This is a genomic window from Nocardioides eburneus, from assembly GCF_040838215.1.
Lineage (GTDB): Bacteria > Actinomycetota > Actinomycetes > Propionibacteriales > Nocardioidaceae > Nocardioides > Nocardioides eburneus.
Window position 1 is genome coordinate 1 of the sequence record NZ_JBFPJR010000011.1, and the last position, 55,839, is coordinate 55,839.

At 72.2% G+C, this 55,839-nt stretch carries 58 protein-coding genes and 1 riboswitch (1 of these 59 only partly in view); of the genes, 14 read left to right on the forward strand and 44 right to left on the reverse strand.

What is annotated here, in order from left to right; all coding sequences use genetic code 11:
• Nucleotides 1-43: 43 nt before the first annotated feature.
• The 16 genes from prfB to AB3X52_RS07990 form a co-directional block, all read right to left on the reverse strand.
• Nucleotides 44-1,162, reverse strand: a complete 1,119-nt coding sequence (prfB, locus tag AB3X52_RS07915) for a peptide chain release factor 2 (RefSeq protein WP_367993027.1) — start codon at nt 1,160-1,162, stop codon at nt 44-46.
• Nucleotides 1,163-1,247: 85 nt separating this feature from the next.
• A complete protein-coding gene (locus tag AB3X52_RS07920) occupies nt 1,248-1,673 on the reverse strand; it encodes a CAP domain-containing protein (RefSeq protein ID WP_367993029.1) in 426 nt (141 codons plus the stop codon).
• 58 nt (nt 1,674-1,731) lie between these two features.
• Complete coding sequence (locus tag AB3X52_RS07925; RefSeq protein ID WP_367993031.1) at nt 1,732-2,205, reverse strand: pilus assembly protein TadG-related protein; 474 nt, start codon at nt 2,203-2,205, stop codon at nt 1,732-1,734.
• A complete protein-coding gene (locus AB3X52_RS07930) occupies nt 2,192-2,662 on the reverse strand; it encodes a hypothetical protein (protein ID WP_367993032.1) in 471 nt (156 codons plus the stop codon). Before AB3X52_RS07930 ends, AB3X52_RS07925 begins: the two co-directional genes overlap by 14 nt.
• Nucleotides 2,659-3,039, reverse strand: coding sequence for a TadE/TadG family type IV pilus assembly protein (locus AB3X52_RS07935; protein ID WP_367993034.1), 381 nt, complete (start codon nt 3,037-3,039; stop codon nt 2,659-2,661). The genes AB3X52_RS07930 and AB3X52_RS07935 overlap by 4 nt, the downstream gene beginning before the upstream one ends.
• The gene (locus tag AB3X52_RS07940) at nt 3,039-3,260 is read right to left on the reverse strand and encodes a hypothetical protein (protein ID WP_367993036.1); all 222 of its coding nucleotides are present in this window, start codon (nt 3,258-3,260) and stop codon (nt 3,039-3,041) included. Before AB3X52_RS07940 ends, AB3X52_RS07935 begins: the two co-directional genes overlap by 1 nt.
• A gap of 30 nt (nt 3,261-3,290) precedes the next feature.
• Nucleotides 3,291-4,217, reverse strand: coding sequence for a type II secretion system F family protein (locus AB3X52_RS07945; RefSeq protein WP_367993038.1), 927 nt, complete (start codon nt 4,215-4,217; stop codon nt 3,291-3,293).
• Nucleotides 4,214-5,122, reverse strand: a complete 909-nt coding sequence (locus tag AB3X52_RS07950) for a type II secretion system F family protein (RefSeq protein WP_367993040.1) — start codon at nt 5,120-5,122, stop codon at nt 4,214-4,216. The genes AB3X52_RS07945 and AB3X52_RS07950 overlap by 4 nt, the downstream gene beginning before the upstream one ends.
• Nucleotide 5,123: 1 nt before the next feature.
• The gene (locus tag AB3X52_RS07955) at nt 5,124-6,365 is read right to left on the reverse strand and encodes a TadA family conjugal transfer-associated ATPase (RefSeq protein WP_367993042.1); all 1,242 of its coding nucleotides are present in this window, start codon (nt 6,363-6,365) and stop codon (nt 5,124-5,126) included.
• 156 nt (nt 6,366-6,521) lie between these two features.
• A complete protein-coding gene (locus tag AB3X52_RS07960) occupies nt 6,522-7,778 on the reverse strand; it encodes an MFS transporter (RefSeq protein WP_367993044.1) in 1,257 nt (418 codons plus the stop codon).
• A gap of 94 nt (nt 7,779-7,872) precedes the next feature.
• Nucleotides 7,873-8,517 (reverse strand): C40 family peptidase, encoded by a 645-nt coding sequence (locus AB3X52_RS07965; RefSeq protein WP_367993046.1) that lies wholly within the window; start codon nt 8,515-8,517, stop codon nt 7,873-7,875.
• Between the two features lie 3 nt (nt 8,518-8,520).
• Nucleotides 8,521-8,678, reverse strand: a riboswitch (cyclic di-AMP (ydaO/yuaA leader).
• Nucleotides 8,679-8,859: 181 nt separating this feature from the next.
• Nucleotides 8,860-9,645 (reverse strand): HAD-IIA family hydrolase, encoded by a 786-nt coding sequence (locus tag AB3X52_RS07970; protein ID WP_367993048.1) that lies wholly within the window; start codon nt 9,643-9,645, stop codon nt 8,860-8,862.
• Between the two features lie 60 nt (nt 9,646-9,705).
• A complete protein-coding gene (locus AB3X52_RS07975) occupies nt 9,706-10,392 on the reverse strand; it encodes a response regulator transcription factor (protein WP_367993050.1) in 687 nt (228 codons plus the stop codon).
• Between the two features lie 48 nt (nt 10,393-10,440).
• Entirely contained in the window at nt 10,441-11,319 is an 879-nt protein-coding gene (ligD, locus tag AB3X52_RS07980) for a non-homologous end-joining DNA ligase (protein ID WP_367993052.1), read from the reverse strand.
• A 4-nt stretch (nt 11,320-11,323) separates the two neighbouring features.
• Nucleotides 11,324-12,031, reverse strand: coding sequence for a L,D-transpeptidase family protein (locus tag AB3X52_RS07985; protein ID WP_367993054.1), 708 nt, complete (start codon nt 12,029-12,031; stop codon nt 11,324-11,326).
• Nucleotides 12,028-12,993: an ATP-dependent DNA ligase gene (locus tag AB3X52_RS07990; protein WP_367993056.1), complete on the reverse strand. Its 966-nt coding sequence runs from the start codon at nt 12,991-12,993 to the stop codon at nt 12,028-12,030. Before AB3X52_RS07990 ends, AB3X52_RS07985 begins: the two co-directional genes overlap by 4 nt.
• Nucleotides 12,994-13,081: 88 nt before the next feature.
• Here AB3X52_RS07990 and ku point away from each other — a divergent pair, with 88 nt between their 5' ends.
• Nucleotides 13,082-14,026 (forward strand): non-homologous end joining protein Ku, encoded by a 945-nt coding sequence (gene ku / locus AB3X52_RS07995; RefSeq protein WP_367993058.1) that lies wholly within the window; start codon nt 13,082-13,084, stop codon nt 14,024-14,026.
• Between the two features lie 141 nt (nt 14,027-14,167).
• Here the strand turns inward: ku and AB3X52_RS08000 are convergent, their stop codons facing one another.
• From AB3X52_RS08000 to AB3X52_RS08010, 3 genes are read right to left on the reverse strand one after another with little or no spacing between them, the layout of a single operon-like run.
• Nucleotides 14,168-14,989, reverse strand: coding sequence for an LURP-one-related family protein (locus AB3X52_RS08000; protein ID WP_367993060.1), 822 nt, complete (start codon nt 14,987-14,989; stop codon nt 14,168-14,170).
• A 10-nt stretch (nt 14,990-14,999) separates the two neighbouring features.
• Nucleotides 15,000-15,431: a cupin domain-containing protein gene (locus AB3X52_RS08005; RefSeq protein WP_367993062.1), complete on the reverse strand. Its 432-nt coding sequence runs from the start codon at nt 15,429-15,431 to the stop codon at nt 15,000-15,002.
• Complete coding sequence (locus AB3X52_RS08010) at nt 15,428-20,245, reverse strand: NAD-glutamate dehydrogenase (protein ID WP_367993064.1); 4,818 nt, start codon at nt 20,243-20,245, stop codon at nt 15,428-15,430. The genes AB3X52_RS08005 and AB3X52_RS08010 overlap by 4 nt, the downstream gene beginning before the upstream one ends.
• Nucleotides 20,246-20,406: 161 nt before the next feature.
• On the opposite strand from AB3X52_RS08010, the gene AB3X52_RS08015 reads away from it, so the two are divergent.
• Both AB3X52_RS08015 and AB3X52_RS08020 read left to right on the forward strand, forming a co-directional pair.
• Complete coding sequence (locus AB3X52_RS08015) at nt 20,407-20,892, forward strand: DUF2505 domain-containing protein (RefSeq protein WP_367993066.1); 486 nt, start codon at nt 20,407-20,409, stop codon at nt 20,890-20,892.
• Nucleotides 20,893-20,903: 11 nt separating this feature from the next.
• A complete protein-coding gene (locus tag AB3X52_RS08020) occupies nt 20,904-21,383 on the forward strand; it encodes a DUF2505 domain-containing protein (protein WP_367993068.1) in 480 nt (159 codons plus the stop codon).
• 6 nt (nt 21,384-21,389) lie between these two features.
• On the opposite strand, the gene pruA is transcribed toward AB3X52_RS08020, so the two are convergent.
• Genes pruA through AB3X52_RS08035 form a run of 3 tightly spaced genes read right to left on the reverse strand, consistent with a single transcriptional unit; the run spans nt 21,390 to nt 24,813 of the window.
• A complete protein-coding gene (pruA, locus tag AB3X52_RS08025; protein ID WP_367993069.1) occupies nt 21,390-23,018 on the reverse strand; it encodes an L-glutamate gamma-semialdehyde dehydrogenase in 1,629 nt (542 codons plus the stop codon).
• Nucleotides 23,019-23,053: 35 nt separating this feature from the next.
• Nucleotides 23,054-23,383, reverse strand: coding sequence for a DUF6912 family protein (locus tag AB3X52_RS08030; protein ID WP_367993071.1), 330 nt, complete (start codon nt 23,381-23,383; stop codon nt 23,054-23,056).
• Nucleotides 23,380-24,813, reverse strand: coding sequence for a WS/DGAT/MGAT family O-acyltransferase (locus tag AB3X52_RS08035; RefSeq protein WP_367993073.1), 1,434 nt, complete (start codon nt 24,811-24,813; stop codon nt 23,380-23,382). Before AB3X52_RS08035 ends, AB3X52_RS08030 begins: the two co-directional genes overlap by 4 nt.
• 99 nt (nt 24,814-24,912) lie before the next feature.
• Between AB3X52_RS08035 and AB3X52_RS08040 the strand changes: the two genes are divergently transcribed.
• Nucleotides 24,913-25,299 (forward strand): hypothetical protein, encoded by a 387-nt coding sequence (locus AB3X52_RS08040; RefSeq protein WP_367993074.1) that lies wholly within the window; start codon nt 24,913-24,915, stop codon nt 25,297-25,299.
• A complete protein-coding gene (locus tag AB3X52_RS08045) occupies nt 25,296-26,684 on the forward strand; it encodes a hypothetical protein (protein WP_367993076.1) in 1,389 nt (462 codons plus the stop codon). The genes AB3X52_RS08040 and AB3X52_RS08045 overlap by 4 nt, the downstream gene beginning before the upstream one ends.
• A 24-nt stretch (nt 26,685-26,708) precedes the next feature.
• On the opposite strand, the gene AB3X52_RS08050 is transcribed toward AB3X52_RS08045, so the two are convergent.
• A complete protein-coding gene (locus AB3X52_RS08050; RefSeq protein ID WP_367993078.1) occupies nt 26,709-27,935 on the reverse strand; it encodes a CpaE/TadZ family protein in 1,227 nt (408 codons plus the stop codon).
• A gap of 8 nt (nt 27,936-27,943) precedes the next feature.
• The gene (locus AB3X52_RS08055) at nt 27,944-28,600 is read right to left on the reverse strand and encodes a hypothetical protein (protein ID WP_367993080.1); all 657 of its coding nucleotides are present in this window, start codon (nt 28,598-28,600) and stop codon (nt 27,944-27,946) included.
• A gap of 100 nt (nt 28,601-28,700) precedes the next feature.
• Here AB3X52_RS08055 and AB3X52_RS08060 point away from each other — a divergent pair, with 100 nt between their 5' ends.
• On the forward strand, nt 28,701-28,943 hold the full coding sequence (locus AB3X52_RS08060; RefSeq protein ID WP_367993082.1) for a helix-turn-helix domain-containing protein: 243 nt from the start codon (nt 28,701-28,703) through the stop codon (nt 28,941-28,943).
• A 16-nt stretch (nt 28,944-28,959) separates the two neighbouring features.
• On the opposite strand, the gene AB3X52_RS08065 is transcribed toward AB3X52_RS08060, so the two are convergent.
• The 3 genes from AB3X52_RS08065 to sigE all read right to left on the reverse strand — a co-directional run bounded on the left by AB3X52_RS08065 (nt 28,960) and on the right by sigE (nt 31,447).
• Nucleotides 28,960-30,300: a S1C family serine protease gene (locus AB3X52_RS08065; RefSeq protein ID WP_367993084.1), complete on the reverse strand. Its 1,341-nt coding sequence runs from the start codon at nt 30,298-30,300 to the stop codon at nt 28,960-28,962.
• An 86-nt stretch (nt 30,301-30,386) separates the two neighbouring features.
• Nucleotides 30,387-30,848: an anti-sigma factor family protein gene (locus tag AB3X52_RS08070; protein ID WP_367993085.1), complete on the reverse strand. Its 462-nt coding sequence runs from the start codon at nt 30,846-30,848 to the stop codon at nt 30,387-30,389.
• Entirely contained in the window at nt 30,845-31,447 is a 603-nt protein-coding gene (gene sigE / locus AB3X52_RS08075) for an RNA polymerase sigma factor SigE (protein ID WP_367993087.1), read from the reverse strand. Before sigE ends, AB3X52_RS08070 begins: the two co-directional genes overlap by 4 nt.
• Before the next feature lie 184 nt (nt 31,448-31,631).
• Here sigE and AB3X52_RS08080 point away from each other — a divergent pair, with 184 nt between their 5' ends.
• Nucleotides 31,632-32,282 carry an O-methyltransferase gene (locus AB3X52_RS08080; RefSeq protein ID WP_367993089.1) on the forward strand — a complete coding sequence of 217 codons (651 nt, stop codon included), beginning with the start codon at nt 31,632-31,634 and terminating at the stop codon, nt 32,280-32,282.
• A gap of 85 nt (nt 32,283-32,367) precedes the next feature.
• Here the strand turns inward: AB3X52_RS08080 and AB3X52_RS08085 are convergent, their stop codons facing one another.
• The 7 genes from AB3X52_RS08085 to ileS form a co-directional block, all read right to left on the reverse strand.
• Nucleotides 32,368-33,891: a leucyl aminopeptidase family protein gene (locus AB3X52_RS08085; protein WP_367993091.1), complete on the reverse strand. Its 1,524-nt coding sequence runs from the start codon at nt 33,889-33,891 to the stop codon at nt 32,368-32,370.
• A gap of 14 nt (nt 33,892-33,905) precedes the next feature.
• A complete protein-coding gene (locus AB3X52_RS08090; protein WP_082574674.1) occupies nt 33,906-34,073 on the reverse strand; it encodes a DUF3117 domain-containing protein in 168 nt (55 codons plus the stop codon).
• Between the two features lie 216 nt (nt 34,074-34,289).
• On the reverse strand, nt 34,290-34,721 hold the full coding sequence (locus AB3X52_RS08095; protein WP_367993093.1) for a hypothetical protein: 432 nt from the start codon (nt 34,719-34,721) through the stop codon (nt 34,290-34,292).
• A 15-nt stretch (nt 34,722-34,736) separates the two neighbouring features.
• Nucleotides 34,737-35,087, reverse strand: a complete 351-nt coding sequence (locus AB3X52_RS08100) for a DivIVA domain-containing protein (protein WP_367993095.1) — start codon at nt 35,085-35,087, stop codon at nt 34,737-34,739.
• Nucleotides 35,084-35,806 (reverse strand): LOG family protein, encoded by a 723-nt coding sequence (locus AB3X52_RS08105; RefSeq protein ID WP_367993097.1) that lies wholly within the window; start codon nt 35,804-35,806, stop codon nt 35,084-35,086. Before AB3X52_RS08105 ends, AB3X52_RS08100 begins: the two co-directional genes overlap by 4 nt.
• The gene (gene dapE, locus AB3X52_RS08110) at nt 35,803-36,882 is read right to left on the reverse strand and encodes a succinyl-diaminopimelate desuccinylase (RefSeq protein ID WP_367993098.1); all 1,080 of its coding nucleotides are present in this window, start codon (nt 36,880-36,882) and stop codon (nt 35,803-35,805) included. Before dapE ends, AB3X52_RS08105 begins: the two co-directional genes overlap by 4 nt.
• 84 nt (nt 36,883-36,966) lie before the next feature.
• Entirely contained in the window at nt 36,967-40,245 is a 3,279-nt protein-coding gene (gene ileS, locus AB3X52_RS08115) for an isoleucine--tRNA ligase (protein WP_367993100.1), read from the reverse strand.
• A gap of 434 nt (nt 40,246-40,679) precedes the next feature.
• On the opposite strand from ileS, the gene dapD reads away from it, so the two are divergent.
• Both dapD and AB3X52_RS08125 read left to right on the forward strand, forming a co-directional pair.
• Nucleotides 40,680-41,609 carry a 2,3,4,5-tetrahydropyridine-2,6-dicarboxylate N-succinyltransferase gene (gene dapD, locus AB3X52_RS08120; RefSeq protein WP_367993102.1) on the forward strand — a complete coding sequence of 310 codons (930 nt, stop codon included), beginning with the start codon at nt 40,680-40,682 and terminating at the stop codon, nt 41,607-41,609.
• A gap of 21 nt (nt 41,610-41,630) precedes the next feature.
• Nucleotides 41,631-42,479 (forward strand): hypothetical protein, encoded by an 849-nt coding sequence (locus AB3X52_RS08125; protein WP_367993104.1) that lies wholly within the window; start codon nt 41,631-41,633, stop codon nt 42,477-42,479.
• Nucleotides 42,480-42,500: 21 nt separating this feature from the next.
• Here the strand turns inward: AB3X52_RS08125 and AB3X52_RS08130 are convergent, their stop codons facing one another.
• The 4 genes from AB3X52_RS08130 to fdxA all read right to left on the reverse strand — a co-directional run bounded on the left by AB3X52_RS08130 (nt 42,501) and on the right by fdxA (nt 45,985).
• Nucleotides 42,501-43,994 carry a hypothetical protein gene (locus tag AB3X52_RS08130; RefSeq protein WP_367993106.1) on the reverse strand — a complete coding sequence of 498 codons (1,494 nt, stop codon included), beginning with the start codon at nt 43,992-43,994 and terminating at the stop codon, nt 42,501-42,503.
• Nucleotides 43,991-44,464, reverse strand: a complete 474-nt coding sequence (locus tag AB3X52_RS08135) for a hypothetical protein (protein ID WP_367993108.1) — start codon at nt 44,462-44,464, stop codon at nt 43,991-43,993. The genes AB3X52_RS08130 and AB3X52_RS08135 overlap by 4 nt, the downstream gene beginning before the upstream one ends.
• Before the next feature lie 77 nt (nt 44,465-44,541).
• Nucleotides 44,542-45,651: a succinyldiaminopimelate transaminase gene (gene dapC, locus AB3X52_RS08140; protein WP_367993110.1), complete on the reverse strand. Its 1,110-nt coding sequence runs from the start codon at nt 45,649-45,651 to the stop codon at nt 44,542-44,544.
• A 7-nt stretch (nt 45,652-45,658) separates the two neighbouring features.
• Nucleotides 45,659-45,985, reverse strand: coding sequence for a ferredoxin (gene fdxA / locus AB3X52_RS08145; RefSeq protein WP_367993112.1), 327 nt, complete (start codon nt 45,983-45,985; stop codon nt 45,659-45,661).
• Between the two features lie 83 nt (nt 45,986-46,068).
• Between fdxA and AB3X52_RS08150 the strand changes: the two genes are divergently transcribed.
• Entirely contained in the window at nt 46,069-46,965 is an 897-nt protein-coding gene (locus AB3X52_RS08150) for a GNAT family N-acetyltransferase (protein ID WP_367993114.1), read from the forward strand.
• Between the two features lie 8 nt (nt 46,966-46,973).
• Here AB3X52_RS08150 and AB3X52_RS08155 read toward each other — a convergent pair whose 3' ends face one another.
• The 6 genes from AB3X52_RS08155 to AB3X52_RS08180 form a co-directional block, all read right to left on the reverse strand.
• Complete coding sequence (locus tag AB3X52_RS08155) at nt 46,974-48,677, reverse strand: VanW family protein (RefSeq protein ID WP_367993116.1); 1,704 nt, start codon at nt 48,675-48,677, stop codon at nt 46,974-46,976.
• 63 nt (nt 48,678-48,740) lie between these two features.
• A complete protein-coding gene (locus tag AB3X52_RS08160; RefSeq protein WP_367993118.1) occupies nt 48,741-49,085 on the reverse strand; it encodes a hypothetical protein in 345 nt (114 codons plus the stop codon).
• A complete protein-coding gene (gene mshB, locus AB3X52_RS08165; RefSeq protein WP_367993120.1) occupies nt 49,082-50,005 on the reverse strand; it encodes an N-acetyl-1-D-myo-inositol-2-amino-2-deoxy-alpha-D-glucopyranoside deacetylase in 924 nt (307 codons plus the stop codon). Before mshB ends, AB3X52_RS08160 begins: the two co-directional genes overlap by 4 nt.
• A 28-nt stretch (nt 50,006-50,033) precedes the next feature.
• Entirely contained in the window at nt 50,034-50,732 is a 699-nt protein-coding gene (locus tag AB3X52_RS08170) for a (deoxy)nucleoside triphosphate pyrophosphohydrolase (protein ID WP_367993122.1), read from the reverse strand.
• Nucleotides 50,733-50,762: 30 nt separating this feature from the next.
• Nucleotides 50,763-51,644, reverse strand: coding sequence for a glycerophosphodiester phosphodiesterase (locus AB3X52_RS08175; RefSeq protein ID WP_367993124.1), 882 nt, complete (start codon nt 51,642-51,644; stop codon nt 50,763-50,765).
• A gap of 7 nt (nt 51,645-51,651) precedes the next feature.
• Nucleotides 51,652-52,470, reverse strand: a complete 819-nt coding sequence (locus AB3X52_RS08180; protein ID WP_367993125.1) for a thioesterase family protein — start codon at nt 52,468-52,470, stop codon at nt 51,652-51,654.
• Between the two features lie 40 nt (nt 52,471-52,510).
• Here AB3X52_RS08180 and AB3X52_RS08185 point away from each other — a divergent pair, with 40 nt between their 5' ends.
• The 4 genes from AB3X52_RS08185 to uraD all read left to right on the forward strand — a co-directional run.
• Nucleotides 52,511-52,894 carry a YidH family protein gene (locus tag AB3X52_RS08185; protein ID WP_367993127.1) on the forward strand — a complete coding sequence of 128 codons (384 nt, stop codon included), beginning with the start codon at nt 52,511-52,513 and terminating at the stop codon, nt 52,892-52,894.
• 49 nt (nt 52,895-52,943) lie between these two features.
• A complete protein-coding gene (locus tag AB3X52_RS08190) occupies nt 52,944-53,561 on the forward strand; it encodes a GNAT family N-acetyltransferase (protein ID WP_367993129.1) in 618 nt (205 codons plus the stop codon).
• A gap of 299 nt (nt 53,562-53,860) precedes the next feature.
• Complete coding sequence (locus tag AB3X52_RS08195) at nt 53,861-55,390, forward strand: AtzH-like domain-containing protein (protein WP_367993131.1); 1,530 nt, start codon at nt 53,861-53,863, stop codon at nt 55,388-55,390.
• 11 nt (nt 55,391-55,401) lie between these two features.
• Nucleotides 55,402-55,839: the 5' portion of a 2-oxo-4-hydroxy-4-carboxy-5-ureidoimidazoline decarboxylase gene (uraD, locus tag AB3X52_RS08200; protein WP_367993133.1), read on the forward strand. It continues 66 nt past the right edge of the window; only the first 438 of its 504 coding nucleotides appear in the window; the start codon lies at nt 55,402-55,404; its stop codon lies beyond the right edge, outside the window.

The following is a 55,839-nucleotide window of genomic DNA, read 5'->3' on the forward strand; positions in this document are numbered from 1 at the left end:
ATCCGGACGGCGGCCCCTCGTGCGTGTTCTGCGGCAGCCCGGGTCAGTTCTGGTCGGCCTTGTCGGCCCCGCGCCGCCAGCGGATGCCGGCTTCGAGGAACCCGTCGATCTCGCCGTCGAAGACCGCGCTCGGGTTGCCGGTCTCGAAGCCGGTGCGGAGGTCCTTGACGATCTGGTAGGGGTTGAGCACGTAGTTGCGCATCTGGTCGCCCCAGCTGGCGGCGACGTCGCCCTTGAGGTCGCGCAGGTGCGCCTCCTCCTCGGCCTTCTTCAGGGCAAGGAGCTTCGCCTTGAGGACGATCATCGCGGCCGCCTTGTTCTGCAGTTGCGACTTCTCGTTCTGGCAGGAGACGACGGTGCCGGTCGGGAGGTGGGTCAGCCGGACCGCGGAGTCGGTGGTGTTGACCGACTGGCCGCCCGGACCGGACGAGCGGTAGACGTCGACCTTGATGTCGTTCTCGTCGATCTCGATCTCGTCGGTCTGCTCCAGGACGGGCACGACCTCGACGGCGGCGAACGACGTCTGCCGGCGGCCCTGGTTGTCGAACGGGCTGATCCGGACGAGACGGTGGGTGCCGGCCTCCACGGAGAGGGTGCCGTAGGCGTAGGGCGCATGCACGGCGAAGGTCGCGCTCTTGAGACCGGCCTCCTCGGCGTAGGAGGTGTCGAAGACCTCGACGGGGTACTTGTTGCGCTCGGCCCAGCGGACATACATCCGCATGAGCATCTCGGCGAAGTCGGCGGCGTCGACACCACCCGCGCCGGCGCGGATCGTCACCAGAGCCTCGCGGGCGTCGTACTCCCCCGAGAGCAGGGTGCGGACCTCGAGGGCCTCGACCGCCTTCTTCACCCGACCGAGCTCGGTCTCCGCCTCGGCGAGCGAGTCGGCGTCGCCCTCCTCCTGGCCGAGCTCGACGAGGACGCCGAGGTCCTCGACGCGGCTGCTGAGCTGCTCGAAGCGCTCCAGCTCGCCCTGCAGCAGCGAGAGCCGGCCGGTGACCTTCTGCGCGTTGGCCTGGTCGTCCCAGAGGTCGGGGGCGGCCACCTGCTCCTGGAGATCGGCGATCTCCGCCTTCATGGCATCCAGGTCGAGCACCTGCTCGATGGTGTGCAGCGTCGCCTGGAGCTGCTTGATCTCGGTGTCGAAGTCGGGGCCTGCCACGAGGACCAAGACTACGCGACAGGTGGGCGGGCAGCGGATTCGTCAGTACCCGGTTCGTTGGGGCCGGTTCGCCGGCGCCGGTTCGTCAGTGGCGGCCGAGCACCTGCGAGACGTACCAGACGCCGCGGGAGTCGCGACGAGCGGCGATGCCGACGTAGCCGAACCGCTTGTCGAGGATGTTGTGCCGGTGGGGCGCGGAGTGCATCCACCCCTTGTTGACCACCGCCCAGCCGGTCGTGAAGCCGTAGGCGACGTTCTCGCCCGCGACGGTGAGGCCGCAGTCGCGCAGGACGGGCTGGAGCGCCTGGTGGAACATGCGGTGCTGGTTGGCCATCCGCTGCGCCTGGCGCGCGGCGTGCTTGCGCAGGCAGGCGCCGACCTTGAGCGTGCGCAGGTGGTGGGCGTGGCGGTGGACGTTGGTGGAGTGGACCGCCTGCTGGGCATAGCGGCTCGCCGTCACGGCCTGCGCCTGGCCGGGCACGAGCAGGACGGCGAACGTCACGATCGCCACGGCGATCACAGTGGTCAGTCGTTTCACAGGAGCCTCCCGAGCGGTGGGGTCTCGGACATCAGCCCGTACCCACATCGAGGGCGACCGACGCGGTGCCGGTCGCGCCCACCCGCGGGTGGCTGGGTGAGCCCGGGACGGTGAGCGGCAGGTCGACGGGCGTCGAGAGCCGGACCTCGACCGTACGACGCCGGGCGTCGACGCGCACGGACTCGACTCTCAGCCCGGGATAGCGCCCGTAGGCGCCGGTCGACCGCAGGTAGGCGTGGACCGCACCGCTCACGGTCGCCCGGGTCAGCCGCAGCCGCCGGCCGGAGATGCCGCCGGCGTACGCCTCACCGCCCTCGGCCCCCAGGTCGGCGCCGCGCAGCGCAGCACCGTCGGCGAGCGAGTCGAGGCTCTGCCGGCGCAGGTAGGCGGCGCTGCTGTCGACGACGACGGCCACCAGGATCAGCAGGACGAGGACGAAGCCGACGACCAGAGGCAGCGACGACCCGCGCTCGGTGCGACGGCCTGGGGCGTCAGTGCTGCGCATCGCGGATCTCGTGGTACTGCCCCACGGGGACGGTGTGGGACGCGTCGAGGTGGACGCTGGGCGCTCCGCCGCCGAGGATCGCGGGCAGCACCGGCAGCCTCACCCGCCCCGTGACGCGGACGGTGACGACGGAGGTGCCGTTGTGACACTGCCGGGGGTAGGGCGTGCAGCTGACCTCGACCCGCAGACCGCTCACATCGGCGCCCTGGTCCGACACGGCCTGCCGAGCCGCAGCCTCGGCGCGTGACCTCCCCAGGCCGTCGGAGTCGGCCAGCACGTAGGCACGTCCGGCGGCCCGCGCCGCTCCACTCACGGCGAACGCCGAGCGTTGGACGTCGAAGATCGAGAGGACGATCCAGCCCAACGGGATGATCAGCAGCAGTCCCGCCCAGGTCAGCTCGATCAGCCCGCTCCCCCGCTCACCCCTGTGTCGGGCCTCGGCCCTGAGCACGGTCACGGCTGCTCCTGCACCGCATGCCCGCGGACGGTGAACGAGACCGCCGGACCAGCCAGCCCCAACGCCGGGACCTTCGCCCTGATGGTCACCTCGACCGCAGGCGCGCCGTCGATCCGGGTGGAGCGTGCGCTGACGCCGCGGGCGTAGCGGTGAGACAGCACGCCGCGGATCTGGTCCTGGGCGCGCAGCGCTCCGTCGCCGGGCCGGTGGCCGAGCGTCGCGCCGTAGCGCGCCCCTTCCGAGGCGGCCGAGGCGAGCGTGTTGCGGACGTAGAGCACGAGGGCCAGCTGGACGACCGCGAGCACGACGGGCACGAGCACGAGGGTGACGAGGACGAAGTCGACGACCGCGCTGCCGCGATCGGGACGACGGCGCACTACCTCACCTTGTCGAGCGCGCTCTGGAGCATCTCGCTGAGCTGTGGCTTCGCGATCGCGACCAGCGCGGCGCACAGGCCCGCCGTCATCACGGTCACCATGACCCAGCCGGGCACGTCGCCGCGGTCGTCGCGGTCGCGGGCGCCGAGACGCGACAGCCCGAGCGCCAGCGTCACCTGGAATCGGACGTGGAGGCCGAGCAGGAGGAGGAACGGATTCATGACGCGGTCCTTTCCGAGAACCAGGACGGATCAGTTCGCACTGAGATGGAGGCCGATGACGCCCGGCCAGAGCGCGAAGACCACGACGACCGGCAGGACGAGGAAGACAATGGGCAGCATCATCAGGACCTCTTTGCGCGCCGCGGTCTCGATGAGCTCGCGGCGACCGGCCTCACGGACGTCACCCGCCTGGGCGTGGAGCACGTCGGACAGCGGCGTGCCGCGCTCCACGGCGACGGCGACCCCCGAGGCGAATCGAGCGACGGCGGGGATCCCGGTCCGGGCGGCGAGCGCGTCGAAGGCCTCCTGCACGGGCTGGCCGGTCCGCACGTCGGCCAGCACGTGGGCGAGCTCACGGCTCAACTCACCCGCGCTGCGGCGTACGACGCGGTCCAGGGCGGGCACCGGTCCCTCACCCGCTGCCACGGCGAGCGACAGCAGCTCCGCGACGGTCGGGAACTCGGCCAGCATCTGGCGTTCGCGGGCGCGAACCTGGCTCGTGAGCCGGGAGTCACGGCAGATCACGCCGAGCGCGAAGCCGACGCCACACAGGACCAGGGACGCCACGGGGCTGCCGCGCCCGCGCAGCTGGGCGAGCAGACCGTACGCCGCAGCGATCCCGAACCCAGCCAGGCCCCACAGCACCTGCTCGACGCGGAAGTCACGCACGCTCCGGTCGAGCCCGGCACGCTGCAGGCGCTGCTCGACCGACCTCGCGCCGCCGAGCACGCGTTCCACCGCGTCGGCCGCCGCGTGGAGCAGCGGGCCGAAGACTCCGGCCACCACGCCCCGCTGACGAACGGGGACGGACCGTTCACCCAGCGAGAGGTCGCGGAGATAGGGCAGGACACGCTCGGACAGCCTCGGTCGACGGATAGCGCGCACCCGCGCGGCCACGATCAGGATCCCGGCGGCGAGCAGGCCACCGAGCAGGGCACCCCATAGCGCGAACGTCACGAGGCCTCCTGGCGGACCGGCGCACTGTGCCGCGCCTCGGCAAGCATCGGCGTGGTGAGGATCCGTCGCTCCGTGGGCAGGCGACCGATCCGCATCATGATGCGGTAGGCGACCACACAGACCACGGCTCCGACGAGCAGCACGACCGTGCCACCCGGCGATGCATAGCGTCGGATCACCTGCGGCTGGAAGCACAGGAAGCCGAGGACGAGCCAGGGCGCCGCCACGGCGAGCCGCGCTCCGTTGACCGCCCAGGCCTGGCGCGACTCAAGCTCAGAACGGGTGCGGAGATCCTCGCGGAGGTAGGACGAGAGGTTGCGCAGCAACCGGCCCAGCTCGCCGCCGCCGACCTCGCGCGCAACCCGGAGACCCTCCACGACGCGGTCGCCGACAGGGTCGGCAAGGTGCTCCTTGAGCCGGTCGAGGCATTCCCCGAAGCGGCCCGAGAGCTGGTAGTCGGCGCTGAACCGCTCGAACGCCGGGCGCAGCGGCTCGGGCCCGCGTACGGCGAGCCCCGCGACCGCCTCCGGAAGGCCAAGCCCCGCCCGCACGGCCGAGGCGAGGTTGTCGACCGCCTCCGGCCACACCTCGGCAAGCTCCCGCTGGCGGCGCCGGGCGCGTAGGCGCAGCAGGGCGACCGGGCACCAGCCTGTCGCGACGGCGGCGACGAGCGCGATCGGCGGTGTCCGTGTCGCGACCTCGACAAGCAGGCCGCCGGCCGCGGCCGCGACCGCGCACATCGTCCACAGACTCGTGGCGGACACGTGGCCGAGCCCTGCCGACATGAGCAGCCGCTCGGTCGACGACGGCCCCACGGTCGGGCGCTCGCGCTCACGCGGCACCGCGAACGCCGACCAGACGAGGAGCAACCCCAGCCCGGTCCCGAGACCCAACAGCGCTCCCATGTCAGCCTCCGCTTCCGAGGAGACGCTGGAGGTCCAGTCCGAGCCGGGCGAAGCGCTCGGCCCGCGGCGGCATGCCGACGCCTCGGCGGAGCTCGCCGGCCGTGCGCGCGAAGATCGTCGTCGTCTCGATGATGTCGGCCTCGACGCGCCCGGGCACGGCGACGACCTCGTCGACGCGTCGCACGCCGCGCTCGTCGAGTCCGAGATGGACGACGAGATCGACGCTGCTCGCCACCGTCGGGACGACGAACCTGGCGCTGATATTCTCGCCCGCGAGCAGCGGCAGGGTGCACAGCTTGACCAGCGCCTCGCGGGCGCTGTTGGCGTGAAGCGTCGCGAGACCGGGGAGACCGGCGTTCAGTGCGAGCAGCAGATCGAGCGCCTCCTCGGCCCGGACCTCCCCCACGATGATGCGACTGGGCCGCATCCGGAGGCTCTCCTTGACCAGGTCGCGGAGCCGGATCTCTCCGGTGCCCTCGAGACCGGCCTGACGGGTCTGCATCGGCACCCAGTCCGGGTGCGGGAAGCGGAGCTCGAAGACCTCCTCGCAGGAGACCACCCGGTCGCCACCGGGGATGGCCGCGGCGAGACAGTTGAGCATCGTCGTCTTCCCCGCCTGGGTCGCCCCGCTCACGAGCACGTTCAGCCCGGCGCGGATGCTCGCCTCGAGGAAGGACGCGGCCTGCGGCGTGAGGCTGCCGAGCTCCACCAGGTCGGCGAGCCGGGCGGCACGCAGCGAGAACTTCCGGATGTTGACGGCGCTGAAGCCACGGGAGATGCCCGCGAGGACCACGTGGAGACGATGGCCGTCGGGCAGCATCGCGTCGACGAACGGCGTCGTCCGGTCGAGCCGGCGCCCACTCGCCTTCAGCATCCGCTCCACGAGGTCCTGCACCTGCTCCGTCGAGAGCACGAGGTTGGTCAGCTCGTGACGGCCGTGCCGCGCGACGAAGACGCGGCTGGGATCGTTGATCCAGATCTCCTCGACCGCCGGGTCGTCGAGGAACGGCTGCAGCGGCCCGAACCCCGAGATCCGCGCGACCAGCTCTCCGACCATGGCCTCGGGGTCGGGCAGCGCGGCGACCGCACCGGTCAGGCTGCGCTCGTCGTGGGCGCGGACCACCGCCTCGGCGATGCGACGGACGAGCGCCGGGTCGCGCTGCGGGTCGACGCCGTCCGCGCGCACCCGCTCGCGCACGTGGCGGTCGAGCTCCTCCGCCACTCGACCGTACGTCGCGGTCATCATCGCCATCGTGCTGTCCGTTCCCGAGATCAGAGCCCATCGCGTGGACGCCGTGCCCGGAAATGTAAACCTCGAGACGAGGGAACGGAAGGACCAGTTGCGCGACCTGTGGATAACGACGCCGCGTCCGGCCGCGCGGAGAAGCCTGCGCTGCGGTCAGGCGGTGGAGCGGACGTCCGTCGGCGTACGCCCGAACTCCACACCCCTGGCCTCCTTGCCGAGCAGCGTCACGAGCGCGACGACGCAGAGCACCGGGATGATCGTGACCGCGAGCGCGAACGGGTAGGAGTGCGAGGAGGCGAGGTGCTCCTGGATCGGCAGGTTGAGCGCAGCGAGGAGGTTGCCGAGCTGGTAGGTCACGCCCGGATAGAACCCGCGGATCGCGTCCGGCGACAGCTCGGTGAGGTGGGCCGGGATGACGCCCCATGCGCCCTGCACGCAGATCTGCATGAGGAACGAGCCGAGACAGAGCCAGCCGGCGGTGCTGGAGAAGGCGAAGAGGGGTACGACGGGCAGCCCGAGCACCGCGCAGAACGCGATCGTGTAGCGCCGACCGAAGCGTGAGGAGAGAGTGCCGAAGACCAGCCCGCCGACGATCGCCCCGACGTTGTAGATCATCGCGATCACGAGCGCCGTGGTCTCCGAGAGCGCGGCGCCACCGTGGTCGGTCGCCTTGAGGAAGGTCGGGTAGACGTCCTGGGTGCCGTGGCTCATCCAGTTGAAGGCGGTCATGAGGATGATGAGGTAGACGAAGCGGCGGACGACGGCGGCGTTGAGGAAGACGTCGCGGAAGCCGGTCCGGGTCACCTTCATCGCCTCGCGGCTCTCCTCCCAGACCTGCGACTCCTCCACCCGGCTCCGGATGATGAGGCTGATCAGCGCCGGCAGGATCGAGAACGCGAAGAGCCAGCGCCAGGAGAGGTCGAACGCCTCCCCGATGAGCAGGTAGGCCGCCGCCGCCAGCAGATAGCCGAACGAGTAGCCCTCCTGCAGCAGCCCCGAGAAGAAGCCGCGCCGCTCCGCGGGGATCTTCTCCATCGCGAGCGCGGCGCCGAGGCCCCACTCCCCGCCCATGCCGATGCCGTAGAGGAAGCGCAGCACGACGAGGACGGTGAGGTTGGGCGCGAACGCGCACAGGAACCCGACGACGGAGTAGAAGCAGACATCGACGATCAGCGGGATGCGACGCCCGACCCGGTCCGCCCACAACCCGAAGAGCAGCGCCCCGACCGGCCGCATCAGCAGCGTCGCGGTCGTCAGGAACGCGACCTTCTCCTTGGAGACGCCGAAGTCGTCGGCGATGTCGGCATAGACGAGGACGACGATGAAGTAGTCGAACGCGTCCATCGTCCAGCCCAGCAGGGCGGCGGTGAAGGCGTTGCGCTGGTCCGAGGTCAGCGGTGTGTGGGGCACACCTCCCTCTCTACCCCAACGGGCTCCTGCGGATGTAGGAGCCTGGGCGGCGTGGCGCGGACGCCCCGCCGCCCCGCGGTCGCGCGAGCGCGCCTCAGCTCGTGCGGAGCGTCCCCGCGAACCAGCCGTCGGTCCAGATCGACTCCACCCGGACGCTCGCGCCGGGGTGCGGGGCGTGCAGGATCACGCCCGAGCCGTCGCCCCAGCCGAGCCAGAGCCCGACGTGGTAGACGTGGCCGCCGTCGGAGAAGAAGACCAGGTCGCCGCGGCGGAGCTGGTCGCGCGGGATCTGGCGGACGTACGCCGCCTGCTCGGCGGCGGTCCGCGGGAGAGTGATCCCCGCGGCGGCGTACGCATAGGACGTCAGGCCGCTGCAGTCGAAGGAGTCCGGGCCGGTCGCGCCCCAGACGTAGGGATCGCCGACCTGCTGGAAGGCGACGTCGAGGGCGTGCCGCACCTGACCTTCGCGGGAGGCGGCGAGCCGCTGAGCGCGCAGTCGCGCGGCGCGCTCGCGTCGGCGCTGCTCGGCCTCGCGCCGGAGGTGGACCTTCTCCTTCCAGGTGAGGTGCAGCGCGGTCCCCGGTACGACGGCGGCCGGGGCGGGCTTGGCGGCGACGGTGGTCGCGGGGCTGGCGTCGGCGCTCGCCGGCGCGACGAGGAGGACGCCGGTGGAGGTGAGCCCTGCGAGGGCGACCCGGGCGAGTCTGGGCAGGGCAGGACGCAGTCTGGAGTTGGGCATGCGTGGAGTTCCTTCCCACGCCTGCGAGGTGAGCTGTCGGGTTCGGACGAGAAGGTGTCCGGCCCACGGGTCGTGGGCTTCACCCCGAGCGGCCGCCCCGATGCGGCCGCGAAGGTGGGTCCCCCGCTCCTGCCCCTACGGTCTGTCGGTGCTTCATGCGTGCGGGCCGGCCGTCCGGAGGGGCAGGACTAGGCGTTCCGGGGACCGGTTGTGCGGTTGCAAACAGCAACAGACCGTAGGTGGCTATCCTGAACGAATCCAATTTGCCCTAGCAGAATTCGCTGAACGACACGCCGTTTTCCCCAGGTCCACGCGGGAGATCGCCTCACGACGTGACCAGACTCACCCTCCGACGCGGTCCACGAGGTCCTTCACGCTGTCCACCACCTCAGTCGGGCGGTAGGGGAACCGCTCCACCGCCTCGGGCCGGGTCGACCCGGTCAGCACGAGGAAGGTCCGCAGCCCGGCCTCGAGCCCGCTGATGATGTCGGTGTCCATCCGGTCGCCGACCATCGCGGTCGTCTCCGAGTGGGCGTCGATGCGGTTGAGCGCGCTTCGCATCATGAGCGGGTTCGGCTTGCCGATGTAGTAGGGCTGCCGGCCGGTGGCGGTCGAGATCAGCGCCGCGACCGACCCCGTCGCCGGGAGCGTGCCCTGCTGGGACGGGCCGCTCGGGTCGGGGTTGGTCGCGATGAAGCGCGCGCCCGCCTCGATGAGCCGGATGGCCCGGGTGATCGCCTCGAACGAGTAGGTCCGGGTCTCCCCCAGCACGACGTAGTCGGGGCTGCGGTCGGTCATGACGTACCCGATGTCGTGCAGCGCGGTGGTCAGGCCCGCCTCGCCGACGACGTACGCCGAACCGCCCGGTCGCTGGTCGGAGAGGAACTGTGCCGTCGCGAGCGCGGAGGTCCAGATCGCGTCCTCCGGCACGTCGATGCCGCTGCCGAGGAGCCGGGCGCGCAGGTCGCGCGGGGTGAAGATCGAGTTGTTGGTCAGCACCAAAAAGCGCCGGCCGGTCGCCTTGAGGGCCTCGACGAAGTCGGTCGCCCCGGGCAGCGGCACCTCCTCGTGGACGAGGACGCCGTCCATGTCGGTCAGCCAGGTCTCGATCGGACGTGTGGACGTCATGCGCCCATCTTGTCCTACTCCCGCGGGCTCGCGGCCTGCCGACGCGGCCGAGACGCCCGGTCAGCGGGCGTCGCCGGACTCCAGCCGGAAGCCGACGCCGCGGACGGCGACGACCCGTTCGTGCACGCCCGCGCCGTCGAGCTTGTGACGCAACCGCCCGATGGTGACGTCGAGGGTCTTGGTGGAGCCGTACCAGTTCTCGTCCCAGACCTCGGCCATCAGCTTCTCCCGCGGCACGACCATGTCGCGGGAGGCGGCGAGGACGGCCAGGACCTCGAACTCCTTCGCGGTGAGGGAGATCTCCGTGTCGCCGGCGTAGACCCGGTGGGCGGCGACGTCGATGCGCAGCGCGCCGTCGGGGACGCTCGCCGACGAGCGGAGCGTCCGCCGCAGGAGCGCGCGCACCCGGGCCTGCAGCTCGGCCAGGCCGAAGGGCTTGGCGAGGTAGTCGTCGGCGCCGTAGTCGAGTCCGACGACCCGGTCCAGCTCGCCGGCGCGTGCGGTCACGATCATGATCGCGCCCTCGAAGCCGGCGGACCGCGCCTGGCGGCAGACGTCGAGCCCGTCCATGTCGGGCAGCCCGAGGTCGAGGATCACGACATCGGGCGGCTGGGGCGACTCGAGGCAGGCGAGCGCCGAGCCGCCGGTGTCGACGTGGGTGACGGCGTACCCCTCCCGCTCGAGGGTCCGCACGAGGGGGAAGGCGATGTCCTCCTCGTCCTCGACGACGAGCACGCTGTGGGTCATGGTGATGAGGATAAAGTTCGATTCCGAAACGGGCAGAACTTCCGCAGATCACGCGTCTCGCGCAAGAACTTCCTCGAAGGTGAGCTGCTCCAGCCCGAGCGGGTCCTCGGCGCCTGCCTCCACCTCGGCCCAGGTCACCGGCGCGGCGACGGTCGGCCGCTCCCGTCCCCGCAGCGAGTACGGCGCGACCGTGGTCTTCGAGCCGGAGTTCTGCGACCAGTCGAGGAAGACCTTCCCGCCGCGCCTGCTCTTCGTCATCGTGGCGGTGACCTGGGAGCTGTGGCTGCGCTGGAGCTCCTCGGCGACCTGCTTCGCGAGCGTGGTCGCCTCGTCCGGCGGCAGCGCGGAGGGCAGGACGGCGTAGAGGTGGAGGCCCTTGCTGCCGCTCGTCACCGGGAACGGGTCCAGGTCGTGTGCGTGCAGCCGCTCGCGGACCAGCAGCGCCACCTGGCAGCACTCGTGGAGACCGGCCGGCTCACCCGGGTCGAGGTCGATGACGATCCGGTCCGCGCCCTGCGGCCGGCCGTCGGCGTCGACGGTCCACTGGTGGACGTGGAGCTCGAGAGCGGCCAGGTTGACCAGCCAGGTGAGCGTGGCGAGGTCGTCGACGACCGGGAAGGTGAGGGTGCCCTCCTTCTTCTCGGCCGTGCGCGAACCCGTGGTCGGGACGGTGACGGTGCGGACCCAACTCGGTGTCCCGGCCGGGACGTTCTTCTCGAAGAACGACCCCGCGGACACGCCGTGCGGCCAGCGGATCCTGGTGACGGCGCGGTCGCGCAGGTGCGGGAGGAGGCGCGGCGCGATCTGGGCGTAGTAGTGCAGCACCTCGCCCTTGGTGGTGCCGGTGCGCGGGTAGAGCACCTTGTCGAGGTTGCTGAGCGTCAGCGTCCGGCCCTCGACGTCGACCCGGATCTCCTCCCCCGCCACCGGGTCACCGGCCGATCGCGATGACGGGGTGGAGCCGCGGGTCGAGCCGGGCCATCATCTGGCGCAGGAACCAGCGCGGCGCGCTCACGCAGCCGGCGGTCGCGCCCCGGCCGTTGACGTGCAGGAAGATGCCAGCGCCGCGGTGGCGCACCTGCTGCCGATTGAAGCCCGTGACGATCGAGTACTCGTACTGCGTCGGGTAGTCGGTGAGCCGCTCGGAGCCGTTCTCCGCGCTCTCCGGCAGCCGCCAGTGGAAGCCGCCCCGGCTCTTGTTGCGGTAGCGGTTGTAGTAGCGCGAGGTGTTGTCCTCGACCCAGAAGTCGCCCTTCCGGATCCGGCGGTAGGACAGGTCCCAGCCGGCCTTGCGCGCGTGGGTCCCGAACGCGCTGATCAGGCCGAACGTGCCGAGCGGGGTCGTGCCGGTCCCCTGCTTCCGCTTCCACGAGAGCACGAGGCCGCCGTAGCCGATCCGACCGTCGTACGCCGTCGCCATGCGCGTCCAGTGACCGCTGCGCTTGCGCCACATCACCACTCGGGCATGGTGGCCCACCGTGTGGTTGACGGTGACCACCTGCGCTCCGCCGGCGGGCACGTGGACGTGGACCCCGTCGAGGGTCACCGTCGTGGCCGCGGTGGCGGGGGCGGAGACGGTCACCAGTGGCAGGAGCGAGACCGCCGGCAGCGCCGCGGCGGCGAGCAGGAGCTTCTTCACAGCAGGTCCTCCGGTCCGAGATCCGGTCGTACGGCGATGAACGCGGGCTGGCGCAGGCGGCCCAGCACCGCAGCCCCCACCACGTGACGTCCGTGGGTCTCCACGTCGACCACGACGCGCGGCTCCACCCAGAAGGTGCCCCGGACGTCCTCGCGCGGAACTCCGCCGGCCGGGTCGACGTCGGCGCCGGCGAACGGGCTGGCCGCGGCATCGGTCAGGAGCGAGCGCAGCTGGCGGCTCTCCCTCGCTCCGATCCCACTGCCCACCCGGCCACGGTAGACCAGTCCGGCCGGCGTCGGCTGGCCCACCAGCAACGCGGCGAGCCGATCCGTCGTACCGATCTGCGGGCGCCAGCCCCCGACCACGTAGGAGCCGCGGAACCGGTGCGGGAACTTCAGCCACTCCTTGGTGCGCACGCCCGGCAGGTAGCGGGACGTACGGCGCTTCGAGACGATCCCCTCCAGGCCCTGCTCGCGCGTCACCTCGTGGAGCATCCCGCCGTCGTCGTACGCCGCAGGGACCTGCCAGCCGCCCATCTCGCCGGACTCGGCGAGGCCCTCGAGGACGGCGCGCCGCTCGGTCCAGGGCAGCCCGGTGAGGTCGCGCCCGTCGAGGCGGAGCACGTCGAAGACCATGTACGTCGCCGGCCGCTGCTCCGCGAACCGGGCCGCGCGGCGGGCGTCGCGCACGTGCATGCGCTCGCCGAGGACCCGCAAGTCGGGCACGCCCCGGTCGTTGAGCGCGATCGCCTCGCCGTCGACCAGCAGGTCGCGCCCCGTCGACACGCTCGGGCCGCCGCCGGCGATCTCGGGCCAGGCGAGGGTCGCGTCGTTCTCGTTGCGGGTCCACAGCCGCGGCCGCCCATCACGCGTCCGGTGGGCGAGCAGCCGGATCCCGTCCCACTTCACCTCGTGGACCCAGTCGTCCCCGGGCGGCACATGGGTACCTGGCGTCGCGAGCATCGGGCGCATGGTGGCAATCATGCGCACACCCGGGGAGGATGGGCACCGGAGAGGATGGGGATATGAGCGAGCGCAAGCGAGCGACGGCATGAGAGCGATCTGGAAGGGCGCGGTGTCGTTCGGGCTGGTCAGCGTGCCGGTGAAGCTGTACGCCGCGACCGAGTCGCACGACGTCTCGTTCCGCCAGGTCCATCGGACGGACGGCGGACGCATCCGCTACCAGCGGGTCTGCTCGATCGACGGCGAGGAGGTCCCCTACTCCGAGATCGCGAAGGGCTACGAGACCGAGGACGGGGAGATGGTCGTCCTCACCGATGACGACCTGGCCAACCTCCCGACGACGTCCTCGCGGGAGATCGCCGTCGAGAAGTTCGTGCCGAGCGACCAGATCGACCCCATGCTCTTCGAGCGGTCCTACTACCTCGAGCCGGAGTCCAGCGGCGCGAAGCCCTACGCCCTCCTGCGACAGGCCCTGCTCGAGGCCGACCGGATGGCGGTGGTGACGGTCGCGCTGCGGCAGCGCACCACCGTCGCCGTCCTCCGCGTCCGCGACGACGTCATCGTCCTGCAGACGATGATGTGGCCCGACGAGATCCGGACCCCCGACTTCAACGTCGAGACCGGCGAGGTCAAGGACGCCGAGGTCAAGATGGCGCGGATGCTCGTCGAGACGCTGGCCGGCGACTTCGAGCCCAGCGACTTCGAGGACGACTACGCCGAGGCCGTCGAGGCCCTGGTGAAGTCCAAGATCGAGGGCGGCGAGGTCGAGCGCCAGCCCACCTCCAGGAAGTCCTCCGGCGAGGTCGTCGACCTCCTCGCCGCGCTGCAGCGCTCGGTCGCCGCGGCGAAGAAGGGCCGCGGCGAGGACGTCCCGACACCGGCCGAGGAGCCCGCGAAGAAGAGCAGCGCGAAGAAGTCGGCTGCCAAGCGGACCACGTCCACCGCCAAGAAGACCCCGACGAAGAAGTCGTCCTCCAAGACCGCCGCCAAGAAGAGCACGACCAAGAAGACGGCTGCCAAGAAGGCCAGCTGAGGGCTCGATGCCCCGGCCAAGGCAAAGTGTCACGGTGACACTTCGGCCCGTCGGCGACACTTCCGAAGTGTCACCGTCGGCGCGAGCTATCACCGTGACACTTCGGTCGCCAGTCCCAGCCCGCCGGCGACACGTGGCGGCTCAGTTGAAGCCGCCGCCGGAGTCCTGCTTGAGCGCCGTGTCGACCGCGACCGCCGCGGCGACGACGAGCGAACGCAGCGGCTCCTCGAGCGGCCGGTGGATCTGGACGACGTAGTTGTCGGCGGTGGTGAACATCGCTCGCGCCAGGCCCTCCCAGGTCTTGGTGATGCGGGCGACCTCCGTCCCGGTGTGGTCCTGGATGTTGAAGTTCCAGGCCCGCCAGTTCTCCGCGTTGATGGCGCCGTACGTGCGGCCACCGGCCTCGAGCCCGAACCGGATCTTGCCGATGACGTTCTGCTGGACGATCTGACCGATCTCGGCGCCGTGGCCGTCCTGGACGATGATGCGGCTCTTGAGGAACTTCGCCGGCCGGGTCAGGGCGAGCAGCACCTGGCCGTTCATGTCGACGACCTGGAGCTTGTGGGTCAGGAACTGGTCATAGCTCGACAGCAGCCGCACGGCCTTCTTGAGCGTGCTCTGGCCGACCTCGCGGACGGCGCCGATCTGTCGGCCGTGCTGGTCCATGACGGCGTACTCGTTGTTGATCTCGATGAGCTTCGCCTTCTGGTTGACCACCAGGACCGGCTCGGTGAAGAGGGTGCCGCCGCCGTCGTACTGTCCCGCCTTCACCCCGGCGCGTGCGACGTCGCCCTGCACCTGGTCGAGCCGGCGGTCGCCGGCCGGGACGTGGCCAGGCCCCACCGGCGGGTCGACCGACTGGCGCCCGTGGGAGGAGACGTGCTCGGTCCACTGGTTGCCGTCGTAGTAGCGCAGCTCGTGACGGCCGAGCGGGTCCGGGTACCAGTTCGCGGGGTGGGTCATGGCGCGGAGCCTACCCAGGCGCAGGCCCCAGACCGGCGAGATTGACGACGATCGCCTCCTGGGTGGTGCGCGCGATGACCACGACCGCCTCCTCGTCGGGGTCGGGGTTCTCCTCGCGGTGCGGCACCCACGGCGGGACGTAGACATAGCTTCCCGGTCCGGTCCGCAGCCGCTTCTCCACGCCCTCTTCGTCGAGGAAGACGAACTCGGGATGGCCGCTCACGACATAGATCCCCGTCTCCGACCGGCCGTGGTGGTGGTTCGCCGACGCGGTCGACGGCGCGACGTGGGTCTGCCCCATCCACAGGTCCTGGGACCCGACCGATGAGCCGGAGATCGCCTCGAAGCGGCGCATGCCGCCGCTCTGGGCCGTGTCCCCGGTCAGCCCGTCGGGCCCGACCGCGGCGAGGGTCCGGTGGAACGCGTCGTACGGGTCGGTCACAGCAGCCCCCTCACGACGCGCAGCCCGACCGAGAGCCGCGCCAGATCGGCCTTCTCGTCGGCGACGATCCGGCCCAGCGTCTCCGCGGCCGTCTCGACCTCGGCGGAGTCGGCCCAGGTCGGGTCGTGGAGCGACTTCGCGGTGAGCCCGAGGTGGACGGCGTGCAGGTCCTCGCGGATCGCGGCGCGCGCCATCGACTCCCAGACGTCGTCGCGCGGCAGCGCGATGATCCGGGCCAGGACGGTGGGCAGCCCGAGCCGCTCGCCGAGCGCCAGGTGGGCGGCGGTCACCTCGACCGGCTCCAGCCCCTCGCGCAGCGCGACGTCGACCACCCCGACCAAGGCGTACGCCGCCGGCAGGGTCGCGATCCGGGCCGCAAGCCCTTCGGGGACACCGGCCTCGACGAGGCGCTCGCGCCGTCCGTCGTACGCCGCCAGCTCGGCGCCGCCGAGGAGCGACGGCAACCGCTCGAGGACGCCGTGGAGCGGCGCCCGGAAGCGCGCCACCGCCTCGGCACCGCCCCAGCCGTCGGTGGGGCCGTGGGCGACCAGCCAGCGGGTCACCCGCTCGACGAGGGTGCGGACGTCGACGCGCATCCGGGTCTGGACCGCGGCGTCGACGCGGTGGTCGAGGGCGCGGATCTCGTCGTGGAGCGCGGCGGCGTCATACAGGTCGGCGGCGACGAAGGAGGCCCGGACCAGCTCGGCGGCGCTCGCACCGGTCTCGGCGGCGAGCCGCGGCCAGAACGTCTTGCCGGCGTGATTGACGACGTCATTGACGACCTGGGTCACGACGATCTCGCGACGCAGCGGATGGGCCTCGATCGCCTCGGTGAAGCGCTCCCGCACGAGCGTGGGGAAGTAGCCGGCCAGCCGCGCGGCGACGTAGGGGTCGTCGGGCAGATCCGTCCCGATCAGCTCGCGGGCGAGCTCGATCTTGGTCCAGCTCATCAGCACGGCGTGCTCGGGTGCGGTCAGCGCTCCCCCGGCGTCCAGCCGGCGGCGTACCTCTGCCGTCGAGGGCAGCCCCTCCACCGCCCGATCGAGGACACCCCGACTCTCGAGCTGGTGCATCCAGTCCTCGTGGACGTGGAGCAGCGAGTGTGCATGGGCGGCGGCGTTCGCGAGCGCGAGGTTCTGCTCCTCGTTGTCGTGCAGCACGAGATCGGCGACCTCGTCGGTCATCTCCTCGAGCAGCTCGTTGCGCTCCTCGCCGGAGAGGTCACCGGCGGTGACCCGGCGGTCGAGCAGGATCTTCAGGTTCACCTCATGGTCGGAGGTGTCCACGCCCGCGGAGTTGTCGATGGCGTCGGTGTTGATCCGCCCGCCGGCGCCACCGTGGCCCCCGATGGCGTACTCGACCCGGCCGGCCTGGGTGAGCCCGAGGTTGCCGCCCTCCCCCACGACCCGCGCACGAACGTCCCGCCCGTCGACGCGGACGGCGTCGTTGGTCTTGTCCCCGGCGGCCGCGTGCGGCTCGTGCGACGCCTTGACGTAGGTGCCGATGCCGCCGTTCCAGAGCAGGTCGACCGGCGCCCGCAGGATCGCGCTGATCAGCTCCGTCGGCGTGAGCGTCGTGACCTCGGCGGGCAGGCCCAGCGCGCGCCGCATCGGCTCGCTGACCGGCACCGCCTTCAGCTGCCGCGACCACACGCCGCCGCCCTCGGAGATCAGGCTGCGGTCGTAGTCGCGCCAGCTCGAGCGGGGCAGGTCGAAGAGCCGTCGCCGTTCGGCGTACGACGCCGCGGCGTCGGGGTCGGGGTCGACGAAGACGTCGCGGTGGTCGAAGGCGGCGACGAGGCGGATGTGCTCGGAGAGCAGCATCCCATTGCCGAAGACGTCGCCGGACATGTCGCCGATCCCGACGACGGTGAAGTCCTCGCGCTGCACGTCGAGCCCGAGCTCCCGGAAGTGCCGCTGGACGGAGACCCAGGCACCGCGCGCGGTGATGCCCATCGCCTTGTGGTCATAGCCCGCCGAGCCGCCGGACGCGAAGGCGTCGCCCAGCCAGAAGCCGTAGGAGCGGGCGACCGAGTTGGCCAGGTCGGAGAAGGTCGCCGTGCCCTTGTCGGCGGCGACGACGAGGTAGGAGTCGTCACCGTCGTGGCGCACGACGTCGGCCGGCGGGATGGTCTTGCCGTCGACCAGGTTGTCGGTCAGGTCGAGCAGGCCGGAGATGAAGGTGACGTACGCCGCCTGGCCCTCCCGCAGCCAGCCCTCCCGGTCCACGGAGGGGTCGGGCAGTCGCTTCGGCACGAAGCCGCCCTTCGCGCCGACCGGCACGATGACGGTGTTCTTGACCATCTGCGCCTTGACCAGGCCGAGGATCTCGGTACGGAAGTCGTCGCGCCGGTCCGACCAGCGCAGCCCGCCGCGCGCGACCGCGCCGAAGCGCAGGTGCACGCCCTCGACCGCGGGCGAGTAGACGAAGATCTCGTACGCCGGCCGCGGCTGCGGCAGGTCGGGCAGGAGCGTCGGCTCCAACTTGAGTGCGAGGTAGTCCTTGGGCACGCCGTCGCGCCTCTGCCAGTGGTTGGTCCGCAGCGTGGCGCGGATGTGGGCGAGATAGCTGCGCAGGATGCGGTCCTGGTCGAGGCTGTCGACCTGGTCGAGTGCGGTCGCGATCTCCTCCGCGAGCGCCTCCTGGCGCCCACCGGTCCCCTCCGGGTCGAACCGCTCCTCGAAGAGCTCGACGAGCAGGCGCGTGATGGCGACGTTGCTCCGCAGGGCGGCCTCGATGGTGCTCTGGGCGAACGGCGTGCCGCCCTGGCGGAGGTACTTCGCATAGGCGCGCAGCACGGTCACCTGCCGGTGGTCGAGACCGGCGGCGAGCACGAGCGCGTTGAAGCCGTCCACCTCGCTGCGCCCGGCCCACAGCGCGGCGAGAGCCTCGCAGAGCTGGGCCTGCGCCGCCTGCGGGAAGTGTCCGCTCCCTTCGCCAGTCGCGCGATAGCGCAACCCGAAGTCGTAGACGAGGGTCGGCTGGTCGAGACCGTCGAGCTCGTAGGGCCGCTCGTCGGTGACCTCCACGCCGAGCGAGGTGAGCATCGGCAGGACGTGGCTGAGCGAGATCCGCCCGCCCACCCGATAGACCTTCAGCCGGACCTCGTCGGCCGGCGCGCCCGCCGGCTCATAGATCGCGAAGTCGACCCCGCTCGCACCGAGCTGTTCCAGACGCGCCAGGTCGGTCGCCCCCACGCTGGCGGGGAAGTCCTCCTTGTAGGCCTCCGGGAAGGCGTCGAGGAAGCGCGCGAGGCGGGCCGACCCGGTCTCGTCGTACGCCGCGAGCACGGCACCGGCCAGATCGTCGCGCCAGCTGCGCGTGGCCGCCTGGAGCCGACGCTCGAGGGCGCCGACGTCGAGACCGCCGTCGAGGCTGCCGGGCGGGACGTGGACGACGAAGTGGACACGCGCGTTGGTGGTCTCCCCGATGCGGACGGTGAACTCGATGTCGGTCCCGCCGAGCTCCTCGGTGAGGATCTGCGAGAAGCGCTCCCGGACGGTCGTGGAGTAGCGGTCGCGCGGCAGGGAGACCAGGACCGAGACGTAGCGGCCGTAGGTGTCGGGCCGGACGAAGATCCGCAGGGTCCGGCGCTCGCGCGCACCCGTGGCCGTCTCGACCATCTCGGCGAGCTCGTCGGCGGGCGTGTGGAGCAGCTCGTCGCGCGGATAGCTCTCGAGGATCTCGAGGAGCTCGCGGCCACCGTAGCTGCGCGGGTCGAAGCCGCCCTCGCGCAGCACCTTGGCGACCTTGCGGCGCAGCACCGGGATGCGGGTCACCGACTCGCGCGAGGCGCGGGTCGTGAGCAGTCCGAGGAAGCGGCGCTCCCCGACCACCGCGCCCTGCTCGTCGAAGACCTTGACGCCGACGTGATCGAGGTAGGCGGGCTGCGAGACCGTGGCCCGCGAGTTCGCCTTCGCGAGGACCAGCACCGTCCGTTCCCGGGCCTTCGCGCGGACCGCCTCGGGCATCCGGCCCTTCTCCGCGGACAGGTCCGGATCGGCCCGCAGGATCCCGAGGCCCGTGCCGGGGATCCCGCGCAGGTACGCCGGCTCACCCTCGGCCGCCCCAGGGCCCGCCTCGAGGCGGTACTCGCGGTAGCCGAGGAAGGTGAAGTGATCGTCGGCGAGCCAGGCCAGCAGCGCCGAGGCCTCCTCGGCCTCGCCGGGGTCGATCCCGGCCGGCGGCGTACGCCGCAGCTCGGCGGCGATGTCGGTGATCCGCTGCCGCAGCTTGGCCGCGTCCTCGACCGCCTCGCGCACGTCCTGCAGGACACGCTGGAGGTCGGCGACGACCTGGGCCTCCTGCTCCTGGGGCACGCGGTCGACCTCGACGTGCATCCACGATTCGCGTACGGCGCCGGCCGGCGGCTCGTTCGCCGCGTCCTCGACCGGGGTGACCTGCTCGAGCACGCCGGTCACGTTGCGGACGACGTCGAAGACCGGGTGGATGACGAGGTGGACGTCGCGCCGCTCCCGGGCGAGCTCCATGGTCACCGAGTCGACGAGGTAGGGCATGTCGTCGACGACGATCTCGACGACGCTGCGGCCCCCCGCCGACCAGCCCCCTGCACTGGTCGTGGGGGTCAGGACCCGCACCCGCGCCGTTCCCTGCGGGCGGGTGCCCGCGAGCTCGTGATGCGAGGCGAGCGCGCCGGCCACGTCCTGCGGCGAGCGGCTCTCGAGGTCCTCCGCGGCGACATGTCGGACGTAGGCCGAGAGGAGCGCCGCGACCGGGCTGTCGGGCGGCGCCTCGGCGAGCGCGGACTCGATCAGCACGGACTTCGGCGACCGCTTCGGGTCAGACGTCGACACCCCCTCGACGCTAGACCCTCCCGGCGCTCGGGACGAGGTGTTCGGCCAAGGATCTGCCGATGGCATCCCCAGGAAAGCGCGATCGTACGGCGCCACGGCGTGTCGTGGGACACGATCGCGGGCCATCGTCTGTGAACGCGTGTTTCGGCATGATGTCCGCCATGAGCAAGCAGCTGTCGATCGACCTGACCTACGACGCCCCCGTCGCCGACGTGGCGAAGATGATCGCCGACCCGGCCTTTCGGGAGCGCGTGTGCGACGCCCAGCACGCCCTGAGCCGGAGCGTCACGGTCGACGGCCGGAGGGTCGCGATCGTCTACACGCAGAAGGTCGAGGGCGTGCCGAGCTTCGCGACGAAGCTCGTCGGCGAGAGCATCGAGGTCCACCAGGACGAGACCTGGTCCGACGACTTCACCAGCGGCGACATCACCGTCGCCCTGCCCGGCAAGCCGGGCGAGCTCTCCGGCACCGCGCGGCTCACCGACCCCGACGGCACCGGGACGAGGACGGTCGAGACCATCGCGCTCACCGCCACCGTCCGCGTCCCGCTCGTCGCGGGCAAGCTCGAGGACCTCATCCTCGGCATCTTCGAGAAGGCGCTCACGAAGGAGCACCAGGTCGGCGTCGCCTGGCTCGGCGAGCGCTGACGGAGGCGACGATGCCCACGACGCTGACCGTCGACCTGACCTACGACGCCTCGCTCGCGACCGTCGCCGCCATGCTGACCGATCCCGCGTTCCGCGAACGCGTCTGCGACGCCCAGGGCGCGTCGCGGCGCTCGGTCGCCATCGGCGGTACGCCGGTCGAGGTCGTCATCGTGCGGACGCAGCCGACCGCCGGCGTACCCGCCGTCGCGAGGCGCTTCGTCTCCACCGAGGTGACCGTCGAGCAGCGCGAGGTGTGGTCCTCGGAGACCGCCGCCGTCCTCGACATCACCACCACCGGCGACCTCGCCTCCATCCGCGGCAACACCGCGCTGACCGAGACGGCGGGGCGGACGACCCAGACCGTGCGGCTCTCCATCAAGGTGCCGATCCCGCTCGTCGGGGGACGCCTCGAGTCCCTGGTCAAGGACCTGATGGCGAAGGCCTACCGCAGCGAGCACGAGGTCGGCCTCGCCTATCTCGCCGAGCGCTGAGCCGGGTCAGCCCATCGACGGATAGCGATGGTCGGTCGGCGGCACGAAGCTCTCCTTGATCGCCCGGGTGCTGGTCCACCGCATCAGGTTCTGCGGCGCACCGGCCTTGTCGTTGGTCCCCGAGGCCCTGGCCCCGCCGAACGGCTGCTGACCGACCACCGCACCGGTCGGCTTGTCGTTGACATAGAAGTTCCCGGCGGCGTAGCGCAGCGCCTCGCCGGCCCACTCGATCGCCGCTCGGTCCCGGGCGATGATCGAGCCGGTCAAGGCGTACGGCGCCGCCGACTCGGCCTGCTTGACCACCGTCTCGAAGTCACCGTCCTCGTAGACGTGCACCGCCAGGATGGGGCCGAAGTACTCGGTCGTGAAGACCTCGTCACCTGGGTCCTCACCGAGGATGATGGTCGGCTGGACGAAGTAGCCGACCGAGTCGTCGGCGGTGCCGCCGACCGCGATCTCGAGCCCGGCCGTCGCCGTGGCACGGGCGAGGGCGGCGGTGTGCTTGGCGAACGCCCGGTCGTCGATCACCGCGCCGAGGAAGGTGGAGAAGTCTCGTGGGTCCCCCATCTTCAGCGCCTCGGTCTCGCCCAGCAGCGAGTCCCTGAGCCGGGTCCACACCGACCGCGGGACATAGGCCCGCGAGGCCGCCGAGCACTTCTGCCCGGAGTATTCAAACGCACCGCGGATCAACGCCGTGCGCAGCACGTCCACGTCGGCCGAGGGATGGGCGATCACGAAGTCCTTGCCGCCGGTCTCTCCCACGATCCGCGGGTAGGAGCGATATCCCGCGAGATTGGCCCCCACCTGGCCCCACAGCCTCTGGAACGTCGCCGTCGAACCGGTGAAGTGGATCCCGGCCAGATCCGGATGCGCCAGGGCGACCTCGGAGACCTCCACTCCCGTGCCGGGCAGCATGTTGATCACACCCGCCGGCAGCCCCGCCTCCACCAGCAGCTCCATCGTCACGCTGGCAGCCAGTTGCTGGGTCGGCGACGGCTTCCAGATCACGGTGTTGCCCATCAGCGCGGGTGCGGTGGGCAGGTTGCCGGCGATCGCGGTGAAGTTGAACGGCGTGACCGCATAGACGAAGCCCTCCAGCGGCCGGTGATCGAGCCGGTTCCACACCCCCGGGCTGTTCCGGATCGGCTGCTCGGCCAGGATGCCCGCCGCGTAGTGCACGTTGAACCGCCAGAAGTCGATCAGCTCGCACGCGGAGTCGATCTCCGCCTGGAAGGCGGTCTTGCCCTGGCCGAGGACGGTGGCGGCGTTGAGCCGCTGCCGCCACGGCCCCGACGCCAGGTCCGCCGCCCGGAGGAACACCGCCGCCCGCTCGTCGAACGACAACGCCCGCCACCCCGCCGCCGCCTCGGCGGCCGCCTCGATCGCCTTCTGCGCATCCGCCTGCGTGCTGTTGCGCAGCACGCCCAGCACGTGCGCGTGCTCGTGCGGCTGCACGACGGCGATCTCCTCACCACCGCCGCTCACCCACTGGCCACCCACATAGGCGTCCAGCGCACGCTGCTCGGAGGAGAGGGAGGCGATCTGCGCGGCCAGGGCATCGCGTTCCGGGGTGCCGGGCGCGTAGGTCAGGTTCGGCTCGTTGGTGGGAGCCGGAGGGGCGGTCACTGCATCCATGCCGCCACCGTAACCCCGCCCGCGACGCGACCGGGTCAGAGCAGATCGGGGATCTCCTGCACCGCGAACCAGCCGAGGTCCTCGTCGGGGTCGGCGTCGACCGGCCGGTCCTCGACGTCGGCGTGGACCGCGACCACGTCACGCAGCGGCACCCGATCCTCGGTCGCGGTGTCGACCACGACCACGATCCGGCGGCCCGGCCCGCGCAGCAGCGCGGCCGAGGCGTCGGCGGCCGACATGAGGGCGGCGTACTCGCCCTCCTCGCTGTCGTCCGGCGGGACGAAGCCCTCCTCGGTGGAGGCGACCGCGCCGGCGGCGTACCACTCCCCGAGCAGGTGAACCGTGGCGGGGACGTAGATCCTCATGTCGTCGGCTGCCCCTTCCGGCTCCGTCCGCGTGGTGCCCGATGACGGGCATGGGTGGTGTCGAGGAGCTCGTCGAGCGCCTCACGCAGGCACTGCCCGATCACGTCGGCGTCGGGCACGAGGTCGCGGTCGGCCGTGATCCCGAAGCAGACCTTCTTGTCGTACGACGTCACGCCGATCGCGAGCGCGTGCCCGGGCTCGAGCGGGTGGAAGGGGTAGCTCGCCACGAGCCGCGCGCCGGCGGCGTACCTGGGTGTCTGCGGACCCGGCACGTTGCAGACCGAGAGCAGGACGTCGCCCGAGGCCTCCGCGGCGACCCGCGAGCCCATCGCGTGGAAGGTGACGGGGGCGAAGCCGGTGATGCCGGCGAGCCGGTCGGCGGCCACCGCCCGGCCGGTCTCCCTGTGCTTCTCGAACGAGTAGGAGACCTGGTGGAGCCTGACCACCGGACTCCCCTCACCGACCGGAAGCTCGACGAAGTGCGGCGCGATCTGGGTCCCCATCGCCGTGGCCTCGAGGTCCTCGTCGATGACGCTGACGGGCACGACCGCCGCGATCTGGCGCAGCCCGCCCAGCGACTCCGCGCGGGTCATCAGCCAGCCGCGGAGCCCGCCGGTGACGACGGCGAGGATGACGTCGTTGACCGTGCCGCCGTGGGCGCCACGGATACGGCGGTAGTCGTCGAGCGCCGTCTCGAGCGCGACCACCCGGCGCTGCTGGGAGAGCCGGCCGGTCAGGGGCGTCGCCCGCTCCGGTCGCCGGGGCAGGACGGCCTGCAGCAACGCCCCGAAGGCACCGGGTCCGGCCACCCGGCCGGCGAGCGACCCGCCGACGCCGCGCACCGTCTGGGCGATCGTGTCGACCCCGGTGAGGGTGTCGCGGACCGCGCCCAGGATCAGCCCCGGGCGGGTGGCGCGGCGCGGTCGCCAGTCATCGACGCCGAGGGTGGCCGAGCTCGGGTTGACGTCGAGCAACAGCTGGCCGAGATCGACCGTGTCCACCCCGTCGACGAGCGCCTGGTGGGCCTTGGAGAGCACCGCGACGCGGCCGTCGGCGAGGCCCTCCACGACATACATCTCCCACAGTGGGCGGCTCCGGTCCAGCGGCCGCGAGACGATCCGGGCGACCAGGTCGCGCAGCTGGTCGAGCCCGCCGGGGCGCGGCACCGCCGAGCGGCGTACGTGGTACTCCAAGTCGAAGCGGTCGTCATCGACCCACACCGGGTTGGCCAGCCGCCCCGGCACGACCTGCACCCGCTGGCGATAGCGCGGCACGAACGAGAGCCGGTCGGCGACGAGGTCGAGGAACGCGTCGTAGTCGAAGCCGCTCTCCCCCGGGTCGAGGATGTCGACGGTCACGTTGTGCCGCGGCGCCGTGCCGGTCTCCCGGGTCAGCAGGGCGAGGTCACGGGGGCCGAGCCGGTCGCTCACGCTCGCCTCACTCCTCTCAGGAGCCTCTTTGGTTCGCATGGGATTCTGGCAGAGTTCCGGCGGGCCGTGGGGGTCCGTCCGCGAGTAGAAAGGCCAGTGATGCGCCGCTCCGTCCGCGCGAGCCTGAAGTCGTTCGCGATCGTGGCCACCCTCCTCGGTGTCGTGGGGCTGGTGACCGCCTGCGGCAGCAGCGACGACAACCCTTCGTCCGGCGCCAGCGGCCCGAAGGTCATCGACGTGACCTTCAAGGGCGACTCGGTCACGCCGAGTGGCGACATCATCACCGTGGCCCGGGGCCAGAAGGTGGAGTTCGAGGTCACCGCCGACACGGCCGGCGAGATCCACGTGCACTCCGACCCCGCCAAGGAGTACGAGTACAAGGCGGGCACGACCCACATCAGCGTCGGCAGCTTCAACGTGCCCGGCCGCATCGAGGTCGAGTCGCACGCGCTCGAGAAGACCATCTGCATCCTCGAGATCAAGTGAGCCTCGCCGCTCCCACGGTCGTCAGTGCCCACGGCATCGGCGGCCGTCAGGACCTGCCGATCCCGCTCGAGCAGGCCATCCTCGGCGCCGTTCTCGCGCTGGTCGTCTCGTTCGTCGTCCTCATCCTCACCACCCGGCTGCACCAGGCGGAGGCCGCCGAGGAGCCCGTGGGGCAGCCCGCCGAGACTCGGCCGCGGCAGTGGCGGCCGCGCTGGGTCGTCCTCCTCGACCCGATCGTCTCCTCCACGGCGTGGTCGGTCGCGCTGCGCACCGTCGGTCTGCTGATCTTCGCCTACTGCGTGATGACCGCGCTGATCGGCCGCGACACCGCCAACAACCCGCTCTTCGGCATCTTCTACATCTGGTGGTGGGTCGGGCTCGTCCCGTTCTCCCTGCTCTTCGGGCCGGCGTGGAAGGCGATCTCCCCGGTCCGGGCCATCAACGAGGCGCTCACCGCGCTCCGCGGCGGCTCGGGCGAACCGATGTATCGCTATCCCGAGCGGCTCGGCTGCTGGCCCGCCGTCGTCGGCCTGATGGCCTTCGCGTGGATGGAGCTGGTCTACCCCAACAACAACTTCCTCGGGCCGGTGCGGCTGTGGTGTGCGATCTACGTCGCCGTGATGCTCGTCGGCGGCCAGCTCTACGGCTCGCGCTTCTACGAACGCTGCGACCCCTTCGAGGTCTACTCCAGCCTGGTCGCCAAGCTCTCGGTGTGGGGCCGTGACGACGAGGGCCGTCTCGTCGTCCGTACGCCGCTCGGCAACCTCGACACGCTCCGGCCCATGCCGGGGCTGGTGGCCGTGGTCTGCGTGCTGTTCGGGACGATCGTCTTCGACTCGTTCCGGGACTCGACGCCGTGGATCAAGCTGAAGCAGGACGGCCCCTTCATCAGCACTCACGCGCATATGCCCTACGTGCTCGACAACGTCGCCGTCGTGGCGTTCCCGCTCGCGGTGGCGGTCTTCTACTGCGTCGGCACCATGCTGACCGGTGTCGACCACGTGCGCCGCCGGCAGCTGCCCGCCCATCTTGCGCCGTCGATCGTGCCGATCATCGTGGGCTATGTCTTCGCCCACTACCTCAGCTACTTCTGGGAGGCCGGCCAAGCGACCCTGCGCCAAGCGTCCGACCCGTTGAGCGACGGCAGCGACTGGTTCGGCACCAGCGGCCTCCAGGTGAACTACTTCTTCGCCTACCACGCCACGCTGCTCGCGAACATCAAGGTGATCGCGGTCGTGATCGGACACGTGCTCGGCGTCTGGTCGGCCCACATCCGGGCGCTCCAGGTCCTCCCGCGCAAGCACCTCGTGACGGGTCAGATCCCACTGCTGGTGACGATGATCGGCTTCACCATCGGCGGGCTCTACCTGCTCTTCGCCTCCTGAGCCCGGGCCGCCGCGTCGGAGCGGTCAGCCGGCGAGGATCGCGTCGACCAGCGGCACGACGGCACGGGGCAGCGGCGCGTCGGGCGCCGTCTCCAGGAGCGTCCGGCCGGCGACGAGCGCCTTGTCGACAGTCGTCCGGTCGTCGGGCAGGAAGTGGAGCCCGACGGGGCGGGTGATGCCGGCGACCATCCCGCCGATCTCCCGCTCGGTCCAGCCCAGGCTCGGGCGCATGCGGTTGACCACGACGCGGACGGGCGCGGCACCGCCCAGCTCGCGCAGGTCGACGAGACCGCGGGCGAGCCGTGTCAGACCGACCGGGTCGGCCGTGCCGACCGCGACCACCTCGTCGGCGGACTCGAGGGCCTCGAGGGTCAGCTGGTTGCGGCCCGCCCGACCGGTCATCGCCACCGCCGGGTCCTCCTCGAGGCTGAACCCGGCGTCCACGACCACCTGACCCGCCCGCCGGCCGACGTCGGCGAGCTCCTCGAGCAGCCCGGTCCGCACCTCCGTCCAGCGGTCGGGCCGGGGCAGGCCGGTCACGACCCCGAGATGTGGCCCGAGGCTCCGCACGGCGGTCGCGACCCGCGCGGCCAGCTCGCCGCCGGCATGGAACCGGGCGGCCTGGAGCAGCCCGGAGACCTCGTCGAGGATGCCGAGCTGCTGTGCCACGGAGCCGCCGTAGGGGTCGGCGTCGACGAGGAGCGTCGTCAGCCGGCGGCGGGCGAGCTCGGCCGCGACGGCGGCCGCGACCGTCGTACGTCCCGGAGCACCGGCAGGGCCCCACACGACGACGACGCGGCCGGCGCGAGGCCGGTCGTCCGGCAGGCACGCCGGCCTCGCCGCGCCTCCGGCCGGGACCGTGCCCGCGGCACCGGGGACCGCAGCCGGCCCGGGCGGCGTGTCGGCCGCGTCGAGCGCATCGGGGAGCGAGCCGAGGTCGTCGTCGGGGACGACACGCGCGATGCCGACCCGGGAGGCGCGGGCGCGGGCGGCGTCCTCCCCGACACCCGCCGGGACGACCGCCACGGCACGCAGCCCGTGGTGGCGGAGCTGGTCGACGGCCGGTGCGTCGAGGCCGGGAGCGTCGACCGCAACCAGTGCGACGTCGGCCTGCCCCGCGGCCGCGGCCGCGAGCAGCTCGTCGACGTCGACACAACGCTTGAGCAGGACGGTCGCCGGGCTCTGCTCGAGCAGGGCGACGACGGACGGCTCCCAGGGAGCGCCCGCCGCGACGACGAGGACGACAGCCACCACGCCTCCTAGGACCGGCGGACGACGGTGATCGTCGGCGCGTCGAGCCCGCCCACGAGGTCGACATAGGCCTGGGCCTCACGCTCCGCGGCCGAGACGGTAAGCTGCTCCTGACCGGTCCCGGAGAGCGACTCCTCCGGGAGCACGACCGACACGACGCTCACCTTCGACAGCACCGGTCCGTCATGGCGACCCGCGCCGCGGCCCCCGACATAGACGTCGACCACCGAGCCCTCCCGCACTGAGGGAGGCACCTGACCGGCGTCGACCGCGAGCGGCAGTTGGAGCAGTCCACTCCCCCCGGGGTCGCCCACCGCGCTGCGCGGCAGCAGCTCACCGGCCCCGACAGCACGCACCAGCGCGAGGTCGTCGGGCAGCTCCTCCTCGACGCGGTAGTAGCTCGTGAGGTCGTCCTCGTCGGCGAAGCGCACGTGCCGCACCACCAGGTCGTCGGCGCGAAGCGCCCCACCCGCCGGCTCGTCCTCGGCGACCGCCCACACCTCGACCGTGTCGTCGGCCGAGCCGAGGACACGCGCTCCGGCGACGACGCAGACCGCCACCAGCGCCACGCCGGTCCACAAGCGGGGGTCGCGCCAGCCAGGGCGTGAGGCGCGCACGGCCGGAGGCGCGGCAGCCGGCGCGGCGGTCCCGAGATTCTTTGCCACGCGGACATCATCGGGCGCCCGCCCGCTCCTGTCACGCCCCTTGTCCACAGGCCCGCGAGGGGGACGTGTGCGAAGCGGGTCGGTTTGGGATCATGGTGCTATGCCCGGTGCCCCCCGCTTCCTGACCCTCGCCGACGTGGCCGAGGTGCTCAACACCTCGAGCGCCCAGGTCTACGCGCTGGTGCGCCGCGGAGAGCTGCCCGCGATCAAGATCGGCGGCCGCGGCCAGTGGCGCGTCGAGTCCAGCGCGCTGGAGGACTTCATCCAGCAGATGTATGCACAGACGAAGGCCTTCGTCGCCGACCACCCGTTCGTGGAGACCGAGGCGGAGGCCGACGTCTGACGACCTGGAGGCGCCGTCAGTCCACCTGCGATCCGAGCGTGACCTTCACCGTCCGCTCGCTGCCTCCGTTCACGACCGTGAACCTCACCGTCTCCCCCGGCTGGTGGGCACGGATCGCGACGATGAGCCCGATCCCGCTGGCGACCCGCTGACCGTTGACCGCCGTCACGCGGTCGCCCGCGTGGAGCCCGGCGTCCGCGGCGGGTGACCCCTTCGAGACCGACCGGATCCGCGCGCCACCGATCTCGTTGCCACCGGTCGCGACCTCGGCCCCCACGACCGGGTACGTCGCGTGGCCGGTGTCCAGGATCTGGTGGGCCGTCACCTTGACCTGGTCGATCGGGATGGCGAAGCCCACCCCGATCGATCCCGCCTCGCCGCCGGAGGTGCCACCTGCGGTCGCGATCGCCGAGTTGACCCCGACGACCTGACCACGCAGGTTGACCAGAGGCCCGCCGGAGTTGCCGGGGTTGATCGCGGCATCGGTCTGGACGGCGTTGATGTAGGACAGGTGGTCGGCCGAGTCGCCCGTCGAGACCGGACGGTGCAGGGCGCTCACGATCCCGGCCGTCACGGTCGAGCTCAGGCCGAGCGGCGAGCCGATCGCCACGACCGTCTCGCCGACCCGCAGCCGCTCGGCACTCCCGAGCGCGGCCGGAGGCGTCTTCTGGATCCCGGGCACCGAGAGCACCGCGAGGTCGTAGACCGTGCTGCGACCCACCAGGGTGGCGTCGTACTCGTTGCCGGCCTGGTCGACGATCTCGATCGGTCCGCCGTCCCCGGCCGCGTCGGCCACGACGTGGTTGTTGGTGATGACGTGGCCACGCCTGTCGAAGACGAAGCCGGAGCCCGTGGCGCCGTCCTTGACGCCTTGGTACTCCGCCAGCACCTGCACCGTCACGGGGAGGAGGGCGTCCGCGACCTTCACCACGCTGGCCTGGTCGGAGGAGAGCGGCGCCTTCGTCTCGATGCTCGCCGGGTCGAGGCCACCTGTGCCCGTGCCGGCCACCGGAGCCTCGTCGCCCCCGTCGTGGAGCGCCGAGCCGACGAAGCCGCCGACCAGGCCCAGGACGAGCGCGAGGAGCGCCATCGCCGGCCACGCCCACACACGAGGACGAGCGGCCCGGCGACGGGACGCCGACCGGCCCGGCGGTTCGCCAGGCGGTCCCGGCACCGCGCCCATCGGGTGTTCCCTCGGCTGGTCCGGCACGGGGCCGACGCCCGGCGCGGACTCGGAGGACGGACCGGCGTACGACGGCGGGGGCGAGCCCCACGACGCGGGCGCGGCGGACGGGGCGGGCGGCGGCACCCACGCAGGCGGCGGGGTCGGCCCCTCCGGCGACGACGGCTCGGTCATGCCCCCATTGTGCCCGCGCACATCACGGGAGCGAGGCGTCGGTCCCGGAGGCCGGCCTCGCGACGCGGATCAGACTGACCGGCGGCTCAGCGCTCGTGGGCGCGGCGTGCGACGTGGATGAACGCCACCGTGGTCGACCCCGGATCGACCGTCGTGACCGAGGCCTGGCGATGGAAGGTGGGTGCGGCCGCGGGGCCGGCGCCCACCGCGAGGAGGCCCACCATCGCGGCGCCGACGGCGCCGCCGCCGAAGGCGGCGAACGCGAGCGCTCGGCGATGAGTGTGTCGCGTCTGCTCGAGGCCGAGCAGGAGCTCCGCGGTGGTCGGTCCGTCGAGCAGGGCGCCCTTGAGCCGTTCGGGAGCCGTCGTCGCGGCGTCGCAGCTCAGCCCGGCCAGCCGGTTCTTGAGCCAGCCCTCGCGCTGGACGAGGTCGTGGCAGGCGTCGCACTCCGCGACATGGGCCCAGCAGCGCTCCGCGTCCTCCTCGGAGAGCTGGCCGTCGAGGAGCGCGCTCGCCCGGGCCCCGAGGTGGCCGCCGAGCAGGCTCATCGGGCCCCGCCCCAGAGCACCTTCGGGCCGGAGTAGCGCAGTCGCCCACCCTTCGGCGCACGGTGGGCGAGCGCCTCCCGTAGCATCGCGCGGCCACGGTGGATCCGGGAGCGGACGGTGCCGAGCTTGGCCCCGAGGATCTGGGCGATCTCGTCGTAGGAGAGGCCTTCCACGTCACACAGCACGACCGCGGCCCGGAAGTCCGGCGGCAGCGTCGAGAGGGCACGCTCGATGTCGTCGTCGAAGCGCTGGTCGGTGTAGGCCACGTCGGGGGTCGGGCCGCTGCTGGTGAGGCGCTGGGCGCGCTCGTCGGAGAGCGCGTCGAAGCGGATCCGCTGCTTGCGTCGGGCCTGGTCGAGGAAGAGGTTCGTGGTGATCCGGTGGAGCCAGCCCTCGAACGTGCCGGGGCTGTAGGAGTCCAGCGAGCGGAACACCCGGACGAAGACCTCCTGGGTGAGGTCCTCGGCGTCGGGCCGGTTGCCGGTCAGGCGGTAGGCGAGGCGGTAGACGCGATCGGAGTGCTGCTCGACGATCTCGTCCCACGTCGGAACACCCGCCGCTCCGCCCTCGGCAGTCGCAGGGGTCTCCATCGTGCTCATCTCGCTTCCTCTCGGCCTCACCGGCGCTGTGTCTCCTCCACGCTAGACCCGGCGGCTGAGAGCCGCCTGTGACATTCCGACGAACCCACGGATGCCCCCCACGGATGCCTCGGACACACGGACAACGAACCGGTCCCCGGCGGGGTTCCCGGGCGTGCGGCCCCGCTCGGGATAGGTTGGGCGCGTGACCAGCCCGCTCTCCGCTGCCAGTTGGACCTATGCCGAGGAGTTCGTCGCCGAGGACGAGGTCCTCGCCGCCGCCCGCGCCCGCGCCGACGAGGTCGGCGTCGTGCCCATCAGCCCCGGCGGCGGGGCGACTCTGCGGTTCCTCGCGTCGCTGCTCGACGCTCGGGCGGTCGTCGAGATCGGCACCGGCACCGGCGTGTCGGGGCTCTGGCTGCTCCGGGGCATGCGGGCCGACGGCGTACTCACCACCGTCGACATCGAGACCGAGCACCAGCGGCTGGCGCGCAAGAGCTACACCGAGGCCGGGATCCCGACCCAGCGCGCCCGCACGATCGCCGGCGCCGCGCTCGACGTGCTCCCCCGGCTCACCGATGCCCACTACGACCTGGTCTTCGTCGACGGCGACAAGGCGGAGTACGCCGACTACCTCACCGAGGCGCTGCGGCTGCTGCGTCCCGGCGGTGTCGTCGCGTTCGACAACGCGCTCTGGCACGACCGCGTCGCCGACCCGGCGCAGCGTGACGACGAGACCAGCACCATCCGGGACCTCGGCCGGACGATCGCAGGCCACGACGGTCTCGTCCCGCTGCTGCTGCCCGTCGGCGACGGCCTCCTGGTCGCGAAGAAGGAGTGGGCCCCCGAGGTCTGACTCGCCGAGAGGTCGGTCATTCGCGTCGAGAGGTCACCCGTTCACGAACGAGTGACCTCTCGCGAGGAATCGGTGACGCCTCGGGTCAGCCGCCGATGCCGGCGAGCGGCTCGTCCTGGCCGAGCCAGGTGAGCAGCAGCCGGGCGCCGAAGCCGGTCGGCCCGGCCGTCCACTCATCGCGATCGGCCGGCGCGTCGCCGATCGAGGCGATGTCGAGGTGGGCCCACGGGAGCCCGCCGGTGAAGTGGCGCAGGAAGAGCGCCGCCGTGATCGCTCCCGGGCCGCCGGGGGCGTTGTCGGCGTCGGCGATCTTCGACGCCAGCTTGTCCTCGTAGGCCTCGGCCAACGGCATCCGCCACAGCAGCTCCCCCGACACATCGGCGGCCTCGGCGAGCAGGCGGGCGAGGGCCTCGTCGGTGGCGAAGTAGCCACCGAGCTGCTGGCCGAGCGCCACCTTCATCGCACCGGTGAGCGTCGCGACGTCGAGGATCACGTCCGGCTCGACCTCGTCGACGGCGTACGCCAGCGCGTCCGCCATCACGAGCCGACCCTCGGCGTCGGTGTTGGTGACCTCCGAGGTCCGGCCGCCGTAGTGGGTGATGACGTCACCGGGCCGCAGGGCGGAGCCGGAGACGGCGTTCTCGGCGGCGGCGATGAGACCGACCACCTTGACCGGGCAGCCCACCGCGGCGAGCCCGGCGAGCGTCGCGATGACGACCGCGCCACCGGTCATGTCGCGCTTCATCGTCGCCATGCCCTCGCCCGGCTTGAGGTTGAGACCGCCGGTGTCGAAGGTGATGCCCTTGCCGATGATGGCGACGGTCGGCGTACGACGACCGCTCTTGGCGGGCTTGTAGTCGAGCCGGATCAGGCGCGGCGGCGTCGCGGAGGCCTGCCCGACCCCCAGGATGCCGCCGAAGCCGTCCTTGGCGAGCGCCTTCTCGTCCCAGACCTTGGCGGTGAGTCCCGCGTCCTTGGCCAGTGCGACGGCCTGGTCGGCCAGCCAGGCCGGGTTCTTCAGCGCGGCCGGCACGGTGGCGAGGAAGCGCGCGCGCCAGCCCGCCTCCGCGATCGCGCGAGCGCGCTCGAGGGCGGCGGCGCGATCGTCGCCGAGCTCGGCGAGCGTGATCCGAGCGACCGGTCGCCACTCGGGACCGGCAGAGCGCCAGTGGAACCCGAAGGAGCCGAGCGTGGCACCGACGACGAACGGCTCGAGCGCCAGGTCCGGCTCCACGGCGGGGATCGTGGTCGCGAGCGACTCACGGTCGCGGACGGCGCGGGCGAGGGCGGCGCCGGCACGCCGGAAGTCCGTACGCCGCTGGGCACCGACCCCCACCAGCAGGATCCGCCGGAGCGGCCCCTCGCCGGTGACGGGATAGGAGATCACCTCACCGGCCTTGCCGGTGGCCCCCTCGACCTCGAGGATGCCGAGCAGGTCGTGGGTCTCGGCGAGCACCGTGGCACCGGGGCCGAGGACCAGTGAGCCGGTCTCGTCGGCGGGCAGCACCGGGAGCGCGACGACCTCGGCGTCGACCTCCTCGGGTCCGAGCTCACTGAGCACGAACCGCGGCGGCGTGACCTGGGACGGGAGCGTCAGGGCCGTGGGCATGGGATGGTCGTCGATCAGCCGACGACGTCCTTGAGGGCGTCACCGAGGGCACCGGCCTCCTCGGCGTTGAGCTCGACGACCAGGCGGCCACCGCCCTCGAGCGGCACGCGCATCACAATGCCGCGCCCCTCCTTGGTCACCTCGAGCGGACCGTCTCCCGTCCGGGGCTTCATCGCCGCCATGCGGCACCTCATTCCGTGGGTCTGGCCGGGTCACCGGCCGTGTGTCTGGCGTCGTGGCGCGACGGGCCGACTCCCGAGGAAGTGACCCGGGTCGCACACTGGGCATCTGCCATTATCCCCTATCGCCACCACGCACGTGCCGTCAGGCGGAGGAAAGGCGCGTCCACGGTCGCAGCGCCGCCCGCCCGACGCGTGCGGCAGCATCCATGCAGGTGGTCAGACGACGGACACCGCATAGGCCCAGGTGAGGTAGCCGACCCCGACGAGCATGCCCACGTGGGCGACGATCGACAACCACGGGCCCCGCGACCAGCGGTCGGCAGCGGCGTGTCCGGAGTGACGCCCCCGGCTCGGCAGCCAGCGCACCAGGATGAACATGCCGGCGACGACGACCAGCCAGAGGCACAGCAGCCCGAGGATGCCGAGCAGGTCCGCCCACTCCCCGCCGTTGGCCGAGCGGGTCGGCGCGACCAGGAAGATCACCCAGATCACCAGACCGACCACACCGGCGATGGTGTGGACCGCGAGCATGAGGCCGCCGGTCGCGACCCGACCGGAGGCGCCTCGGCCCAGCCTCAGCCGGGTGAGCAGCACGACGAGCGCCGCCAGCGCGGTGAGCACGTAGACCAGCAGCTCCTTGATCGCCACGGCGGGCATTCTGGCCTAGTCGCGCGGTGTGCCCGAATCGGGCTCCCGGATCTGCCGCTTCGTGGAAGGCTCCGGTGAGGCAACGGTCTCCGTCTCCGCCCGCGCCCCGACCGGGGCTCCGTGGCGGTCCTCGGCCTCCGCCGCGAGCCGGGCGAGCAGCGCGTCGACCTCGCTCATCCGATAGCCCCGGAGCGTCACCGAGAAGCGCACCCGGCGCAGGTCGGCCGCCCCGAGGGGGCGGTCCGCCGGGACGAGCGCGTCGGGGCGGTCGCCGTACTCCTCCGCCATCGGCGCACCCACTCCGGCCGCCACGAGCGCCACGCCCCCGAGCGCGAGGACGATGAGGACGGCGAAGAGCCAGATCACTGGTCCCGAGCCTTCACCATGAGCGCGACCGCTTCCTCGACGTCGTCGGTCAGGGTGAGCATGTCGAGGTCGGTGTCACCCATCCGGCGGTCGGCGACGACGGAGTCGCGCAGCCAGTCGATGAGGCCGCTCCAGTGCTCGACGCCCATGAGGACGATCGGGAACTGCGTGATCTTCTGGGTCTGGACCAGCGTCATCGCCTCGAAGAGCTCGTCCAGGGTGCCGAGCCCGCCCGGCATGACGATGTAGCCCTGGGAGTACTTCACGAACATCGTCTTGCGGACGAAGAAGTAGCGGAAGTTGAGCCCGAAGGTCACGTAGTCGTTGAGCTGGTCCTCGAAGGGCAGCTCGATGCCGAGGCCGATGCTCTGGCCACCGGCGTCGCGAGCACCCTTGTTGGCGGCCTCCATCGCTCCCGGGCCGCCGCCGGTGATGACCGCGAACCCGGCGTCCGCGAGGGCGGAGCCGACCTTCTCGCTCAGGGCATACATCGGGTGGTCGGGCGGGGTGCGCGCCGACCCGAAGACCGCGATCGCGGGACCCACCTCGGCCAGGTCGTTGAAGCCCTCGACGAACTCGGCCTGGATCTTCAGGACGCGCCAGGGGTCGGTGTGGACCCAGTCGCTCTCCCCGCGCGAGTCGAGCAGCCGCTGGTCGGGGGTGCTGCCGGCCGGTCGTCCCTGCGTGGGGCGTGGACCGGCGCCGGAACGACGGGTCATGCTTCTCCTCCCAGCCACGTGCGCAGCACGCGCTCGCAGCGCTCGATGTCAGCGATCGGCACCCGTTCGTCCTGCTTGTGGGCGAGCAGCGGGTCGCCTGGGCCGAAGTTGACCGCCGGCACCCCGAGGACCGTGAAGCGTGCCACGTCCGTCCACCCGAACTTCGGGCTCGGCGCACCGCCCACGACCCCGAGGAACTCCTTCGCGGCCGCGCGGTTGAGGCCCGGCAGCGCGCCGGGGGCGCTGTCGACGACCGTCACGTCATAGCCGCCGAAGAACTCCCGCACGAACGCCTCGGCCTCGGCCTCGGAACGGTCGGGTGCGAACCGGTAGTTGACGGTCACGACGCACTCGTCCGGCACGACGTTGCCGGCGACTCCGCCCGAGACGAAGACCGCGTTGAGCCCCTCGTGGTATTCCAGCCCGTCGATGACCGGGCGGCGGGCGTCGTACGCCTCCAGACGGCGGAGCACCTCGCCGGCCCGGTGGATCGCGTTGCTGCCCATCCAACTGCGGGCGCTGTGGGCGCGCTCGCCGCTGGTCCGGACCTCGACCCGCAGGGTCCCCTGACAGCCGGCCTCGACGCCGGCGTTGGACGGCTCCATCAGGATCGCGAAGTCCGCGGCGAGCAGCTCCGGGTCGCTCGCGGCGAGCTTGCCGAGGCCGTTGTGGACCGCCTCGATCTCCTCGGCCTCGTAGAGCACGTAGGTGACGTCGCGGTTCGGCGCCCGCAGCTCGGCAGCGAGCTTCAGGATCACGGCGTCGCCACCCTTCATGTCACAGGTGCCGAGGCCGTGGAGGTAGGTCCCGTCGTTGCGGCACGGCAGGTTGTCGTTGAGCGGCACCGTGTCGAGGTGGCCCGCGATCACGACCCGCTCGGGCCGGCCGAGCTCGGTGCGGGCCACCAGGGTGTTGCCCCGGCGGGTGAGCGTGAGGTGGTCGTAGGCCGACAGCGCCGCCTCCACCGCGTCGGCGATCGCCTTCTCATCGCGGCTCACCGACTCGATGTCGACCAGCTGTTGGGTCAGGGTCACCACGTCCGTGGTCAGGTCGAGGTGGGGCTGGTTCTCGGTCACGGGACTAGTGAACCAGCCGCCCTCGAGGTTGTGAGTGCCAACGTGGTCGATAGGCCGCGCTGGCACTCACAACACCGGTCGTCATCAGGCCTTGGCGAGCGCGACGGCCGCCTTCTCGCCGTCGCCCACAGTGACCTCGGTGGCTTCGCCGGGCCCGGCCGCCTCCACCACGTCGTACGACGTCGCGAGGGTCTCACTGGCGATCAGCTCGGCGTGCGTGGTGGCCGCGGCGCGGACCGCCTCGCCGCCGGCGACGACCAGCGAGATCCGGTCCTCGACGTTGAGGCCCGCGTCCTTGCGGGCCTGCTGGACGGCCCGGACCAGGTCACGGGCGAGGCCCTCGGCGGCGAGCTCGGGCGTGACGACGGTGTCGAGGACGACGAAGCCGCCGTGGGCGAGCATGCCGACCGCGATGCTGTCGTCGGCTGCTCCGGCGACGGTCTCGAGGGAGTACTCCCCCTCCCGTAGCGCGAGGCCGCCGGAGGTGACGGTGCCGTCCTCCGCCACGGACCAGTCACCGGTCTTCGAGCCCTTGATCGCGAGCTGGACGTCCTTGCCGAGCCGCGGCCCGGCGGCACGGGCGTTGACGGTGAGGCGCTGGGTGACGCCGTACTTCTCCGCCTCGGGGTCGTCGGCGGCGAGCAGCCGGACCGACTTCACGTTGACCTCGTCGGCCACGATGCCCTCGAACCCACCGATCTCGGTGCCGACCACGGTCAGCCCGCCCAGCGGGAGCCGGTTGCGCAAATGACGCGCCTTGCGCAGCGCGGACGTCGCCGAACAGACCGCGCGGACGTGGTCCATCCGCGCCACGAGGTCGTCGTCGGCCGGCAGGTCCTCGACGCTCGGCCAGTCGGTGAGGTGCACCGAGCGGCCGCCGGTCAGACCCCGCCAGATCTCCTCCGTGGTCAGCGGCAGCAGCGGCGCGACCACACGGGTGGTGGTCTCGAGCACGGTGTAGAGCGTGTCGAAGGCGGCCTGGTCCTCGTCCCAGAAGCGGTCGCGCGAGCGGCGGATGTACCAGTTCGTGAGCACGTCGAGGAAGCGCTGCGTCGCCTCGCAGGCGTCGGCGACGTAGTAGAGGTCCATCGCCCGGGTCATCTCGGCGACGTAGTCGCGCAGCTTGGCCAGGATGTAGCGGTCGAGCGGATCGGTCGACGCCGTCGACCAGGAGCCCTCGATCCCTCCGCCGTCTCCGCCGGTGTTGGCCCCCGCCGAGTTGGCCCCCGCCGAGTTGGCATAGAGCTGGAAGAAGTACCAGCTGTTCCACAGCGGGATCATCACCTGGCGCACCGAGTCGCGGATGCCCTGCTCGGTGACGATCAGATTGCCGCCGCGCAGGATCGGGCTCGACATCAGGAACCAGCGCATCGCGTCGGCGCCGTCGCGGTCGAAGACCTCGGAGACGTCGGGATAGTTGCGCAGCGACTTCGACATCTTGTTGCCGTCCGAGCCGAGCACGATGCCGTGGCTCACGCACGAGCTGAACGCCGGCTTGTCGAAGAGCGCCGTCGCCAGGATGTGGAGGGTGTAGAACCAGCCGCGGGTCTGGCCGATGTACTCGACGATGAAGTCACCCGGGAAGTGGTGCTCGAACCAGTCGGCGTTCTCGAAGGGCACGTGGTTCTGGGCGAACGACATCGAGCCGGAGTCGAACCACACATCGAGGACGTCGGCGACTCGACGCATCATCGACCGGCCGGTCGGGTCGTCGGGGTTGGGCCGGACCAGCTCGTCGACGTAGGGCCGGTGCAGGTTGGGGTTGCCGTCCTCGTCGCGCGGGAGCGTGCCGAAGTCACGCTCGATCTCCTCGAAGGAGCCGTAGACGTCGAGCCGGGGGTACGCCGGGTCGTCGGACTTCCACACCGGCACCGGACTGCCCCAGAAGCGGTTGCGGGTGATCGACCAGTCGCGGGCGTTGGCCAGCCACTTGCCGAACTGGCCGTCCTTGATGTGCTCGGGCACCCAGCGGATCTGCTGGTTGAGCTCGAGCATGCGGTCCTTGAACTTCGTGACCTCGACGAACCAACTGCTGACGCCCTTGTAGATCAGTGGGTTCCGGCAGCGCCAGCAGTGCGGGTAGGAGTGCGTGTAGGTCTCGCGCCGCAGCAGCACCGTGCCCGGCGTGACCGCCCCGGACCGCTCGCCGCGGGTGGTCGCCTTGAGGTCGTCGATGATCGCCAGGTTGGCGTCGAAGACCAGCAGGCCGGCGTACTCGTTCACCGGTGCGGTGAACTTCCCGTCCTTGCCGACCGGCATCACCGGCGCGATCCCCTCGCGGTCGGTCACCTCCTTGTCGACCTCACCGAAGGCGCCGGCGGAGTGCACCAGGCCGGTACCGTCCGTCGTCGTCACCGCCTCGTCGGCGGCGACCACGCGGAACGCGTTCTCATGGCCGGCGAAGTAGCTGAACGGCGGCGCGTAGGTCAGCCCGAGCAGGTCGGCGCCGGTCCCCCGCCAGAGGATCGGCGGCTCCGCTCCGTCCTCGAGGTCGGGAAAGAGCTCGCGCTTGTACGCCGCCAGCCGGGCCGCCGCGATGACGAACCGCTCCCCGTCGCGATCGACGGCGACGTACTCGATCTCGGTGCCGACCATGACGGCGAGGTTGCTCGGCAGCGTCCACGGCGTCGTCGTCCAGATGAGGAGCTTCGCGCCCTCGAGCTCGCTGCCCGGCGTCGTGATCGTGAAGCCGACGGTTACGGCCGGGTCCTGCCGGTCCTGGTAGACGTCGTCGTCCATCCGCAGCTCGTGGTTGGAGAGCGGGGTCTCGTCGTTCCAGCAGTACGGAAGGACGCGGAAGCCCTCGTAGACCAGGCCCTTGTCGTAGAGCGTCTTGAACGCCCAGATGACCGACTCCATGTAGTCGGGGTTGAGCGTCTTGTAGTCGTGGTCGAAGTCGACCCAGCGCGCCTGCCGGGTGACGTAGTCGCGCCACTCGTCGGTGTACTTCAGCACCGAGGCCCGCGCGGCGGCGTTGAACTTGTCGATCCCCATCTCGTGGATCTCGTCGGTCGTCTTCAGTCCGAGCTGGCGCATCGCCTCCAGCTCCGCCGGCAGGCCGTGGGTGTCCCAGCCGAAGCGACGCTCGACGCGCCGCCCGCGCATCGTCTGGTAGCGCGGGACGATGTCCTTCACATACCCGGTCAGCAGGTGGCCGTAGTGGGGCAGGCCGTTGGCGAACGGCGGCCCGTCGTAGAAGACGAACTCGTTGCTGCCGTTCTCACCCGCCTCACGCTGGTCGATGCTCGCCTGGAACGTGCCGTCCTTCTCCCAGTAGGCGAGGATCCGCTCCTCGATCTCGGGGAAACGGGGGCTCGACGGGACGGTCTTCGACTCGTTGGTCGTGACCTTGGGGTAGGCCATGGGCGGCATCTCCTGCGGCTGGTCTGTGGTGCGTCGGCTCAACAACCACAGGGACGACTCACGCCGCGGTACCACCCTGCTTGCGATCCCCTGCTCGGGAGCGCCACTTCGTTCCTGGCTGTGACGGGCCTACCCGCCGGGTTCTACTGGGACCTCGGTGATCGAGCCGATCGAGGTCTGTTCTTCCCGGGGCTCGCCGCTGATGACGGCTCAGACGCCTCTGGTCCGATCGTACGGCGTCGGCGGCTGCTTCGGCGAAACCGATCGGCGTACGCTCGTCCGCACGCGGTCGGGAGGCGCGGCAGAACCCCACCATCGCGGAACTGTGCGGGGCTCCGGACGCAGGGATGCCCGCACCCTCCCGCCGTGGCGGGAACGTGCCTGCTTCCGGGACGAGTAGGACCTCTCAGGCGCCCCCTCTAGACTCCTCCCCCGTGACTTCCGCTGCCTGGGGCTTCGCCCTGACGACGTACGCCGCCGACAAGACTGTCCTCGACGTGTGGTTCCCCAGCCCTGCGCTGGGTGAGAAGCCCGCCGACGCCGAGGCGCCCGCCGAGCTCACCGCGCTCGCAGGGAGCGACGACCTGCGCGGGGTCACGAAGGCGGTCGAGCTGGTCGAGATCAAGGACCTCGACTCGGCCCCGGAGACCACCCAGGACGTCTGGCTCCGACTGCACCTGCTCTCCCACCGGCTGGTGCTGCCGCACGGCCTGAGCCTGGACGGCCAGTTCGGGCTCCTCACCAACGTGGTGTGGACGAGCGAGGGTCCCTGTGCGGTCGACGGCTTCGAGCTGACCCGCGCACGCCTCAAGGCAGCCGGGCGCCACGTGACCGTCTACAGCGTCGACAAATTCCCCCGGATGGTCGACTACGTGCTCCCGTCGGGCGTGCGCATCGGCGACGCCGACCGGGTTCGCCTGGGCGCCCACCTCGCCGAGGGCACGACCGTCATGCACGAGGGCTTCGTCAACTTCAACGCCGGCACCCTCGGCTCCAGCATGGTCGAGGGCCGGATCTCCGCCGGCGTGGTGGTCGGCGACGGCTCCGACGTCGGCGGCGGCGCCTCGATCATGGGCACGCTGTCCGGCGGGGGCAAGCAGGTCATCTCGATCGGCGAGCGCTGCCTCCTCGGCGCCAACGCCGGCATCGGCATCTCGCTCGGCGACGACTGCGTCGTCGAGGCCGGCTGCTACGTCACCTACGGCACCAAGGTCACCCTCGCCGACGGCTCCGTGGTCAAGGCCGCCGAGCTCTCGGGGGCGTCCAACGTGCTCTTCCGCCGCAACTCGATGACCGGCGCCATCGAGGCCGTCGCCCGGAAGGGCGAGGGCATCGCCCTCAACGCGGCCCTCCACGCCAACTGACGGCCCCCGCCGTCGTATGCCATGAAGAAGCTCGGCATCGCCATCCTGGTGATCGCCGTCCTGGGCGCCGGCGCGGTGATCGCCCTCCAGAAGGCCACCCACAAGCTCGACGACCTCCTCCCTGACCCGGAGGTGTGTACGGCGAGCGTCGACGGCCACTCCGCCGAGCTCGACCCCGAGCAGGCGGAGAACGCGGCGCTCATCACCGGCGTCGCGGTCAAGCGCGGGCTGCCGGCGCGTGCGGCGACGATCGCCCTGGCGACCGCGATGCAGGAGTCGAAGCTCTACAACCTCACCAGCGGTGACCGCGACTCGCTGGGCCTGTTCCAGCAGCGGCCCTCGCAGGGCTGGGGCACGGAGAGACAGATCCTCGACCCGGTCCACGCCACCAACGCGTTCTACGACGCGCTGGTCCGCATCGACGGCTACGAGACCATGGTGATCACCGAGGCGGCACAGAAGGTCCAGCGCTCCGGCTACCCGGAGGCCTACGCCGCGCACGAGCCCGACGCCCGCGTCCTCGCCTCCGCGCTCACCGGCTGGTCCCCGCACGCGTTCGCCTGCCGGCTCGACGACCCGTCGGCCGGCGCGGGCAAGCCGCGGGTGCTGCGCAAGGACGTCACGGGCCTCTTCGGCGCCCTCGTCGGCGCCGTCTCCCAGCGCGGCCGCCAGGTCACCATCACGGTGCCGTCCGGGAGGAGCCAGGACGTCCACGGCTGGGCGATGACGTCGTACGTCGCCGCCCAGGCGCAGCGGCTCGGCGTCCGCGCTCTGGAGTACGACGGCCGGCGCTGGACCACCGGGAAGGACGGCGGCTGGGTCGCCGACGACACCGCGGGACCCGACCGGATCGTCGTCACGCTCAGCTGAGCCGCGAGGAGGCGCCCGCCGTCAGGCGTTGAGCAGTGCGAGGGCAGCGGCGACGAGCGCCACCCCGGCGGTCAGCAGTCCCTGCACCCAGGTCAGGACGCGACTGGCCGGCCGGTCGCCACGCTCCCCGGCGCGGCCTCGCGCTCGGGCGGCCAGACCGAGGACGAGCGCGAGCCCGAGACCGGCGGCCGGGGCCGCGGTCGGCCAGTAGCGCGAGCCCGCCACGTGGACGAAGGGCTGCACGAGCAGGCCCCCGAGAAACAGCTTGAGCCCGATGCTGAGCAGCTGGGCGTCGTACGACCGGCGCGTGACGAGGAGGAGGACCGCGACACCGCCGAGGATCACCGGCCAGAAGAGCCAGCCCGTCACGCGGGTGATGAAGGTGAGCTGGCCGACTGCGGCGTCGTGCGGACCGTGCAGCACCTCGGCGTAGCCGGCCGGCTCGCGCAGGTAGTTCTCGAAGTCCGTGACGACCTGGTCGGCGTAGCGGTGGGGCGTCAGGCCGCGCAGTGCGTACGACGCCATCTGGCCCTGGACCTCGACCTCGCTGTGCCCCGTGGCGCGCGCCACCTCCCGCGAGTAGCGCACGGGCCCGAACCACATCGTGCTGTCCGGATCGCACGGCCCGTAACACATCAGGGTGGGGTCGCCGAAGGTGTTGCCGAGCCCGAGTGGCACCGAGGTGGTGGTCACCACCCGGCCACCGAGCGCGTGCGACGCACCGATCGACCACGGCAGCAGCAGCGCCACGAAGACGACCGCGGAGAGGGCGAGGGCGCCGAGCGCACGCCGGCGCTCACCCCGGCGGGTGCGACCGCGCAGCAGCCAGAGGACCGCGAGCAGGGCCGCGGCGGCCATCCCCGCGAGCAGCGGCATCGTGCTGCCCCGGACGTAGAGCGAGCCGACCGCGACCAGACCGAGGAGCGCCCCCTGGCGCAGCGTCGGGACGTGGCCCGCCGCGAGGCCGCGGACGACCGCGACGAGCCGCGTGACCAGGAGCACCAGGAGGATCCCGGCGGGCATGTCGCCGTACATCGTGGCGCCGAAGAGCACCCACATCGGGATCAGGCCGGGGATGACGGCGACGACGACGGCGTACCACGGACCCAGGACGCGGCGGACGTCGAGCAGCGCGGCGATGAGGAGGAGCGTCGTGACGACGCTGACGTAGAGCCGCACCTGGCCGATGTCCGCGTGCGGCAGCACCAGCAGCAGCGGCGTCATGAGCAGCGGTGTGCCCGGCATGAACCAGCCGTTGCCGACGACGTTGTCGCGCAGCTCCGCGCCGTGGGGAGCGTGGAGCGACACCAGGTCCCGCACGAGGTTGGAGAGCGCCCGGGCGGCGTCGAGGTAGTACTTCTCGTCGCCGATCGGGGTGCGCTCCTGCACCCGGGTCCACATCACCCAGGCGAGCACGAGGTGCGACGCCACGAGGACGAGCAGCAGCAGGTCCGCCCGTGATCGGCGCGGCCGGCTGACCGCGGCCACGCTCTCCTTCTCCAGGACGGCGGTCACGGCGCGGCCGTCCGCTTCGTCGAGGCCGGGTCCGCACAGGTCGGGTCGGCCGGGCGCTGGTCCGCCACCCGCGGCAGGGTGAGGACGACGGTGCCGCGCACGATCGAGCCGGCGGGCACGCCGTCGAGCGGGGTGACTACCGCGGCGCCGGCCGGGAGCCCGGCCGCCGACAGCTCGGCGTCGAGCATCCGCCGCACCGTCGCGGCGTCCCGCTCGTCGTACTGCAGGACGAGGCGGCGGTGGGGCCTCGGCGTCGCGACGTCGGCGTCGCTGCGCACCTGGTAGGGGAAGTCGAACCGGAGCCCGGCAGGCAGCGGGTAGCAGCCGTTCGCGAGCGCGTCCGCTGGCACGGGCGGCCGGTAGTCGGCGGTCGGCTCGGCGCGCCCGAACCTCGGGCTGAGCGCGACCACCACCACTGCTACGAGAGCGACTGCCCACCCCAGGATCCGCACGACGGTCACCTTAGCCACGGCCACATGAGCGGCCGATGAAGCCGGCACGGACGCCCGCCGACGCTCGGGAGGCGGGAGCCACCCGTCGAGGAGCGTCAGGCGGTCAGTCGCGCGACGGCGGCGTCGACGCGCTCGTCGGTGGCGGTGAACGCCACCCGGACGTGCTCGGCGCCGGCGGGACCGTAGAAGTCGCCGGGCGCCGCCAGGATGCCGCGCTCGGCGAGCCAGGCGACGGTGTCCCAGCAGCTCTCGCCACGGGTCCCCCACAGGTAGAGCGACGCCTCCGAGTTGTCGATGGCGAAGCCCGCGTGGGCGAGAGCCGCCTGCAGCTTGGCCCGGCGGGCGGCGTAGACGGCGTGCTGCTCCTTGGCGTGCTGGGCGTCGCCGAGCGCCGCCACCATCGCCGCCTGGATCGGGTCGGGCACCATCATGCCGAGGTTCTTGCGGACGGCGAGCAGCTCCCCCAGCACGGCCGGGTCGCCGGCGACGAACGCGCAGCGGTAGCCGGCGAGGTTGGAGCGCTTGGAGAGCGAGTGGACCGCGAGGAGGCCCTCATGGGAGTCGCCGCAGACGCTCGGGTGGAGGACCGAGATCGGCTCCGCCTCCCAGGCGCACTCGAGGTAGCACTCGTCGGAGACGAGCAGCGTGCCGCGGTCGCGACACCAGTCGACGACCTTCTTGAGGTGCTCGACCGGGAGCACCCGGCCCGTCGGGTTGGACGGGCTGTTGAGCCAGAGGATCCGCGGGCGCTCCGGCCCGATCGCGGTGAGGCTGTCGGTCGCGAGCGTGCGGGCCCCGACGAGTGCGGCGCCGACCTCGTAGGTCGGATAGGCCAGCTCGGGGTAGACGACCAGGTCGCCGGGGCCGACGCCGAGGTGGAGCGGCAGGCTCGCGATCAGCTCCTTGGAGCCGATGACCGGGAGGACCCCGTCGAGACCGAGGCCCGTCACGCCGTGGTCACGCGCGAGCCAGTCGATCGCGGCCTGGCGGGTGGCCACCTTGCCGATGGTGACGGGGTAGCCGTGCGAGTCGGCGGCCGCCTTGAGCGCGTCCTGCACGACCTGCGGCGTCGGGTCGACCGGGGTGCCGACCGAGAGGTCCACGATGCCCCCGGGGTGCTGGCGCGCCGTCGCGGCGTACGACGTCAGCTTGTCCCAGGGGAAGTCGGGGAGCCTCCCCGAGATCGGTCGGTCGGCGAGCGTCATCGGTGGATCAGTGGTCCTGGTTCTGCGGCTCGAGGGCGGCGATCATCGGGTGGTCCTTGTCGATCTCGCCCATCTTGGCGGCACCGCCCGGCGAGCCGAGGTCGTCGAAGAACTGGACGTTGGCGTCGTAGTACTCCTTCCACTGCTCCGGCGTGTCGTCCTCGTAGAAGATCGCCTCGACCGGGCAGACCGGCTCGCACGCACCGCAGTCGACACACTCGTCGGGGTGGATGTAGAGCATCCGCTTGCCCTCGTAGATGCAGTCGACGGGGCACTCATCGACGCAAGCCCGGTCCTTGACGTCGACACACGGCTGGGCGATGACGTAGGTCATGCGGGTCCTCCATCTGGGAGGCCCTCTGCGCGGGGGCAGAGGGCCCTGCGGGTCACGGTAGGGGGCCAGCCTAGTATCCCGACGTGCCCGCACATCTCCTGGGACCGCATGTCGTCGGGCAGCGGGTCGTCGTACGTCGTCTGCTGCCCGGCCGGACCGGCCCGACCGGTGGCCCCGCGTTCACCGACCTGCTCGGCGTCTGCCTCTCCTGGGGCGACGGGGTCGCCGTCATCGAGCCGGCCTCGGGAGAGCCGGTCGAGGTGCCGATCTCCCTCATCGTCTCCGGCAAGCCGGTGCCGCCGCGGCCCTCCGTGCGGGGTCGGGTCTCGGCGCGCGCGGCGGAGCTTCACACCGCCGCGCTGGTGCGCGGCGTCGAGACGACGGTGCTCGGTGACTGGCAGCTGCGTCACGAGCCGGCCCCCGTCGGGCGAGTGCGGTCCCGCTTCAACTCCTGCCTCGCGATGGGCGACCCGGGCCTGCCGGCCGCCGCCGCCCTCGACGACGTCACGGCCTTCTACACCGCGCGCGGGCGTACGCCGCAGGTGCAGGTGGAAGCCGACGCCGACGTGGAGGCGGCGGTGCGCTCCCTGGGCTGGGCGCCCGTGCCGGGCAAGGACGCGCTCTTCCTGCTCGCCTCCCTCGCCCAGGTACGCCGCCGGCTGCCGCCCATGGCCGAGCAGCCGCGGGCCGACATCGACGGTGTCTACCTGTCCGTGCGCACGCCCGCGGCCCACGGCGAGGCCGGTCTCGACGGCGACTGGCTCGGGCTGCACGGCCTGGTCGTCGAGCCCGAGCACCGCCGGAAGGGGCTCGCCCGGGCGGTCATCGCCGCGCTCCTCGACGCCGGCGCCGAGCACGGCGCCACCACCGCCTGGCTCCACGTCGAGACCGACAACGCGCCGGCGATCGCGCTCTATGAGTCGCTCGGGTTCGTCGAGCACCATCGCTGCCGCTACTACACCGCACCGCAGGCTGACTGACGCGTCGGTCAGCGGCAGTCGACCTCGTCCTGAGGGATGTAGGTGGTGTGCAGCTTCTCCGTCTTCGCGACCGCCGACGACCCCGGCTTGTGGAAGTAGCGCCACACGTCGATGGAGAACCCGTCGGCGCCCGAGGTGGTCTCGCAGTTGCCGCTCAGGGTCTGCTTCTTGTAGGGCGTGAAGGCGTAGCGCGCCCCGGTCCGCGTGGTGATGTCCCAGACCTTGGTGGACCACAGCGACACCGTCACCGATCCCTGGGACGACGGGGTGGCGGGGTCGATGAAGGCGTGCACGAGAACGCCGTACTTCGTGTCGTTCTTGAACTTCAGGTCGACGCTCGGCCAGGCGACGGTGGCCTCCCGACCGATCGGGTAGCGGGAGATGTAGAGCGAGTGCGGCTTGTGCTCGACGTCCTCGAGGCCGGCGAAGAAGGCCGCGTTGAAGGTCGTGGTCGCGAGTTGGGAGACACCGCCACCGAGGTCGGACTTGAAGACGCCGTTCTGGATGGTCCAGCCCTCGGTGAAGCCGTTCGCCCGGGTGCGCTCCCCCACGATGCCGTTCAGCGAGAAGGTCTCCCCCGGCTTGAGCACGGTTCCGTCGATGAGGTGCGCCGCACGACCGATGTTGACGTTGCGGTAGTTCGCGTAGGGAAAGTGGGTGGTGAACTCCGAGACCTTCCGGGTGATCCGCAGCGCCCGGGCGTCGGCGGTGGTGAACTCCGGCTCGGCCACGGTCGCGCGCACCTTCTGGGTGCGCCGGCCATCGGGGCGGGCGACGAGGTCGAGGAAGACCTTGGCGACCTCGTCGGGGTCATAGCTGACGCCCGGCTTGGCGGGGATCACGCGCGGCTTGCCGCGGACCAGCCGCACTGTGGCGTTGACCGGGGCGCTCCGGTCGCTGGCGAGGCCACGGCCGACGAGGGTGCGCAGTCGCCTCTCGTTCAGGGCAGGCTTGAGGGTGCCGTCCTCGGGGACGAGCGACAGCGCGCTCGCATAGCCGCGTGGCGCGATCCGCACCGGTGACCTGCCGAAGACCAGCGTGACCGGCGCGCTCATCGCCGGGTTGGCGAAGTCGTCGACGGCCGTACGGACGTCGGCGTCGTCGATGGCGGGCGCGATGTCGCGGAGTCCGAGCCGGACCCGGCGGCCGTCTCCGGTGGCGAGGTAGGCCGACCGGAGCGCCTCGCCCAGCCGCGTCGGGTCGACCCCGCGGCCGGTCACCGGGTCGGTGACGCTCACCTGCGCACCCCGGAAGCTGACCGCGCCGTCCGTCGCCGGCCGCCCCGCCTTCTCGTCGATCCTCGTCGCGACGGCCGCCAGCCTGGTCCGGTCGACCCGGACGACGGGCGTGAGGTCGCGGCCGTCGGTGTAGTGGCTCCACAGCCTGCGCGGGTCCCAGCTGCGGGTGGCCGCGCCGGTGTCGACCGTCGCGCGCGCGTCGAGGGAGAGGCCGGCCTCCGTCGGGTCGACGCTCACCTCGGTGCCCTCGACCACCACCGTGATCGGCTGCGCCATCCGGCCGGCGAGCGCGTCCTGCAGGTGGGCGGCGGCCGCGGCCGGCGTACGGTCGCCGACGTCGACGCCCGCCACCGACGTGCCGTGCGGAAGCTCGTCGCCGGCCGCATAGTAGGCCGCCGCCCAGCCCCCGCCGACGAGCAGCGCCAGGACGAGGACGACGACGAGGACGGCCTTGCCGCCGGCGTTCTCCTTCACGCGGGCAGCGTAGGCGACCGCGCCGCGCCGGGCCTGGACGTCGGCCGTGTCCCTGCGCCCGGGCTAGCGCGATCGGCGCCGGCCGACCGGGAGGGTGGCCAGCGCGCCCACCAGGAGCACGAGCCCGACTCCGATCAGCAGGTAGCCGGGCGCGTCGGAGGCGACGGCGTAGTCCCCCTCGGGTCGGGGGACCATCGCCAGCCCGAGCGCGACGAGCCAGCCGACGGCGTACGACGCACGCGACCAGAGTCCGGGCGGGAGCGCGACCAGCGCGGCGAGCGTGGCGACGGCACCGAGCGCGAGGCCCCACCAGCGTGCGTGCAGCGCGACGGCGGACAGGCCGACGACGAACCCGGCGCCGAGCAGGCCGAGGGCGGCGGCCGCCCGAAGGCCGGCCCGGCGGGTCACAGCCCTGCGAAGAGGTCGGTCTCCAGGCCGTCGGGACCGACCGGACCCAGCGTGCCCTTCGCGATCCGGAAGTGCTCGGTACCCCAGACCTGGTTGCCGAGGTTGTTGGAGAGGGCGAAGAAGGGGCCGTCGACGGTGATCTGGGTCGGGTAGGCCCGCATCGCGGCCATCTTCTGGTCCGCGTAGGCCGTGGCGTCCACCGCCGCCGCGAGGTCCTCGTCCGGGGTGGTCATCGGGAGCGGCCCCTCGGGGTCCAGGCCCTCGAAGGCGGTCGTGTCGCCCGCCGCGCGGACGGCTCGCAGGCCCTCGCGCATCCGGCCCTCCGACATCGCCAGCCAGTAGATCTTGGTGATGTCCCAGGCCTCGCCGAGATCCTTGCGGTAGGACGGCACCGCGGCGAGTTGGGCGGCGTACATCGCGACGCGGTGGGCCTGGATGTGGTCGGGGTGGCCGTAGTTGCCGAACTGGTCGTAGGTGACCAGCACCTGCGGCCGCACCTCGCGGACGATCGCGACGAGATGGTCGGCCGCCTGGGTCAGGTCGGCCTTCCAGAACGCGTTGTCGTGGAGGGTGTCCGCGGGAATGGCGTAGCCGTCGGGGTGCCACTGCATCCCGGAGTCACGGTAGGTGCCGAAGCCGCCGAGCCAACGGTGGTCGATCATCCGCCCGTCGGGCGTCGCGAGCGCGGCCATCGCGTCGGCGATCTCACCCTTCCGGTGCTCGCCGAGACGGTCCTCCCGGTCGGCCGCGAGGTGCTCCAGCTCGGGCACGAGGATCTCGCCCATCTCTCCGGCCGTGCAGGTCACCAGCGTGACGCCGCGCCCCTCGGCGAGGTATTTCGCCATCGTCGCGCCCGTCCCGATCGTCTCGTCGTCGGGATGGGCGTGGACAAGGAGGAGGCGCTGCTGCGGTTCGGTCACGACGACGATCCTAGGCGGGCGTCCACGCCTACCGGTCGGGGCGCTTGACCCGTCTCGGTGCCGTGGGCAGGTCGAGCGGCTCCGGGGCGAGCGAGCCGTCGGGTCCGTCGTCGCCAGGAGCGTCCAGCCAGCCGTCGTACTCGTCGACGAGGAGCTCCAGCACCAGCAGCGGCGCGTCCGTGACAACCGCCCAGGGGTGGTCCTCGTCGTCGTCCTCGCCGTGGTAGCGCTCGCGTACGACGTCGGCCGACCACCCCTCGGCACGCAGCTGGGCGGCGGCCGACCGGGCGTCGTCCTCCTCGAAGAAGATCCCCCGTGGCGCGTGGGACGTCGCGGTCAGCGCGTCGGCGAGGTGGGGCAGGAAGGGCCGGTCCGGCGCGAGCCAGTCGACCTCGTCGAGCTCCTCGGCGGTGAGCCAGCGGAGCAGGTCGTGCTCGCGCGGCCGCGGCTCCCCGGCGGTGAGCCGGGCGGTCGCCGCCCGGAGGACATGGCTCTCTCCGATCGGCGCCTCGCCGGGCAGCCAGTCGAGCACCTCGACGACGCAGCCGAGCTCCTCGCCGATCTCCCGGACGAGCGCGGCCTCGGGCGTCTCCTCGGGCTCCACCTTGCCGCCCGGCAGCTCCCAGCGGCCCGCCGTCTCGGGCGGGGTCGTCCGCCGCGCCGCCAGCACCCGCTCCCCCGTCGCGTCCAGGATCGCTGCCGCCACCACGATCGCGCGCTCCGCCATGTCGCCCATTATCCCGATCGGCCCTCCCGCTCAGCAGCGGTGCGCGCGCGTCCAGGCGACCAGATCTGCGGTCTCGTTGGACATGATGCCGTCCACGCCGTCGGCGCGGAGCCGGTCCCACGCGGTCGTCGTGTCGGCGACCCAGGGGATCACCGCGATCCCGGCGGTATGGAGCCGGCGGACCAGGCGCGCGTCGACGAGGGCGTACGCCGGCAGCAGCGCCTGCCCGTGGAAGGAGCGGACGTAGGCGACCGGATCGGCGGGCAGCCGCGTCACCAGCCCGGCGCGCGCGATCTGGGGCGCCAGGTCGGCGGCGTACGCCAGCGCCTGGGGGTCGAACGACTGCAGGACGGTGTGGCTCACGAGGTGCGCCTTCTCGATGAGGTCCACGACGATCTTGACCTGCGCCCGGGTCCAGCCGGCCTTGAGCTCGGGCATGATCCGCACCCCCGTGCGCTGGGCGAACCGGACGATCCGGGCGAACGTCGGCACCCGCGTGCCGGCGTACGACCGGGAGAACCACGACCCGGCGTCGAGCCGCTCCACCTGCGCGAGGCTGAGATCGGAGACCGGCCCGGTGCCGTCGGTCGTGCGGTCCACGGTGTCGTCGTGCATCACGACCGGGACGCCGTCCTTGGTCAGATGGAGGTCGAGCTCGAGGTAGTCACTGCCCAGCCGCTGCGAGCGGCGCTCCGAGGGCAAGGTGTCCTCCGGGGCCTCCCGTGGGGCGCCACGGTGGCCGATCGCCAGGCCGGCGCAGCCGGGCCGGACGAGCGGGATCGGGCCGGCCGCGGCGGGCTGGGAGACGGACGCGCCCGGCGCGCCATCGGTCGCCGGACCGCAGGCGGTCAGCGCCGCGGTGAGGGACACCGCCGCCGTCACGGCGGCGAGGCGGACGCGCGTCGGGCTCACCGCAGCCTCACCGGACGCGCGGCAGTCGGGCGAGCTGGCGCCCCTGGGCGACGAGGCGACCGGCGGAGTCCCAGACCTCGCAGTCCTCCTCGAACATCCCGCCCGCGAGGTGGCGGGTGGCGTGCACGACCTGCAGCCAGCCGGGCGCTGGGCGGTGCCGGACGTGGCAGGTCAGCTCCAGCGTCGGCGCCCAGCCGGGCATCCCGAAGTCGAAGGTCACCGGCGGCAGCGCGTCGATCACCTGGAGCAGGCTGAGCGGGTCGGGCTCGCGACCGTCGGCGAGGCGGTACCACGCACTGATCCGGCCCTGCTCGGTCGGCGCGCCCACCGCCCAGCCGACCTGCTCGGGGTGGAAAAGCATGTCGAACCGCTCGAGCATCGGCGCGGTCCGTCTCATCCTGTCCGGGGCCAGGGAGGCGGCGAGGCACTGCTCGCGCGGGGGCAGGTCCGGCGGGACGGCGGTCACGTGCTCGAGCGGTTCGCCGGCGGCGTGCAGGGCCGCCAGGTCGCCGTACGTCGCGAGGACGGTGAGCCGCAGGTCGTCGCCCTGCCACAGCTCGGCGATCGCCGTCGCGAGCGAGCGGCCGTCGCGTCGTACGTCGATCCGTACCTCCGCGGGCCCGGGGGTGCTCGCGCTGGCGTAGGTCGCACTCATCGTGATCGGGTCCGGCTTGGTGGGGAGGTGCTGCCGGAGCGCGCTTGCGACGACGGCGAGGAGGTAGCCGCCGTTGACGCCCCCACCGACCACCCAGCCGGGCGCCAGCTCCGCGGCGTAGGTGTCGACACCGTTCTTGTTCACCGCGATGTCGCGATCGAACTCGCTCATGGCTGCCACGCGAGGCAACCTATCCGGCAGGATGGCCGGCGTGGACCAGCGACCCTCCGACCGCTCTCCGCATCGTCATCCGCACTGGGTGTACGACGTCGGCGACGAGCCCGACCCACGCTTCTCGCTCGCCAACGAGCGCACCTTCCTCGCCTGGGCGCGTACGGCGCTCGCCGTCCTTGCCGGCGCGGTCGCCCTGCACTCGCTCGACGTGCCGGCCACGGGCTGGCTGCGGACCACGGTCGTCGTCATCCTGGTCGTGCTGGCGATCGTCTGCACGGTCATGTCGATCCTCCGCTGGGCCCGCGTCGAGCGCGCGATGCGGCTGCGGCAGCGCCTGCCCGCCTTCACCGCGGGCTTCGTCCTCGCCGGGTCGCTCGTCGTCGTCGGCGCGCTGCTCGGGATCGCCCTGCTGCTCGACTGACAGCTGCTCGAGTGGGGCCTCGCCGGGTTCCGCGGGCTATCGTGCGCGCATGCCAGAGCCCTCGCTGCCCTCCGTCGCCCTGGAGAACGAGGTGGTGCGGCTCGAGCCGCTCAGCCCGGCCCATGTGGCCGCGTTACGTGTGGCCGTCGACGCCGACCGCTCCTCGTTCGGCTACACCGCCGTGCCGCAGCCTGACGAGGTCGAGGCCTACGTCGCCGACCGTCTGCGGGTCGTCGAGCGGGGGCGGATGGCGTCGTTCGTCCAGATCGAGGCGGCCACAGGCACCGTCGTCGGGCACACGACCTACTGCGGCCCGGTCTGGGTGAAGGGCATGCTCCGTGCGATCGAGGTGGGCCACTCCTGGCTCACGCCGGCCGCCCAGGGAGGCGCCGTGAACACGGCGAGCAAGCTGCTGCTCTTCCGACACGCGTTCGAGCGTTGGGGCGTCGACCGCGTCCAGCTCACCACCGACGCCCGCAACGAGCGCTCCCGCCACGCGATCCTTGCCGTCGGCGGCCTCTTCGAGGGCGTCGCCCGCCGCAGCGGCCTCTCCCGTGTCCCCGGCGAGGAGGGCCGGACCCGCGACACCGCGGTCTTCTCCCTGATCAGCGACGAGTGGCCGGCGACCCGCGCCCGGCTCGAAGCGCGGTTGGCGTCGCGCGTCTGACGATGGGGCCGGGGCACCGACGCCCGGCGGGCGCCGCCCGACCTGGCCGTGCCTGAACAGATTTCTGTTCAGCGCCAACGGCGCTCCGCCGAGGGCGCATCGGAGCCGCATCGGCCACCGTCGCCCTCGTCTCGGCAAAGAGTGTGGCGAGAGCCGCCCGTCCCTCGTGGGACGCGGCGGCTTTGCCTACACTCTTTGCTCTGTCCGGCGTACCCACAGCGCCGTCCGCCCGCAGCCCCGAGCGCCCGGACCGCGACATCGGAGGCATCGCGCGCCGGCGCGTTCCCTACTGTGTCCCCATGGCCCGACTCCGACCGACCCCGCCGGGGCTCCTCGAGGCGTTCCGCGCCCACGAGCAGGCGCTGGCGAGCAACGACGCCGAGACGCTCGACCGGCTCTATGCGCCCGGCCCGGCGACGCTGCTCGGGGACGACACCGGCCTGCTCGTCGGGCACGACGCCGTCCGCGCCTGTTTCGCGACGGCGAACCGCGGCGCCCAGCGCCACCTCGTCCAGACCCACGTCCAGGTGATCGACGACGACCACGCCCTCGTCGTGGCCGTGACCGAGCTGACCCGCGGCGGCCGCGGGCTGCAGACCCAGCTGTGGGCACGCGACGAGGTCGGTCGGTGGCAGGTCACCGCCGCTCACCTGAGCACCCCGCCGCCGGCGTACGACGCCAGCATCTGGCGCCTGGTCGGCGACCCGCTGGTGCCGCCGACCGTCGGGCTCGAGCAGGAGGCGCCGCTGTCGGGCGAGACCGTGGCGGTCAAGGACGTCTACGCCGTGGCCGGCCAGCGGATCGGGGCCGGCAACCCCGAGTGGCTCCTCCACGCCGCGCCGGAGCGTGCGCACGCCGGCGTGGTGCAGCGGCTGCTCGACGCCGGCGCCGCGGTCCGAGGTGTCGCCCGCACCGACGAGCTCGCCTACAGCCTGGCCGGCCAGAACGTCCACTACGGCACCCCACCGAACCCGAAGGCGCCGCACCGTCTGCCCGGCGGCTCATCCAACGGCTCCGCGGCCGCAGTGAGCCTGGGCCACGCGACGATCGGCCTCGGCACCGACACGGGTGGCTCGATCCGGGTCCCGGCCGCCTACCAGGGGCTCTACGGGATCCGCACCACGCACGGCGCGGTGGACCGGACCGGGGTGCTGCCGCTCGCGCCGAGCTTCGACACCGTCGGCTGGCTGACCCGGTCGGCGTTCCTGCTGCAGGCGGTGGGCGATGTGCTCCTGCCGGAGGCGCCCACCGGGTCCGCCACGCGTGACCTCGTCACCGTCCCCGCCCTGCTCGCGCTCGCCGAGCCCGACGTCGCGGCCGCGGTCCGCGACGCCACCCCCGCCGACGCCAGGTCCGAGGACTGGCCGCTCGGCGACCTCGACGTGTGGCTGGCCGCGTTCAGCACCTGGCAGGCATGGGAGGCCTGGCAGGCCCACGGGGCGTGGCTGGAGTCCCGGCTCGACACGCTCGGTGCCGACGTGCGCGGCCGGTTCGAGCGCGCCCGCGACACCGACGCGACGACGGCCAAGGCCGCGAAGGCCACCGTCGACCGGGCCTGCGACCAGATCCGCGACCTGGTCGGCGACCGTGTCGTCGTCCTGCCCAGCGCGAGCTCGGTCGCGCCGTCGGCCGCCGACGCCCAGCAGGCTCGGGACGCCACCCTCCGGCTGACCTGCCTCGCGGGTCTGGGCGGCCTGCCCGCCGTGAGCCTGCCGCTCCGCACGGTGCGGGGCCTGCCCGCCGGCCTCTGCCTGCTCGCGGCGCCCGGTCGCGACCGCGACCTGCTCGCGATGGCCGCCGAATGGCCCGCCGCCGCGGCCCGGAGATGACCGGAGGTCCGATGCAGATCGAGGAGTTCAACATCGTGAGCGCCGCCGAGGCGGCCGAGGTCCTACGCCGGTGTGCCGCGGTCGACTCGTTCGTCACCGCGGTGGTCGCCGGTCGCCCGTACGCCGACCTCGACTCGCTCCTGGCCACGGCCGCCGCGCAGACGGACATGTGGAGCGACGCCGAGGTCGAGACCGCCCTCGCGCTCCAGCCGCCGAGCGGGACGAAGGTCGCCGGCCGCGGGCGCAGCGCCCGCCTCTCGCGCAAGGAGCGCGCGGCCCTGGAGGATGAGGAGGCCGACGTCCTGGCCCGCCTCGACGAGGGCGTCGCGACCTACGAGACGCGGTTCGGCCGGCCCTACCTGGTCCGCGCCGCCGGTCGCGCGCCCGAGCAGCTCCTCACCATCCTGGAGCAGCGGCTCGGCCACGACGACATGACCGAGCATCGCGTG

Coding starts and splice junctions, on each gene's coding strand:
- AB3X52_RS07925 (WP_367993031.1), bottom strand. CDS start 2,205: ATGCGCAGCACTGACGCCCCAGGCCGTCGCACCGAGCGCGGGTCGTCG.
- AB3X52_RS07940 (WP_367993036.1), bottom strand. CDS start 3,260: ATGAATCCGTTCCTCCTCCTGCTCGGCCTCCACGTCCGATTCCAGGTG.
- AB3X52_RS07950 (WP_367993040.1), bottom strand. CDS start 5,122: ATGGGAGCGCTGTTGGGTCTCGGGACCGGGCTGGGGTTGCTCCTCGTC.
- AB3X52_RS07955 (WP_367993042.1), bottom strand. CDS start 6,365: ATGACCGCGACGTACGGTCGAGTGGCGGAGGAGCTCGACCGCCACGTG.
- AB3X52_RS07965 (WP_367993046.1), bottom strand. CDS start 8,517: ATGCCCAACTCCAGACTGCGTCCTGCCCTGCCCAGACTCGCCCGGGTC.
- AB3X52_RS07970 (WP_367993048.1), bottom strand. CDS start 9,645: ATGACGTCCACACGTCCGATCGAGACCTGGCTGACCGACATGGACGGC.
- AB3X52_RS07975 (WP_367993050.1), bottom strand. CDS start 10,392: ATGACCCACAGCGTGCTCGTCGTCGAGGACGAGGAGGACATCGCCTTC.
- AB3X52_RS07990 (WP_367993056.1), bottom strand. CDS start 12,993: ATGCTCGCGACGCCAGGTACCCATGTGCCGCCCGGGGACGACTGGGTC.
- ku (WP_367993058.1), top strand. CDS start 13,082: ATGAGAGCGATCTGGAAGGGCGCGGTGTCGTTCGGGCTGGTCAGCGTG.
- AB3X52_RS08000 (WP_367993060.1), bottom strand. CDS start 14,989: ATGACCCACCCCGCGAACTGGTACCCGGACCCGCTCGGCCGTCACGAG.
- AB3X52_RS08015 (WP_367993066.1), top strand. CDS start 20,407: ATGAGCAAGCAGCTGTCGATCGACCTGACCTACGACGCCCCCGTCGCC.
- AB3X52_RS08020 (WP_367993068.1), top strand. CDS start 20,904: ATGCCCACGACGCTGACCGTCGACCTGACCTACGACGCCTCGCTCGCG.
- pruA (WP_367993069.1), bottom strand. CDS start 23,018: ATGGATGCAGTGACCGCCCCTCCGGCTCCCACCAACGAGCCGAACCTG.
- AB3X52_RS08030 (WP_367993071.1), bottom strand. CDS start 23,383: ATGAGGATCTACGTCCCCGCCACGGTTCACCTGCTCGGGGAGTGGTAC.
- AB3X52_RS08040 (WP_367993074.1), top strand. CDS start 24,913: ATGCGCCGCTCCGTCCGCGCGAGCCTGAAGTCGTTCGCGATCGTGGCC.
- AB3X52_RS08060 (WP_367993082.1), top strand. CDS start 28,701: ATGCCCGGTGCCCCCCGCTTCCTGACCCTCGCCGACGTGGCCGAGGTG.
- AB3X52_RS08065 (WP_367993084.1), bottom strand. CDS start 30,300: ATGACCGAGCCGTCGTCGCCGGAGGGGCCGACCCCGCCGCCTGCGTGG.
- AB3X52_RS08070 (WP_367993085.1), bottom strand. CDS start 30,848: ATGAGCCTGCTCGGCGGCCACCTCGGGGCCCGGGCGAGCGCGCTCCTC.
- sigE (WP_367993087.1), bottom strand. CDS start 31,447: ATGAGCACGATGGAGACCCCTGCGACTGCCGAGGGCGGAGCGGCGGGT.
- AB3X52_RS08085 (WP_367993091.1), bottom strand. CDS start 33,891: ATGCCCACGGCCCTGACGCTCCCGTCCCAGGTCACGCCGCCGCGGTTC.
- AB3X52_RS08090 (WP_082574674.1), bottom strand. CDS start 34,073: ATGGCGGCGATGAAGCCCCGGACGGGAGACGGTCCGCTCGAGGTGACC.
- AB3X52_RS08105 (WP_367993097.1), bottom strand. CDS start 35,806: ATGACCCGTCGTTCCGGCGCCGGTCCACGCCCCACGCAGGGACGACCG.
- ileS (WP_367993100.1), bottom strand. CDS start 40,245: ATGGCCTACCCCAAGGTCACGACCAACGAGTCGAAGACCGTCCCGTCG.
- AB3X52_RS08125 (WP_367993104.1), top strand. CDS start 41,631: ATGAAGAAGCTCGGCATCGCCATCCTGGTGATCGCCGTCCTGGGCGCC.
- dapC (WP_367993110.1), bottom strand. CDS start 45,651: ATGACGCTCGCCGACCGACCGATCTCGGGGAGGCTCCCCGACTTCCCC.
- fdxA (WP_367993112.1), bottom strand. CDS start 45,985: ATGACCTACGTCATCGCCCAGCCGTGTGTCGACGTCAAGGACCGGGCT.
- AB3X52_RS08170 (WP_367993122.1), bottom strand. CDS start 50,732: ATGGCGGAGCGCGCGATCGTGGTGGCGGCAGCGATCCTGGACGCGACG.
- AB3X52_RS08180 (WP_367993125.1), bottom strand. CDS start 52,470: ATGAGCGAGTTCGATCGCGACATCGCGGTGAACAAGAACGGTGTCGAC.
- AB3X52_RS08190 (WP_367993129.1), top strand. CDS start 52,944: ATGCCAGAGCCCTCGCTGCCCTCCGTCGCCCTGGAGAACGAGGTGGTG.
- AB3X52_RS08195 (WP_367993131.1), top strand. CDS start 53,861: ATGGCCCGACTCCGACCGACCCCGCCGGGGCTCCTCGAGGCGTTCCGC.